Origin of the sequence: Streptomyces sp. NBC_01485, from assembly GCF_036227125.1 — a bacterium.
Lineage (GTDB): Bacteria > Actinomycetota > Actinomycetes > Streptomycetales > Streptomycetaceae > Streptomyces.
Map to the genome: position 1 here is coordinate 4,279,963 of NZ_CP109435.1, position 57,671 is coordinate 4,337,633.

General features: G+C 70.7%; 27 protein-coding genes, 1 tRNA gene and 3 pseudogenes (2 of these 31 only partly in view). 18 read left to right on the forward strand and 13 right to left on the reverse strand.

The features are described from left to right. The 3 genes from OG352_RS19545 to OG352_RS19555 all read left to right on the forward strand — a co-directional run. Nucleotides 1-1,964, forward strand: the 3' portion of a protein-coding gene (locus tag OG352_RS19545) for an ATP-binding protein (protein WP_329218539.1). The gene continues 370 nt to the left of window position 1, outside the view; the window shows 1,964 of its 2,334 coding nt (coding positions 371-2,334); the start codon falls outside the window, past its left edge; it ends in the stop codon at nucleotides 1,962-1,964. A gap of 151 nt (nucleotides 1,965-2,115) precedes the next feature. Further along, entirely contained in the window at nucleotides 2,116-2,364 is a 249-nt protein-coding gene (locus OG352_RS19550) for an MbtH family protein (protein ID WP_329218541.1), read from the forward strand. Between the two features lie 79 nt (nucleotides 2,365-2,443). Then, complete coding sequence (locus OG352_RS19555; protein WP_329223891.1) at nucleotides 2,444-2,911, forward strand: flavin reductase family protein; 468 nt, start codon at nucleotides 2,444-2,446, stop codon at nucleotides 2,909-2,911. Between the two features lie 52 nt (nucleotides 2,912-2,963). On the opposite strand, the gene OG352_RS19560 is transcribed toward OG352_RS19555, so the two are convergent. From OG352_RS19560 to OG352_RS19575, 4 genes are read right to left on the reverse strand one after another with little or no spacing between them, the layout of a single operon-like run. Beyond that, nucleotides 2,964-4,334 (reverse strand): aminotransferase-like domain-containing protein, encoded by a 1,371-nt coding sequence (locus OG352_RS19560; protein WP_329218542.1) that lies wholly within the window; start codon nucleotides 4,332-4,334, stop codon nucleotides 2,964-2,966. A 51-nt stretch (nucleotides 4,335-4,385) separates the two neighbouring features. Continuing rightward, the gene (locus tag OG352_RS19565) at nucleotides 4,386-11,897 is read right to left on the reverse strand and encodes a non-ribosomal peptide synthetase (protein WP_329218544.1); all 7,512 of its coding nucleotides are present in this window, start codon (nucleotides 11,895-11,897) and stop codon (nucleotides 4,386-4,388) included. After that, nucleotides 11,894-19,762 (reverse strand): non-ribosomal peptide synthetase, encoded by a 7,869-nt coding sequence (locus tag OG352_RS19570; protein ID WP_329218546.1) that lies wholly within the window; start codon nucleotides 19,760-19,762, stop codon nucleotides 11,894-11,896. Before OG352_RS19570 ends, OG352_RS19565 begins: the two co-directional genes overlap by 4 nt. Then, the gene (locus OG352_RS19575) at nucleotides 19,759-34,230 is read right to left on the reverse strand and encodes a non-ribosomal peptide synthetase (protein WP_329218547.1); all 14,472 of its coding nucleotides are present in this window, start codon (nucleotides 34,228-34,230) and stop codon (nucleotides 19,759-19,761) included. Before OG352_RS19575 ends, OG352_RS19570 begins: the two co-directional genes overlap by 4 nt. 311 nt (nucleotides 34,231-34,541) lie before the next feature. Here OG352_RS19575 and OG352_RS19580 point away from each other — a divergent pair, with 311 nt between their 5' ends. The 3 genes from OG352_RS19580 to OG352_RS19590 are packed head-to-tail and all read left to right on the forward strand — an operon-like array spanning nucleotide 34,542 to nucleotide 36,573. Further along, the gene (locus OG352_RS19580) at nucleotides 34,542-34,703 is read left to right on the forward strand and encodes a hypothetical protein (RefSeq protein WP_329218548.1); all 162 of its coding nucleotides are present in this window, start codon (nucleotides 34,542-34,544) and stop codon (nucleotides 34,701-34,703) included. A 5-nt stretch (nucleotides 34,704-34,708) separates the two neighbouring features. Continuing rightward, entirely contained in the window at nucleotides 34,709-35,761 is a 1,053-nt protein-coding gene (locus OG352_RS19585; RefSeq protein WP_329218549.1) for an LLM class flavin-dependent oxidoreductase, read from the forward strand. Continuing rightward, nucleotides 35,761-36,573 (forward strand): thioesterase II family protein, encoded by an 813-nt coding sequence (locus tag OG352_RS19590; RefSeq protein WP_329218550.1) that lies wholly within the window; start codon nucleotides 35,761-35,763, stop codon nucleotides 36,571-36,573. The genes OG352_RS19585 and OG352_RS19590 overlap by 1 nt, the downstream gene beginning before the upstream one ends. Nucleotides 36,574-36,656: 83 nt before the next feature. Here the strand turns inward: OG352_RS19590 and OG352_RS19595 are convergent, their stop codons facing one another. From OG352_RS19595 to OG352_RS19620, 6 genes are all read right to left on the reverse strand, one after another. Further along, nucleotides 36,657-37,991: a dihydrolipoamide acetyltransferase family protein gene (locus tag OG352_RS19595; protein ID WP_329218552.1), complete on the reverse strand. Its 1,335-nt coding sequence runs from the start codon at nucleotides 37,989-37,991 to the stop codon at nucleotides 36,657-36,659. Beyond that, entirely contained in the window at nucleotides 37,988-39,055 is a 1,068-nt protein-coding gene (locus OG352_RS19600; RefSeq protein ID WP_329218554.1) for an alpha-ketoacid dehydrogenase subunit beta, read from the reverse strand. The genes OG352_RS19595 and OG352_RS19600 overlap by 4 nt, the downstream gene beginning before the upstream one ends. Continuing rightward, a complete protein-coding gene (pdhA, locus tag OG352_RS19605) occupies nucleotides 39,052-40,161 on the reverse strand; it encodes a pyruvate dehydrogenase (acetyl-transferring) E1 component subunit alpha (RefSeq protein WP_329218556.1) in 1,110 nt (369 codons plus the stop codon). The genes OG352_RS19600 and pdhA overlap by 4 nt, the downstream gene beginning before the upstream one ends. Nucleotides 40,162-40,163: 2 nt before the next feature. Beyond that, on the reverse strand, nucleotides 40,164-41,504 hold the full coding sequence (gene dpgC, locus OG352_RS19610) for a (3,5-dihydroxyphenyl)acetyl-CoA 1,2-dioxygenase DpgC (protein WP_329218557.1): 1,341 nt from the start codon (nucleotides 41,502-41,504) through the stop codon (nucleotides 40,164-40,166). Nucleotides 41,505-41,846: 342 nt separating this feature from the next. Continuing rightward, nucleotides 41,847-41,921: transfer RNA gene (locus OG352_RS19615), tRNA-Thr, on the reverse strand. Nucleotides 41,922-42,325: 404 nt separating this feature from the next. Beyond that, nucleotides 42,326-43,201 (reverse strand): RNA polymerase sigma factor, encoded by an 876-nt coding sequence (locus OG352_RS19620; RefSeq protein WP_329218559.1) that lies wholly within the window; start codon nucleotides 43,199-43,201, stop codon nucleotides 42,326-42,328. Between the two features lie 417 nt (nucleotides 43,202-43,618). Between OG352_RS19620 and OG352_RS19625 the strand changes: the two genes are divergently transcribed. The 3 genes from OG352_RS19625 to OG352_RS19635 all read left to right on the forward strand — a co-directional run bounded on the left by OG352_RS19625 (nucleotide 43,619) and on the right by OG352_RS19635 (nucleotide 47,319). Continuing rightward, on the forward strand, nucleotides 43,619-44,377 hold the full coding sequence (locus OG352_RS19625) for a GNAT family N-acetyltransferase (protein ID WP_329218560.1): 759 nt from the start codon (nucleotides 43,619-43,621) through the stop codon (nucleotides 44,375-44,377). 480 nt (nucleotides 44,378-44,857) lie between these two features. After that, nucleotides 44,858-46,471 (forward strand): GMC family oxidoreductase, encoded by a 1,614-nt coding sequence (locus tag OG352_RS19630; RefSeq protein WP_329218561.1) that lies wholly within the window; start codon nucleotides 44,858-44,860, stop codon nucleotides 46,469-46,471. Between the two features lie 392 nt (nucleotides 46,472-46,863). Beyond that, nucleotides 46,864-47,319 carry a cupin domain-containing protein gene (locus OG352_RS19635; RefSeq protein ID WP_329218562.1) on the forward strand — a complete coding sequence of 152 codons (456 nt, stop codon included), beginning with the start codon at nucleotides 46,864-46,866 and terminating at the stop codon, nucleotides 47,317-47,319. A gap of 173 nt (nucleotides 47,320-47,492) precedes the next feature. On the opposite strand, the pseudogene OG352_RS19640 reads toward OG352_RS19635, so the two are convergent. Next, nucleotides 47,493-48,153, reverse strand: a pseudogene (locus tag OG352_RS19640) (ISAzo13 family transposase); the annotation flags it as partial. A gap of 430 nt (nucleotides 48,154-48,583) precedes the next feature. Between OG352_RS19640 and OG352_RS19645 the strand changes: the two are divergent. From OG352_RS19645 to OG352_RS19680, 9 genes and pseudogenes are all read left to right on the forward strand, one after another. Further along, nucleotides 48,584-49,012 (forward strand): annotated as a pseudogene (locus OG352_RS19645) (helix-turn-helix transcriptional regulator); the annotation flags it as partial. A gap of 115 nt (nucleotides 49,013-49,127) precedes the next feature. After that, nucleotides 49,128-49,364, forward strand: a complete 237-nt coding sequence (locus OG352_RS19650) for a hypothetical protein (protein WP_329224191.1) — start codon at nucleotides 49,128-49,130, stop codon at nucleotides 49,362-49,364. A gap of 86 nt (nucleotides 49,365-49,450) precedes the next feature. Beyond that, the gene (locus OG352_RS19655; protein WP_329218564.1) at nucleotides 49,451-50,347 is read left to right on the forward strand and encodes an alpha/beta fold hydrolase; all 897 of its coding nucleotides are present in this window, start codon (nucleotides 49,451-49,453) and stop codon (nucleotides 50,345-50,347) included. 600 nt (nucleotides 50,348-50,947) lie between these two features. Further along, entirely contained in the window at nucleotides 50,948-51,211 is a 264-nt protein-coding gene (locus tag OG352_RS19660) for a hypothetical protein (protein WP_329218565.1), read from the forward strand. 55 nt (nucleotides 51,212-51,266) lie between these two features. Further along, on the forward strand, nucleotides 51,267-51,563 hold the full coding sequence (locus OG352_RS39995) for an enoyl-CoA hydratase-related protein (protein ID WP_443072303.1): 297 nt from the start codon (nucleotides 51,267-51,269) through the stop codon (nucleotides 51,561-51,563). Nucleotides 51,564-51,702: 139 nt separating this feature from the next. Then, a pseudogene (locus OG352_RS19665) lies at nucleotides 51,703-51,897 on the forward strand (zinc ribbon domain-containing protein); the annotation flags it as partial. Nucleotides 51,898-52,209: 312 nt separating this feature from the next. Beyond that, on the forward strand, nucleotides 52,210-53,295 hold the full coding sequence (locus OG352_RS19670) for an ABC transporter ATP-binding protein (RefSeq protein WP_329218567.1): 1,086 nt from the start codon (nucleotides 52,210-52,212) through the stop codon (nucleotides 53,293-53,295). A gap of 226 nt (nucleotides 53,296-53,521) precedes the next feature. Beyond that, nucleotides 53,522-54,001 carry a hypothetical protein gene (locus tag OG352_RS19675; protein ID WP_329218568.1) on the forward strand — a complete coding sequence of 160 codons (480 nt, stop codon included), beginning with the start codon at nucleotides 53,522-53,524 and terminating at the stop codon, nucleotides 53,999-54,001. A gap of 108 nt (nucleotides 54,002-54,109) precedes the next feature. Continuing rightward, complete coding sequence (locus OG352_RS19680; RefSeq protein ID WP_329218570.1) at nucleotides 54,110-54,841, forward strand: nucleotidyltransferase family protein; 732 nt, start codon at nucleotides 54,110-54,112, stop codon at nucleotides 54,839-54,841. A gap of 166 nt (nucleotides 54,842-55,007) precedes the next feature. Here OG352_RS19680 and OG352_RS19685 read toward each other — a convergent pair whose 3' ends face one another. Together OG352_RS19685 and rlmB are read right to left on the reverse strand one after the other, a co-directional pair. Continuing rightward, a complete protein-coding gene (locus OG352_RS19685; protein WP_329218571.1) occupies nucleotides 55,008-56,738 on the reverse strand; it encodes a DoxX family membrane protein in 1,731 nt (576 codons plus the stop codon). A gap of 161 nt (nucleotides 56,739-56,899) precedes the next feature. Beyond that, nucleotides 56,900-57,671: the 3' portion of a 23S rRNA (guanosine(2251)-2'-O)-methyltransferase RlmB gene (gene rlmB / locus OG352_RS19690; RefSeq protein ID WP_329218572.1), read on the reverse strand. The gene runs 170 nt beyond the window's last position; 772 of the gene's 942 nt are visible here — the last part of the coding sequence; its start codon lies off the right edge, out of view; it ends in the stop codon at nucleotides 56,900-56,902.

Genomic DNA, 57,671 nt, shown 5'->3' on the forward strand with positions numbered 1-57,671 from the left:
TCGACGACTGCGGTCTGGTCCTCGGCGAGCTGCTGTCCCGGCAGCCGGGGCTGCGGGTGCTGGCCACCAGCCGGGAGCCGCTGCGGCTGCCGGGCGAGACGGTCTACCCGGTCGGCGGTCTCGGGCTGCCCGATCCGGACGCCGACGGGTCGTTCACCGACTCGCTGCGCTCGGACGCGGTACGCCTGTTCGTCGACCGGGCGCGTGCCGTCGCACCGGAGTTCCAGCTCACCGAGGACAACGCGGCGCGCATCGGCACGATCTGCGCGAGGCTCGACGGGCTGCCGCTGGCCCTGGAGCTCGCGGCCCGGCTGGTGCGGGCGCTGCCGCTGGCCGAGATACACGACCGGCTGGACGACCGGCTGTCCCTGCTGACCAACGGCTGGCGCACCGCCGACCCGCGGCACCAGAGCCTGCGGGCGGCCCTCGAATGGGGCTACGAACTGCTCACGCCCGTGGAGCAGTCGCTGTTCCGGGCGTTGTCGGTGCTGCCGGGCGGGTTCGGGCCGGATGCCGCCGCGGCCGTCGCCGCGGACGACGGCGTCCCCACGGTGACCGCGCTGGAGCTGCTGGCCGGTCTCGCGGCCAAGTCGCTGATCACGCCGTGTCATGACCGGGCGGGGTCCACCCGGTTCCGGATGCTGGAGTCCGTCCAGTGTTACGGCCACGAGCGGCTGCTCGCCGAGGGCGAGGCGACCCGGACGTACGGCCGGCTGGTCGGCTGGCTGACCGGGCTGGCCGGTCCGGTCCAGGAGACGGCGCTCGCGCCGGTGGACACCGTGCGGCGGCTGGCGCGCGAACGCGACAACCTCACGCACGCGCTGGAGTGGCTCAGCGAGGGCGACGACGAGCGTCAGCTCCTGCTCGCCGGGGCGCTGGCCGTGGTCGGCATCCACCGGGGGACGTCGGCGGACACCCTCGTGCTGCTGTCCGGCGCGCTGGAGCGCACCGACCCGCGGTCGGGCCATCGCGGCATCGCCCTCGGCGCGGCCGCCCTGCTCGCCGGCTGGCGCGGGGACCCCGGGGAAGCCGTGCACATGGCGCGGCAGGGCGTGGCACTCGCCCGCGAGGCCCGCCAAGTCCACCTGCTCGGGCGGGCGTTGCTGATCCTGAGCATCGTCAAGGAACTGCACGGCGACGAGAGCGCCGTCGAGGATCTGCGGGAGTGCCTGGAGCTCAGCCGGGGGCTGGACGACGGGCTCATGACCGCGTTCTGCCTGAACCTCCTCGCCCGGCAACTGCTGGGCCGGGGCGACCTGGACCAGGCGGCGGGACTGGTCGGCCAGGCCCTCCCCGTGCTGATGGCGGAGGGAACTCCCGCTCTGCGGCGGATGGTTCTGCACACCTCCGGGATGCTCGCCCTGGCGCGGGGCGACCTCCCGACGGCGGAGGCGCGGTTCGCCGAGTGCCTGGACAACACCTGTCACCCCGACGGCGCCGCCTGCTCGCTCGAAGGCCTGGCCGTCGCCTCGGTGCGGGCCGGGAAGTTCGAGCGGGGGCTGCGGCTGTTCGCGGCGGCCGGGACGGTCGGCGAGTCCGAACCGTTCGTGATGACCCTGCTGTGGCGGCGCAGCGCCGAGGCGGCCCGGGCGGCGGCGCTGGACGCGCTGCCGAGGGCCAAGGCGGACGCGGCCATCGAGTCCGGCCGCGAGATGGAACCCCGGCGGGCCGTGGAGTACGCGCTGCGGATCCGGCGGGAACCGGCCGCCGCCCCGGGCGGTGGCGGCGACCCGCTGAGCAGACGGGAGTGGGATGTGATCGACCTGGTGGCGAAGGGCCTGACCAACCGGCAGATCGCCGCGCGGCTGTATCTGTCGGTGCGCACCGTGGAGACCCACATCCGCAACATCCGCACCACGCTGGGCCTGCGGTCCCGCGCCCATGTCGCCGCGTGGGCGGCCCGGCGGGACCGTGCGGTGATCACCTCGGACCGGCCGGCCGGGCGCCGCGCGGTCATGGCCTGACGAACGGCGTGGTCTGACGAACGGCATGGCCCGGACGTAACGGTGGTCAATACCGATGCCTCCAGGCGTTGCCGGGCGGAGAGTTGGGCCGCATGGACGTGGCCCGTATGGACGTGGCCCGTAACGCCCACCGGAAGAGAAAGAGACTTCAGTGAGCAATCCCTTCGAAGACGAGAGCGCGCAGTACCAGGTGCTCGTGAACGATGAAGGCCAGCACTCCCTGTGGCCGGTCTTCGCCGACGTGCCCGCGGGGTGGACCTCGGTCTTCGGGCCGGACGACCGCCCGAACTGTCTGTCCTACGTCGAGGACAACTGGACGGACATGCGTCCCGCCAGCCTGGTCGCCGCCATGACGTCCGACGGCGGCACCGACGCCGTCGCCGTCGACGTCGCGGAGTAGTCCTCTCCGGGCCTGCCCCAACGCATTCGGACGCATTCGGACGCATTTCGGAGAACGTGGCTTGAACTTCAGGGAAGTGATGTCCCGCTTCGCCACCGGCGTGACGGTGATCACCGTGGGCACGGAGCAGTTGCACGCCATGACGGCGAACGCCTTCACCTCGGTGTCGCTCGCACCGCCCTCGGTGCTGTGCAGTGTGGGGCACGGTGCGGTGATGCACCGGGCGCTCACCTCCGCCGGCCGGTTCGCCGTCAACATCCTCGGCGCCGGTCAGGAGGGCCTCGCCCGGCACTTCGCCGACAAGGGCCGGCCGCTGGGCGCCGCGCAGTTCGACGGCGTGGAGTGGCGGCCCGGCGAGCGCACCGGGGCACCGCTGCTGGCCGGGTCGCTGGCCTGGGTGGAGTGCGAACTCACCGCCGCGCACTCCTTCGGCGACCACACGATCTTCATCGGTACGGTGCTGGACGCCGCCCACGCGGACGGCGTACACCGCGACGGCGGCCGGGGCCTGCTGTTCGTCAACGGCCAGTTCGGACACACCGGTTGAGCCGTACGAGCCGTACGAGCCGTACGAGCCGGTGCCCCGGGGGGCCGGCCCGCTACGCGGGAAGCCCCACCGGTCGGGCCAGGTTCAGTTCGGACAGGCGTCGCGTCAGCAGGTCCGCCAGTCGGTCCAGGCCGGTTTCGATCTCCTCCGGCGTCAACAGGCTGCAGGAGAGGCGGAGTTGGTTCTCGCCGCCGCCCGCGCCGTCGTAGAAGTGCCGCATCGGCGTCCACAGCACGCCGTGCTCGCGGGCGGAGCGTTCGAGCAGCGCCTCGTCGGCGGGGAAGGGCAGCGTGAGGACGACGAAGAACCCGCCGGTCGGGGTGTTCCAGTGGATCCGCCGCACGTCGCTGTCCTGGGAGCTGTCCTGGGAGCCGTCCTGGGCGAAGCGGGACCGTAGCCCGTTCAGGACCAGGTCCAGGTTGCGCCGGTAGACGCCGATCGCGCCCGCGTTCGCCCGGACCAGGCTGTAGTCGTGCTCCAGGAGCTGGCCGGCCACCACGGCCTGGGCGAGCGGTGACGTGTTCACCGTCACCATGCTCTTGATCTTCGCCAGTTCGTCGGCGAGGTACCCGGCCGCCCCGCCGCCCGCCGCCCCGCCGCCCGAGGTCACCCGCTGGTCGGCGACCATGAACCCGACCCGGGCGCCGGGGAGGGTCGTCTTGGCGAACGAGCCCAGGTAGAGCACGCGTTGGGTACGGTCCAGGGCCTTCAGCGTCGGCAGGCGCTCCCCGTGGCCGGTCCCGGTGAACAGGCCGTACGGGTTGTCCTCGATGAGCAGGATGTCCTCGTCCTCGGCCACCTCGATCAGGCGCCGGCGGGTGGCGAGGTCGAGGGAGATGCCGGTGGGGTTGGAGAAGTCCGGCACCACGTAGAGGCAGCGGGGGCGCAGACCGCGTGCCCGTGCCTCGCGCAGCCGGGCCCGCAGATCGTCGAAGTCGACCCCGAGGTCGCCGGACGCCACCCGCAGAACGGGCATCCCGACCAGCTTGGCCGCGCCGCTGAAGCCCATGTACGTGGGCGAGACGGCCAGCGCCACGTCCCGTTCGTCGCGGCACAGCACGCGCAGCGCCAGATACATGGCCTCCTGCGCCCCGACCGTGATCACGATCGACTCGGGGTCCGCGTCGATGTCCTCGTCCACCGCCAGATGACGGGCGACCAGCTCGTGGATGACCCCCTTGGTCCGCCCGTACTGGAACAGCGTCCGCATGACGTCGTGGTCGCTGAGGCCCGGCTGCGAGGAGAGGAACTCCTGGTAGCGGTGCAGGTGGCGGGTGAGGTCGCGGACGTCGAAGAAGTCCTCGGTGGGGCGTCCGGCGGCGAAGGACACCGCGTCCGGGTGGCGGCCCGCGACCTCGTTGAGGAAGGTCATCGATTCGAGGAGCGGGTCGCCCAGGGCGGCGTTCAGGTCCGAGAGTTCCATGCCGCCCACTCTCCGGCCGGGGGCGGCCGGAGGCATCGGCGATGACCACCGTTACGCCGTCGGCAACCCCCCGCCCTCGACGCCACCGACGCCCGTACCGCCCATGACGGCGGCCAGTACGGCGCCCACCTGGCCGAGCGGCTCCGGGGCGCACATGGCGTCGTGGGTGGAGTCCACGCGGTGCGCCTGGATACGGCCGGTCACGTGGGGCTCCCAGTCCTCCGCGAGCGGTGCGTCGGCGGTGCGGCCCTCGACCGCCGTGAAGTGCAGGACGTCACCCCGGAACCGGCCGGGCGTGTGCCGGTGGAACATCCGCTGGTTGCTGCGGTAGGTGCGCAGGAACGCCTCCAGATGCTCCTCCTCCAGCGCCCACGGGGTGCTCTTGCGGACCAGGGCGAGCGTCTCCGGGACGGTGAGCGGGGTGGTGCCGCCGGTGCCGTCCTGGCGGTCGGCTCCGAGGAACTCGACGAGGAGTTCCAGGAGGGAGTGGTCGTCGAACTCCGCCGGCTGCTCGGCGGACGGTGTGCGCGGGGGCATCGGGTAGGCGTCCATCAGCGCGAGGACGGCCACCTCCTCGCCGTCGCGCTGGAGTTGCTCGGCGACGGCGTGCGCGAGCACTCCGCCGAGGGACCAGCCGAGCAGATGGTACGGACCCGTCGGCTGGACGCCCTTGATCAGTTCGGCGTAGGTCCCGGCGAGGTCCGCCACGGTGCCGTCGGCCGCGTCGGGACGGGTGAGACCCGGCGCCTGGAGCCCGTACACCGGCTGCTCCGGGTCCAGGTGCCGCAGCAGTCCCGCGTAGGGCCAGCTCAGACCGCCCGCCGGATGCACACAGAAGAGTGCGGGACGACGGCCGCCGGTGCGCAGCGGCAGCAGAGGCTCGAACGGGTCCGCGCCGATGCCTCCGCCGATGCCTCCGCCGATGACCCCGTCGGCGTCCCCGTCGAGCGAGCGGGCCAGGCCCGCCGCGGTCGGGGTGCGGAACACGTCCGCGATCGACAGCCTCGTACCGAAGGCGCTGTGGATGGCGCTGAGCAGCTTCATGGCGAGCAGCGAGTGGCCGCCGAGGTCGAAGAAGCTGTCGTCGACGCCGACCCGTTCGACCCCGAGCAGGTCGGCGATCAGCTCGCACAGCGTCGCCTCGCCCGGGGTGCGCGGCCCGCGGCCCCCTTGCGTCGCCGCGTACTCGGGCGCGGGCAGGGCGGCGCGGTCGAGCTTGCCGTTCGCGGTCAGCGGGAGCGTGTCGACGGTGACGAACGCCGAGGGCACCATGTAGGCGGGCAGCACGGCGGAGAGCTCCACGGCAGGATCGGCCGCGTCCAACTCCCCTTCCGCGTCAAGCCTGTTCGCGTCCGGTACGAGGTAGGCGACGAGGCGTTGGTCGCCGGGGCGGTCCTCGCGGACGACGACCACGGCGCGGCCGATGCCTGGGAGGCGGGTGAGGGCGGTCTCGATCTCGCCGGGTTCGATGCGGTGGCCGCGCAGCTTGATCTGGTCGTCCGTCCGTCCCAGGTAGACGAGTTCGCCGTCGGCACGCCGGCGGGCCAGGTCGCCGGTGCGGTACATCCGCGTGCCGGGAGCGCCGTACGGATCGGCGACGAACCGTTCGGCGGACAGGCCGGGCCGGTTCAGATAGCCCCGCGCCAGACCCGCGCCCGCGATGTACAGCTCACCGGGCACGCCGGGTGCCACCGGCCGCAGCCACTCGTCCAGGACGTAGAGCGCGCTGTTCGCGAACGGCCGCCCGATCGGTACCGGCCCGGCGGGTGTCGGATCGCCGGGACGGAGCCGGAACTCCGCGCAGGCGACCGTCGCCTCCGTCGGTCCGTACTCGTTGACCACCACCGTGTCCGGGTGCAGCCGCCGCCACGCGTCCAGCGCCGCACCCGGCAACTGCTCGCCGCCCAGGACCAGTTGGCCGGTGGGAGACGCGGTGCCCGGCGGCAGCGCGACCAGCAGCGGCAGATGGCTGGGGGTGGCTTTCAGGAAGGTCGGCGGCGGGGTGTCCGCCCACTGCTCCGCCCGCTGCTCCTCCAGGTGCTCCTCCAGGGCGGACAGGTGGACGCGTCCGCCCGCCGCGAGCGTGCCCAGCAGGCCGGTCACGGTCAGGTCGAAGGTGACCGGGGAGTGCAGCACCGTACTACCGGTCAGCGCGGGATAGGCAGACGCGCACCAGGCCAGATAACCGGCCACCGCCCCGCGCTCGACGACCACGCCCTTGGGCCGTCCCGTGGAGCCGGACGTGTAGATGACGTAGGCGGGATGACCGGGCAGGTCGGGGCCGGTCCGGTCGTGGTCCGTGAGGTCCAGCGGGCTGAGTGCCCGGAGCGCCGCCGAGGTCTCCGCGCCGCCCGGGATGAGCACCGGGAGGCCGGCCGGCCAGGGGACGGCCGCCTCCTGGGTGGTGATCACGGCCGCCGGTGCGCAGTCCGCGAGTTGGTAGGCGATCCGCTCGGCCGGGTGGTCGAGGTCGAGCGGCAGGTAGGCACCGCCCGTCTTGAGCACCGCCAGCAGCGCCACCACCAGTTCCGGTGAACGCGGCAGGGCCACCGCCACGATCGTCTCCGGACCGACGCCCCGCGCGACCAGCAGCCGTGCCAACTGGTTGGAACGGGCGTGGAGTTGGGCGTAGGTCAGTTCGGTACGGGTCAGTTCGGTACGGGTCAGTTCGGTACGGGTCAGTTCGGTACGGGTCAGTTCGGTGCGGGTCGGTTCGGCGTAGATGGGTTCGGCGTAGATGGGTTCGGTGTCGGCGTGGACCAGGGCGGTGGCGTCCGGGGTGCGGGCGGCCTGGGCCTCGAACAGTTCCGGCAGCGATGCCTCGGGCAGTGCGCGGACCGGCCCGTGGGACCAGGCCGTGAGCTGCTTCAGCTCGCCGGCGGCGAGGACGGCGGCCTGGCCGATGGGCCGGTCGGGGTGACCGGTCAGCGCGGTCAGTACGCGAAGGAAACGGTCGGCGAGGCCCTGGACGGTGGCCGGGTCGAAGAGTTCGGTCGCGTACTGGACGGTCCCGTGGATGCCGTCGGGATCACCGTCGGCGGTGCGCCGTTCGGCGAGGTTGAACCACAGGTCGAACTTGACGGTGCCGGATCCGCCGGGCTGCGGTGCGGTGCTCAGACCCGGCAGGTCGAGACGGGCCGCCTCGCCCGCGTTCTCGACGGCCAGCATCGTCTGGAAGAGGGGATGCCGGGCGAGGGAACGCTGCGGGTTCAGCACCTCCACCAGCCGCTCGAACGGCACGTCCTGGTGGGCGTAGGCGGCCAGGTCGGTGTCGCGGACCCGGTTCAGGAGTTCGCGGAAGGTCGGATCACCTGACGTGTCGGTGCGCAGCACCAGCGTGTTGACGAAGAACCCGACCAGGTCGTCCAGTGCCTCGTCGGTACGGCCCGCGATCGGCGTCCCGAGCGGGATGTCGGTGCCTGCGCCGAGCCGGGTCAGCAGCGTGGCCAGCGCGGCCTGCGCCACCATGAAGACGGTCGCCCCGTTCTCGCGGGCGAGGCGGGCCATCGCGGCGTGCACCTCACCGCCGATCGCCAGGTCGACGGCAGCGCCCTCGTTGGTGGCGACTGCCGGGCGGGGGCGGTCCGTTGGCAGTCGCAGTTCCTCCGGAAGGCCGGCCAGCGACTCACGCCAGTAGCCGACCTGGCGGGACAGCACGCTGTCCTCGTCGTCCTCGGAACCCAGCAACTCCCGCTGCCACAACGTGTAGTCCACGTACTGCACCGGCAACTCCCCCCAGCCGGGCGGCCCTCCGGCCAGCCGTGCCGCGTACGCCTCCGACAGGTCGCGGGCCAGCGGCAGCATCGACCAGCCGTCGCCGGCTATGTGGTGGACGAGGAGAAGGAGCGCGTACGTGTCCGGGCCCAGGACGAACAGGGTGGCGCGCAGGGGCAGTTCCGTCGCGAGGTCGAAACCGATGGACGAGGCGGCCGTGATCTCCTGCTCCAGTCGCTCTTCCGTGGTGTCGACGACCGACAGCGGCGGTACGACGGCGGCGGAGGCGGTGAGGTCGGCGGGGTCGACGAGTTGGTACGGGCGGCCGTCCTGTTCGGGGAAGCGGGTGCGCAGGCTCTCGTGCCGCTGCACCACGTCCCGCAGCGCGGCGGCCATGGCGTCCCGGTCCAGGTCGCCGGTGAGGCGTACCGCCAGCGGCATGTTGTACGCGACCCGGCCGGCCTCGAACTGGTTGAGGAACCACAGGCGTTGCTGGGCGAAGGAGAGCGGGATCAGCTCCGGTCGCGGCATCGGACGCAGCCCGGCGCGGGCGTCGGACGTCGTCCCCGCGAGGTGCTTGGACAGGGCGGCGACCGTCGGGGCCTCGAACACCGCCTGCAAGGGCAGTTCGATCTCCAGCTCGGCCCGGATCCGGCTCACCAGGCGAGTCGCCGTCAGCGAGTGTCCGCCCAGGTCGAAGAAGCTGTCGTCGATGCCGACCCGCTCCACTCCCAGCACGTCGGCGAACAGGCGGCACAGCGCCTCTTCCTGCTCGGTGCGCGGGCCCCGGCCGCCGGCCGCCGCCTCGTACGCGGGGACCGGCAGCGCGGCCCGGTCGAGTTTGCCGTTGGGCATGAGCGGCAGGGCGTCGAGCGGCACGATGGCGGTGGGGACCAGGTGTGCGGGCAGCACGGCGGAGAGCGCGTCGCGCAGCGCGCCGGGGTCCGGGCGGGAATCCGCGCGGGGGGCGTCGTCGGCCGGTACGCCGTCGGCACCTACGACGTAGGCCACGAGGCGCTGGTCGCCGGGGACGTCCTCGCGCATGACGACCGTGGACTGCGTGATGCCCGGGAGGCTGAGCAGCGCGGTCTCGATCTCGCCGGGTTCGATGCGCATGCCGCGGATCTTGATCTGGTGGTCGGTGCGGCCGAGGTACTCGAGCTGCCCGTCCGCCCGCCAGCGGGCCAGGTCGCCGGTGCGGTACATCCGCGCGCCGGGAGCGCCGTACGGGTTGGCGACGAACCGTTCGGCGGTCAGCACCTGGCGGTTGAGGTAGCCGCGGGCCAGGCCCTCGCCCGCGATGTACAGCTCGCCGGTGACGCCCGGGGCCACGGGCTGGAGGCCGCGGTCGAGGACGTGGCACTGCGAGGCGTGCGTCGGGTGCCCGATCGGCGGCGGGGCCGGGTGGGGTGCGAGCGGCGTGGTGAAGCTGACGCACACGGTGGACTCGCTGGGACCGTACGCGTTGACCATGCGCCGACCGGAGGCCCAGCGGGTGATCAGCTCGGGCGGGCAGGGTTCGCCGCCGACGCCGAGGACGAGCTGCGGCGGCAGGGCGTCCGGGGGCAGCAGGGCGAGCACCGAGGGGATGAGGAGGACGTGGGTCGCCGTACCGCTCCTGAGGAGGCGGGCGAGTTCGGGGCCGGGGACGAGCTGCTCGGCCGGTGCCAGGACGAGGGTCGCTCCGTTGAGGAGCGCCATGCACTCCTCCAGGAACGTGGAGTCGAAACTCGGCGACGCGAACTGCAGGACGCGGCTGTCCGGGGTGATGGCGAAGCGCTCTTTGAGGGTCTGCGCGAACGGGGCCACGCCTCGGTGGGTGCTGACGATGCCCTTGGGGCGGCCGGTGGACCCCGAGGTGTAGATGACGTAGGCCGGGTGGTCGGGGCCGAACGGGTGACCGCGGTCGGCGTCGGTGAGGTCGCGGTCGTCCTGGGCGTCCCAGGCGCGGACGGTGTCTGTGCTGTCCAGCGCCAGGACGGGGACGCCGGTGTCCGGCAGACCGGCGGCGTCGTGCGTCGTGGTGACGGTCAGCACCGGGCCGGTGTCGGCCAGCATGTACTGGATCCGGTCGGCGGGATACCGCAGGTCGATGGGGAGGTAGGCGGCCCCGGCCTTGAGGACGGCGAGGCGGGCCGCGATCAGGTCCGGCGAGCGGGGCAGCGCGACCGCGACATACCGGCCCGGTCCGACGCCCCGCTCCACGAGCAGCCGGGCGAGCCGGTTCGCGCGGGCGTTGAGATCGCCGTAGGACACCGTCACGGCTTGGACCGTCGTGCCCTGAACCGTCGTGCCCTGAACCTTCGTGTCCCGGACCGTCGTGTCCTGGTACGACAGTGCTGTGGCGTGCGGGGTACGGGCGGCCCGGGCCTCGAACAGCTCCGGGAACGTCGCGCCGGACACGTCGCTCGCGGGGCCGTTGGACCACGCGGCCAGGCGCTCGCGTTCGGCGGCCGTGAGGAGGCCGAGGCGGCCCACGCGCAGGCCGGGGTCGTCCACGACGGCCGTCAGCACCGTGGTGAACCGGTCGGCCAGTTCCCGGACTTGGGCGTGGTCGTGGACGTCGGCCTGGTAGTCCAGCCGCAGTCTCAGTCCGCGACCGGGCATCACCAGCAGGCTCAGCGGGTAGTGGGTGACGCTGCGGGTCTCCGCCGAGGTGATGCGGAGCTGCTGCGCCGCTCCGGCAGCCGACGAGGGCCCTGAGCCGCCTGCCTCCAGGCCGGAGGCCGCCGACATGTCGAGGGGGTAGTTCTCGAAGGCGACGACGGTGTCGAAGAGCTGCCCGCCGCCCGCCAGGTTCTGGATCTCCGCCAGTCCGAGGTGCTGGTGGGCGAGCAGTCGGGCCTGCTGCCGCTGGACGCGGGTCAGCGTCTCGCCCAGCGTCTCGGCGGGGTCGAGGGCGACCCGCACGGGCACCGTGTTGATGAACAGCCCGACCATCGACTCGATGCCGGGGATCTCCGCCGGCCGCCCGGCGACCATCGCGCCGAACACCACGTCGTCCTGGCCGGTCAGCCGGCTCAGCAGCACGGCCCACGCCAACTGCACCACGGTGTTCGTGGTCACCCCGTGACCACGGGCCGCGGCCGACAGCCGCCCGGTGAACTCCTCGGGCAGCTCCACGACCAGGTGTCCGGTCCGGTCCGGCGCGGCCCGGCCGGGCTCGGCCCCGCTGAGCCGGGTCGGCTGGCCGAGACCGGCCAGCGCCTCCCGCCAGGCCGCCTCCGCGACCGTACGGTCCTGGCCCGCCACCCACGCCAGGTAGTCGCGGTACGGGGTCACCGGCGGCAGACCGGTCTCCGCGCCGCCCTGCGCGTACAGCGCGAACAACTCCCGCAGGAGGATGGGCAGGGACCAGCCGTCCAGCAGTACGTGGTGACTGGTGAGCACCAGTCGGTGGCGTCCCTCGCCCAGGCGGATGAGCGTGAACCGCAGCAGCGGCGGATCGTCCAGCTCGAACCGCCGGACCTTGTCCTGCTCCAGCCACGCGGCAAGCGCGGCCTCTTGCTCAGACGCGCCCTGCCCCGACGCCTCCTGCCCAGGCACGTCCTGCCCCGACGCGTCCAGCCCGGTCAGGTCGACGTCCTCCCACGGCACGTCCACCTCACGGGGGATGACCTGCACGGTCCGGGAGCGCGCCGACACGAACCCGGCACGCAGGTTGGCGTGCCGGCGCAGCAGCGCGTGCACCGACGCCTTCAGCACCCCCGGGTGGAGCGGCCCCTCCACCCCCAGGCAGAGCTGGGTGACGTACACGTCCGGGGCCTGCTCGTCGTACAGCGCGTGAAACAGCAGCCCTTCCTGCAAGGGTGCCAGAGGCAGAATGTCCTCCAAGTCCCGCTGAGTCACTTCCGCTTCCTCCATGTCAGTTCGAGGTCGTCGATGTCGGACTGCGACAGGCTCAGCAGCGACAGGTCCGACGGGGTACGTCCGCCGCTGTCCGGCAGCGCGGCGTGCCGCGCCAGCGCGTCCAGCGCGTCGGTGTAGCCGTCGGCGAGTTCGCGCACGGCCGCTTCGGACAGCACTCCCCCCGCCCAGGACCAGGACACGTGCAGTTCCGGCCCGCGAGGGGTGTCCATGGTCACCGCGTCGACGGTGAGCACGTGGGTGAGGGGCATGCCGGGATCGGAGCCGGAACCCGCCGTCGAGCCCTCGCCGGCGGGCGACCAGTCCTCGGCCGGCTGCACCGGAACCCGCCCCAGGTAGTTGAACGCGATCTGCGGTACGGGCGCGGCGCTCAACTCCGCGGCGGTGTCCGGGTTGAGGTGGCGCAGCAGCCCGTATCCGATGCCGTGGTCCGGGACGGCCCGCAACTGCTCCTTGATCCGCTTGAGCACGGTGCCGGCGTCCTGCCCGCCGTCCCACACGGCGGCCTCGTCGAACGGCCCCGGGTCCAGCCGCACCGGGTACACCGAGGTGAACCAGCCGACCGTACGGGACAGTTCGAGGCTGTCGGAGATCCCGGCGAGCCCTTCGCGGCCGTGACTCTCCAGGTCGACGAGGACGCCGGTGCCGTCGCCGAGGCCGCGATGGCGTCCGACGGCCAGGGTCAGCGCGGTCAGCAGGACGTCGTTGACGCCCGCGTGGAACCGCGCCGGGAGCTGGGTCAGCAGCGGCTCGGTCCGCTCCGGCGGCACGACGACCGTGACGGTACGGGCGGTGCGGGCCACGTCCGTGGCGGGGTCGAGCGGACGGTCCCCGAGCAGCGGGTCGGTGCCGCCGCTTGCGCCCGTACCTTCCAACGCGGCGAGCCACAAGGGGAGTTCGGCCAGCCGGGCCGGGTTCACGGCTTCCGCGGCCAGTTTCCCGGTCCAGGTCCGCAACGAGGTGCCCACCGGTTCCGGTACGGGGGGCCGGCCGTCCGCCGCGGCCTGCCACGCCTGGGCGAGGTCGGGCAGCAGCACGCGCCAGGAGACGCCGTCCACCGCCAGGTGGTGCACGACCAGCGACAGCCGCCCGGAGCGGACGGGCCCGGCGTCGAACCAGACGGCCTGGGCCATCACCCCCTCGCCGGGATCCAGCCGCCCCCGGGCAGCCTCGGCCTCGACGGCGACGATCTCCGCCAGGTCATCGCCGTCCAGCCCGATGACGTCTATTCGGCGTATGAGGTCGGCGGCGCGGACGGCTCCGACGGCGGCGATCTCCAGGGCCCACGCCTCCTCGTCGCCGTCTGCGGGAGTGACCCGCGTCTCCACCCGCATCCGCAGCGCGTCGTGCCGGTCAAGTACCGCTTGCAGAGCCGCCGTCAGGGCGTCGGTGCCCAGTTTCGGCGGGACGCGCAGCAGCATCGCCTGGCTGAAGCGGCCGATCGGCCGGCCGGAGTCCAGCGTCTGGCGCATGACCGGCGTCGGCAGCAGCGCACCGGTTCCGGCGCCCGCCTCCTCCACCGGTGTCTGATCGCTCTCGGTGGCCACCAGGGCGAGGCCCTCGACCGTCTGGCGTTCGAACACATCGCGCGGGGTGATCTTCAGACCCGCCGCGCGCGCCCGGGAGACCAACTGGATCGACACGATGCTGTCGCCGCCCAGGTCGAAGAACCGGTCGTCGATGCCGACCTGTTCGACGCCGAGGAGATCGGCGAACAGCTCGCACAGCACCTTCTCCCGGTCACTGCGCGGCGCGCGCCCGGACGCCGTACCGGCCGCGTCCGGCACGGGCAGCGCCTTGCGGTCGAGTTTGCCGTTGGGCATCAGCGGCAGGGCGTCGAGGACGACGACGGCCGACGGCACCATGTGAGCGGGCAGCACGGAGGCCAGATGGCCCCGCAGCGCCGCCACGTCCACACCCCCGTCCACGCCCCCATCCGTACTGGGTGTCCGGTCCCCCTCCGGTACGACGTACGCGACGAGTCGCTGGTCACCGGGCGTGTCCTCGCGGACGACCAGCACGGCCTGGCCGACGCTGTCGTGGCGGACGACGGCGGCCTCGATCTCGCCGGGCTCGATGCGCATGCCCCGGATCTTGACCTGGTCGTCCTCGCGGCCGAGGTATTCGAGCTCGCCGTCCTGGTTCCAGCGGGCCAGGTCGCCGGTGCGGTACATGCGGGCACCGGGCTGGCCGAACGGGCAGGCAGGGAAGCGGTCCGCGGTGAGGGCGGCACGGTTGAGGTAGCCGCGGGCCAGTCCCTCGCCGGCGATGTACAGCTCACCGGTCACGCCCGCCGGCACCGGCTGAAGCCGGGAGTCCAGCACGTAACACCGGGACCCGTGGGCGGGACGCCCGATGGACGGCGTCCCCCGGCCGGGCAGCATCGGATCGGTGAAGGTGAGACACACGGTCGACTCGCTGGGGCCGTACGCGTTGACCATACGACGGCCCGCCGCCCAGCGGTCCACGAGTTCGGCCGAGCACGCCTCACCGCCGACGCCGAGGACCAGGTCGTCGGGGAGCGAGCCCTCCGGCAGCAGGGCCAGTACGGACGGGATGAGCAGGACGTGGCTGGCCAGCCCGCTGCCGAGGAGTTCCGCGAGCTCGGGTCCCGGACGCAGCCGTTCCGCCGGAGCGCCCACCAGGGTGGCCCCGCTGAGCAGCGACATGCACTCCTCGAGGAACGTCGAGTCGAAACTCGGCGACGCGAACTGGAGGATCCGGCTGTCGGGGGTGACGGCGAACCGTTCCGCGAGAGTCCGGGCGAACGGCGCGGCCCCCCGGTGGGTGGACACGATGCCCTTGGGGCGTCCCGTCGACCCTGAGGTGTAGATGACGTACGCCGGGTGGTCGGCGCGCAGCGGCGCGTGCCGGTCGCGGTCGGTCAGGTCGCCGCCGTCGGCGCGGTCCCGGACGACGGTCACGCGCGGGTCGTCCAGGGCGAGGGTCTCGACACCGGCCGCGGGCAGTTCCTCGGCGTCGGCGACGGTGGTGACGACCAGGACCGGGGCGGCGTCGGCCAGCATGAACCGGATCCGCTCGACCGGGTACTTCAGGTCGATCGGAAGGTAGGCGGCTCCCGCCTTCAGTACGGCGAGCCGGGCCACGATCAGGTCGGCCGACCGAGGCAGGGCCACCGCCACACACCGTTCCGGCCCCACGCCCCGGCCCGCCAGCAGCCGGGCCAGCCGGTTCGCACGGGCGTTGAGCTCGGCGTAGGTGAGTTCGGTGTCGCCGTAGACCAGGGCGGTGGCGTCCGGGGTACGGGCGACCCGGGCCTCGAACAGTTCCGGAACCGTGGCGTCGGGCTGCTCCCAGGCCGGTCCCGCCGACCAGTCGGCCAGCTCGGCGCGCTCGCGGGCGGTGAGGATCTCGGCCTGGCTGATGGTCTGGTCGGGGTCCGCCACCGCCGCGGCCAGCGTCCGCGTGAACCGGTCGGCGATCGCCCGCACCGTGCTCTCGTCGAACAGGTCGGTGGTGTAGTGCAGGATGCAGTGCACTCCGTCGGGACTGCCGTCGCCGGTGTGCCGCTCCGTCATGCTGACGGACAGATCGAACTTGGCCGCGCCGACGCCCGCCATACGGGAGTTGGTGCTCAGCCCCGGCAGATCGAGCCGCGCCTCGCCCGCGTTCTCGACGGCGAGCATGGTCTGGAAGAGGGGGTGCCGGGCGAGGGAGCGCTGCGGGTTGAGGAGTTCCACCAGCCGCTCGAACGGCACGTCTTGATGGGCGTAGGCGGCCAGGTCGGTTTCGCGGACCCGGCCGAGGAGTTCGCGGAAGGTGGGGTCGCCGGAGGTGTCGGTGCGCAGCACCAGCGTGTTGACGAAGAACCCGACGAGGTCGTCGAGGGCTTCGTCGGTACGGCCCGCGATCGGCGTCCCGAGCGGGATGTCGGTGCCTGCGCCGAGCCGGGTCAGCAGCGTGGCCAGCGCGGTCTGGGCGACCATGAAGACGGTCGCCCCGTTGTCGCGGGCGAGGCGGGTGATGGCGGCGTGCAGCGCGCCGTCGATCTCCAGGTCCACGGCAGCGCCGTTGTTGGTGGCGGTGGCCGGGCGGGGCCGGTCGGTGGGCAGTTGGAGTTCCTCGGGCAGACCGGCCAACGACTCGCGCCAGAACCCGACTTGGCGCGCCAGCAGGCTCTCCTCGTTCTCCTCCGAGCCGAGCAGCTCGCGCTGCCAGAGGGTGTAGTCCGCGTACTGCACGGGCAGCGGCTGCCAGCCGGGCGTACGGCCACTTCGCCGCGCCGCGTACGCGGTGGAGAGGTCGCGGGCCAGCGGTGCCATGGAGGTGCCGTCACCCGCGATGTGGTGGACCACGAGCAGCAGCACATGGTCGGTGGGCGACAGCGCGAACAGCGTTGCCCGCAGCGGGAGATCCACCGCCAGGTCGAACCCGGTGCCCGTCACGGCGGCGACAGCCCGGTCCAACTCCGCCTCGACCGTGTCGACGACAGCCAGTTCCGGCCCGACGGCCCCGGCAGACCCAGCGGACCCGGCGGACCCGATCGTGACGACGGCCTGGTAGGGCTCGCCCTCGTGATCGGGGAAGCGGGTGCGCAGGCTCTCGTGCCGCTCCACCACGTCCCGCAGCGCGGCGGCCATGGCATCCCGGTCCAGCTCACCCGTCAGCCGGACGGAGAAGGACATGTTGTAGCCCGACCCCGCCGCCTCCAACTGGTTGAGGAACCACAACCGACGCTGCGCGAACGACAACGGCACCCGCACCGGCCGGGGCATGGGCTGCAACCCACTGCGCGCACCGGCCGTCCCCGCCAGGCGGCCCGACAGCGTTGCGATCGTCGGTGCCTCGAAGACTGCCTGTAGGGGCAGTTCGATGCCCAGCGCGGCCCGGATACGGCTGACCAGCCGTATCGCGAGAAGGGAGTGACCACCGAGCTCGAAGAGGTTGTCGTCGATGCCGACCTGGTCCACGCCGAGGACGTTGGCGTACAGCTCGCAGAGGATCTCCTCCTGCGCGTTACGGGGGCCACGCCCCTTGGCGGCGGCCGTGTCGTACTCCGGCACCGGCAGAGCGGCACGGTCCAGCTTGCCGTTCGGGGTCAGCGGCAGCGCATCCAGGACGACGAACGCCGACGGCACCATGTACGCGGGGAGGGTCGCGGCCAGTGCGTCACGCAGGGCGGCCGTGTCCGGGGTGCCGGAAGCCGAGGCCGGTACGAGGTAGGCGACGAGGCGCTGATCGCCGGGGGTGTCCTCACGGGCCACCACCACGGCCTGACCAACAGCCCCGTGCCGGATGAGCGCGGCCTCGATCTCACCGGGCTCGATCCGATGCCCACGCAGCTTCACCTGATGATCGGCACGACTCAGATACTCAAGCTGACCGTCGGCACGCCAGCGCACCACATCCCCGGTGCGATACATCCGCTCTCCGGGCGCACCGTACGGATCGGCAGTGAAGCGTTCCGCCGTCAGTCCCGGACGCCGGTGATATCCGTACGCCAGCCCCTCACCGGCGATATACAACTCGCCCGCCACACCCGGCGGAACGAGACGGAGACGGTCGTCGAGGACATGGACCCGGGTGTTGGCGATCGGCGACCCGATCGACACCTCACCCCCGGCACCCACCTTCGCCGCCGTGGACCAGATGGTGGTCTCCGTCGGCCCGTAGAGATTGGTGACGTCGGCCGCCAACTCCCCCAGCTGCAACGCGAGATCCTTAGGCAGCGCCTCACCACCCACAAGCACCCGCAACCCCCGCACCGCCTCCGGCGCCTGGTCCACGACCGCCCGCCACAGACTCGGCGTCCCCTGCACCACCGACGCCTTGTGCTCCGCCACCAGCCCAGCCAGAGCGTGCGGATCACGAACCTCGTCCCGACCCGCGATCACCACCGCAGCCCCCTGCACCAACGGCAGGAACAACTCAAGGCCCGCGATATCGAAAGCCACCGTCGTCACCGCAACAAGCCGCTCCCCCACCCCCATCGGGAACCGCTCAACCATCGACGACAGGAAATTCACCAACGCCGACTGACCGACCACCACACCCTTCGGCCGACCCGTCGAACCGGACGTATAGATCACATACGCCGCAGACCCCAGCACCGAAGACAGGCCGCCTTCGAAGCCCTCCACTCCACCACCGAGCGCAGGCAGCACATCCGGCGTCAGCACCAGCACCGCGCCCGCATCCTCACGGATATGCGCGATCCGCTCCGCCGGATACTCCGGATCCACCGGCACATACGCAGCCCCGACGCGCTGTACCGCGAGCAACGCCACCACCAACTCCACCGACCGAGGCAACGCCACCACCACACGCCCACCCGGCCCAACACCCCGCTCGACCAGCCACCGCGCCAAGCCATCCACCCGCGCAGCCAGCTCCGCGTAGGACAACTCGACGTCCCCGGCAACCACAGCCACCGCACCCGGAGAACTCACCACCCGCGCCGCGAACAACTCCGGCAACGACCCACCCGGCAACCCCCGAACCGGACCAGCCGACCAGACACCCAACCGCTCCAACTCACCGGAAGTGAGAATCTCGGCCTGGCCGACGCGCTGGTCCGGGTTCTTCACCGCTGCTGTCAGCACGCGGACGAACCGGTCCGCCAGTACCCGCACCGTGCGCTCGTCGAACAGGTCGGTGGCGTACTGGACGGCACCGCCGATGCCGTCCGGGGCTCCGTCGGCGGTGTGCCGTTCGGCGAGGTCGAACCACAGGTCCAGCTTGACGGCATGGGTTCCGACAGTCTCCAACTCACCGTTCAGACCGGCCAGTTCGAGACGCGGCTCGGCGTTGTTCTGCACCGCCAGCATGACCTGGAAGAGCGGATGCCGGGCCAACGACCGCTCCGGGTTCAGCACCTCCACCAGCCGCTCGAACGGCACGTCCTGATGCGCGTACGCGGTGAGGCTCGTCTCGCGGACCCGGCCGAGCAGCTCACGGAAGGTGGGATCGCCGGACGTGTCGGTGCGCAGCACGAGGTTGTTGACGAAGAACCCGATCAGGTCGTCCAACGCCTCGTCGGTGCGGCCCGCGATCGGCGTGCCCAACGGAACGTCCGTACCGGCCCCGAGCCGGGTCAGCAGCGTCGCCAGCGCCGCCTGCGCGACCATGAAGACCGTGGCACCGTTCTCACGGGCTAGGCGGGCCATCCCGGCGTGGACGTCACCCGCGATCTCCAGCTCGACGGCGGCGCCCACGTTGCTGGCAACTGCCGCACGTGGCCGGTCTGTTGGGAGCTGGAGTTCCTCCGGCAGGCCGGCCAGCGTCTCACGCCAGTACCCGACCTGCCGGTTCAGCAGGCTGTCCTCGTCGTCCTCCGAGCCGAGCAACTCCCGCTGCCACAACGTGTAATCCACGTACTGGACCGGCAACTCGCCCCAGCCGGGCGCGCCGCCTCCCGCCAACCGCGCCGCGTACGCCTCCGACAGGTCGCGGGCCAGCGGCACCATCGACCAGCCGTCGGCCGCGATGTGGTGCACGACCAGAAGCAGGGCGTGCTCGTCGGGGCCGAGCACGAACAGGCGGGCGCGCAGCGGGAGTTCGTCGGCCAGGGCGAAGCCCTCGTCGGCGGCCTCGCCTACACGGGCGTCGAGATCGGTCGCGGTCACTTCCTCGACAGTGAGCGCCGGATAGGCGGCCCGGTCGGACACGATGCGCTGGTACGGCTGACCGTCGCGGTCGGGGAAGCGGGTGCGCAGGCTCTCGTGCCGCTCCACCACGTCCCGCAGCGCCTCGGCGAGAGCGTCGCGGTCCAGTCGCCCGCTGAGCCGGACGAACAGCGGCATGTTGTAGGAGGCCCCGCCGGCCCCGCCGCCCTCGAACTGGTTGAGGAACCACAGCCGTTGCTGGGCGAACGACAGAGGTATCACGACAACTCCTTAGGGCGGTTCATCCGCCGTAGTACCGGGCGGGCCGGCGCGGTGTCCTTGAGGCGCTCGGCCAGTCCCGCGACGGTCGGGGTCTCGAAGACGGCCAGCAGCGGAAGTTCGACCTTCAGGGCCGTCCGCAGGCGGCTGACCAGCCGGGTGGCCAGCAGCGAGTGTCCGCCCAGGTCGAAGAAGCTGTCGTCGATGCCGACCCGCTCGACGCCGAGGAGATCGGCGAACAGTTCGCACAGGACCTTCTCGCGCTCCGTGCGCGGGCCCCGTCCGCCGCCCGCCGCCGCGTCGTGCTCGGGCGCGGGCAGGGCGGCGCGGTCCAGCTTGCCGTTCACGGTCAGCGGGAGACCGTCGAGCACGACGAAGGCAGAGGGGACCATGTACTCCGGGAGCACGCGTGCCACGTGGTCGCGCAGCGCCGCCGGTTCCGGCTTCCGGCCGGGGTCGGCGGGCACGACGTAACCGACGAGACGCTTACCGCCCAGACTCCTACCGCCGGGACTCGCACCGCCGATACTCGCACCGCCGAGGCTGTCCTGACGGACTGTCACGACGGCCTGGGTGACGTCCTCGTGGCGGGCCAGAACCGCTTCGATCTCGCCCGGCTCGACCCGGAATCCACGGATCTTGACCTGGTCGTCGGCGCGTCCGAGGAACTCCAGGTACCCGGCGCGGTTCCAGCGGGCCAGGTCCCCGGTGCGGTACATCCGCGCCCCCGGGCCGCCCAGCGGGTTCGCCACGAACCGCTCGGCGGTCAGCGCGGGACGGTTCACATACCCGCGCGCCAGTCCCGCGCCCGCGATGTACAACTCGCCCGCCACCCCGGCCGGCACCGGCCGCAGCGACGAGTCCAGTACGTACAGCCGGGCGTTGTCGAGCGGAACGCCCAGAGGAACCACGTCCGGGACCCGGCCCAGGTCGGGCATCGCGTGCGCGGTCACGTACAGGGTGGTCTCGGTCGGGCCGTAGCTGCTCACGACGGTGACGCCGGGGCAGGCGCGGAGCACCGGACGTACCGCCGTGGCGGGCACCACGTCACCGCCCGTCCACACCTCGCGCAGCCCCCGGAAGCACTCGGGCGCCTCCTCCGCCAGCACGGTGAACAGCCCGGCGACGGCCAGCATCGCCGTCACGCCGTGGTCCTCGATCAGGCGGGCGACGGCGGCCCCGTCGAGGGGGACGTTCGGGGCGAGCACCATGGTGCCGCCGGCCAGCAACGGCACCCAGATCTCGTACGTCGACGCGTCGAACGAGTGCGGCGCGTGCATCAGCACCCGCTCGTGGGCCGTGCCGGCGAAACGGCCGTCGCGCGCCAGCGCGACCACGTCCCGCTGGCGGACCGCGACGCCCTTGGGCGTACCGGTCGAACCGGACGTGAACATCACGTAGGCGAGCTGATCCGGCCGGACCCGCACACCCGGGTTCCGGTCGTCGTCGCCTTCGCCATCGCCGTCCGTAGGCCAGTCCGTAGGCCAGCCCGTCTTAGCCCCGGCGACGAGCAGCGTGCCGTCATGGACCGCTTCCGCAGCCTCCCGGAACGCCGCGTCGGTGAGCAGCAGACCGGCTCCGACGTCGGCCAGCACCTGCCGCAACCGCGAGACCGGAGCCCGGCCGTCCAGCGGAACGTAGACCCCGCCCGCCTTGACGACGGCCAGGATCGCCACCAGCAGATCGACAGACCGCTCCATCAGGATCCCGACCGGCGTCTCAGGCCCCGTGCCCTGGCCGGCCAGGTGCCGGGCCAGCCGGTTGGCGCGGGCGTTGAGCTCGGCGTAGGTCAGTTCGGCGTCGCCGTGGACCAGGGCGGTGACGTCCGGAGTACGGGCGGCCTGGGCCTCGAACAGCTCCGCGAGCGACGTCTCGGGCAGCGCGCGCACCGGCCCGTGGGACCAGGCCGACACCTCGTCCCGCTCGGCGGCGGTGAGCACCTCGATACGGCTGAGCCGCTGCTCCGGGTCCAGGACGGCCACCGCCAGCGTCCGCGTGAACCGGTCGGCGAGCGCCCGCACCGTGCGCTCGTCGAACAAGTCGGTCGCGTACTGGATGACGCAGTGGATCCCGTCGGGATCCCCGTCGGCGGCCCGCCGTTCGGTGAGGCTGACGGACAGGTCGAACTTCGCGACGGGCGTGCCGGGCGTCGTCGATTCGGTGACGACACCCGGGAGTACGAGGTCGGCCTCGCCCGCGTTCTCGACGGCGAGCATGGTCTGGAAGAGGGGGTGCCGGGCGAGGGAGCGCTGCGGGTTGAGGAGTTCCACCAGCCGCTCGAACGGCACGTCCTGATGCGCGTACGCCGAGAGGTTCGTCTCGCGGACCCGGTCCAGGAGTTCACGGAAGGTGGGATCACCTGACGTGTCGGTGCGCAGTACCAGCGTGTTGACGAAGAACCCGACCAGGTCGTCCAGGGCTTCGTCGGTACGGCCCGCGATCGGCGTCCCGAGCGGGATGTCGGTGCCTGCGCCGAGCCGGGTCAGCAGCGTGGCCAGCGCGGTCTGGGCGACCATGAAGACGGTCGCCCCGTTGTCGCGGGCGAGACGGGTGATGGCGGCGTGCAGTACGCCGTCGATCTCCAGGTCCACGGCAGCGCCCTCGTTGGCCGCAACTGCCGGGCGGGGTCGGTCTGTTGGCAGCTGGAGTTCCTCCGGAAGCCCGGCCAGCGTCTGACGCCAGTACCCGACCTGCCGGCTCAGCAGGCTCTCCTCGTTCCCCTCGTTCCCCTCGTTCCCCTCCGAGCCGAGCAGCTCGCGCTGCCAGAGGGTGTAGTCCGCGTACTGCACGGGCAGCGGCTGCCAGCCGGGCGTACGGCCACTTCGCCGCGCCGCGTACGCCTCCGACAGGTCACGGGCCAGCGGTGCCATGGAGGTGCCGTCACCCGCGATGTGGTGCACGACGAGCAGCAGGACGTGGTCGGTGGGCGACAGCGCGAACAGCGTTGCCCGCAGCGGGAGTTCGTCCGCCAGCACGAAGCCCTTGGCTGCGGTCGCGCCGAGGCGGGCGTCGAGGTCGACCGAGGTGGTCTCCACGACGGTGAGCGCCGGGTAGTCGACCGGGTCGCCGACGACGGCCTGGTAGGGCTCGCCCTCGTGATCGGGGAAGCGGGTGCGCAGGCTCTCGTGCCGCTCCACCACATCCCGCAGCGCGGCGGCCATGGCATCCCGGTCCAGCTCACCCGTCAGCCGGACGGAGAAGGACATGTTGTAGCCCGACCCCGCCGCCTCCAACTGGTTGAGGAACCAGAGCCGACGCTGCGCGAACGACAACGGCACCCGCACCGGCCGGGGCATGGGCTGCAACCCACTGCGCGCATCGGCCGTCCCCGCCAGGCGGCCCGACAGCGTTGCGATCGTCGGTGCCTCGAAGACTGCCTGTAGGGGCAGTTCGATGCCCAGCGCGGCCCGGATACGGCTGACCAGCCGGATCGCGAGAAGGGAGTGACCACCGAGCTCGAAGAGGTTGTCGTCGATGCCGACCTGGTCCACGCCGAGGACGTTGGCGTACAGCTCGCAGAGGATCTCCTCCTGCGCGTTACGGGGACCCCGACCCTTGGCGGCGGCCGTGTCGTACTCCGGCACCGGCAGAGCGGCACGGTCCAGCTTGCCGTTCGGGGTCAGCGGCAGCGCATCCAGGACGACGAACGCCGACGGCACCATGTACGCGGGCAGCAGCCCGGCCAGCGCATCACGCAAGGCATCCGGATCGAGCGCCTCAGCCCCCGGGACGACATAGGCGACCAGACGCTGATCACCAGAAACGTCCTCCCGCATGACCACTACGGCCTGCCCAGCGCCCCCATGGCGGATGAGTGCGGCCTCGATCTCACCGGGCTCGATCCGATGCCCACGCAGCTTCACCTGATGATCGGCACGACTCAGATACTCAAGCTGACCGTCGGCACGCCAGCGCACCACATCCCCGGTGCGATACATCCGCTCTCCGGGCGCACCGTACGGATCGGCAGTGAAGCGTTCCGCCGTCAGTCCCGGACGCCGGTGATATCCGTACGCCAGCCCCTCACCGGCGATATACAACTCGCCCGCCACACCCGGCGGAACGAGACGGAGACGGTCGTCGAGGACATGGACCCGGGTGTTGGCGATCGGCGACCCGATCGACACCTCACCCCCGGCACCCACCTTCGCCGCCGTGGACCAGATGGTGGTCTCCGTCGGCCCGTAGAGATTGGTGACGTCGGCCGCCAACTCCCCCAGCTGCAAAGCGAGATCAGCCGGAAGAGCTTCACCGCCGACCAGCACCCGCAGACCGCGTACCGCCTCCGGTGCCTGATCCACCACCGCCCGCCACAGACTCGGCGTCCCCTGCACCACCGACGCCTTGTGCTCCGCCACAAGCCCAGCCAGAGCGTGCGGATCACGCACACTCTCCCGACCCGCGATCACCACCGCAGCCCCCTGCACCAACGGCAGGAACAACTCAAGGCCCGCGATATCGAAAGCCACCGTCGTCACCGCAACAAGCCGCTCCCCCACCCCCATCGGGAACCGCTCAACCATCGACGACAGGAAATTCACCAACGCCGACTGACCGACCACCACACCCTTCGGCCGACCCGTCGAACCAGACGTATAGATCACATACGCCGCAGACCCCAGCACCGAAGACAGGCCGCCTTCGAAGCCCTCCACTCCACCACCGAACGCAGGCAGCACATCCGGCGTCAGCACCAGCACCGCACCCGCATCCTCACGGATATGCGCGATCCGCTCCGCCGGATACTCCGGATCCACCGGCACATACGCAGCCCCGACGCGCTGCACCGCGAGCAACGCCACCACCAACTCCACCGACCGAGGCAACGCCACCACCACACGCCCACCCGGCCCAACACCCCGCTCGACCAGCCACCGCGCCAAGCCATCCACCCGCGCAGCCAGCTCCGCGTAGGACAACTCGACGTCCCCGGCAACCACAGCCACCGCACCCGGAGAACTCACCACCCGCGCCGCGAACAACTCCGGCAACGACCCACCCGGCAACCCCCGAACCGGACCAGCCGACCAGACACCCAACCGCTCCAACTCACCGGAAGTGAGAATCTCGGCCTGGCCGACGCGCTGGTCGGGGTCAGCGGTCAGCGCGGCCAGCGTCTGTACGAACCGGTCGGCGAGGGCCTGCACCGTACCCTCGTCGTACAGGTCGGTCGCGTACTGGACCTCGCCGACGATGCCGTCGCGCTCCTCGACGAGGTTGAACCACAGGTCCAGCTTGACGGCCTGGATTCCGGCGGACTGCAACTCGCTGTCCAGACCGGCCAGTTCAAGGCGCGGCTCGGCGTTGTTCTGCACCGCCAGCATGACCTGGAAGAGCGGATGCCGGGCCAACGACCGCTCCGGGTTCAGCACCTCCACCAGCCGCTCGAACGGCACGTCCTGATGCGCGTACGCCGAGAGGTTCGTCTCGCGGACGCGCTCCAGAAGCTGGCGGAAGGTGGGATCGCCCGAGGTGTCGGTACGCAGCACGAGATTGTTGACGAAGAACCCGATCAGATCGTCGAGGGCCTCGTCGGTACGCCCCGCGATCGGCGTGCCCAGCGGGACGTCCGTACCCGCACCGAGCCGGGTCAGCAGCGTCGCCAGCGCCGCCTGCGCCACCATGAACACCGTCGCGCCGTTCTCGCGAGCGAACCGCGTGATGCCGGCGTGCAGTTCCTCGCTGACGGTGAAGCCGACGGCGGCACCCTTGTTGGTCGCAACGGCGGGGCGTGGACGGTCCGTTGGGAGCTGGAGTTCCTCAGGCAGCCCGGCCAACGACTCACGCCAGTACCCGACCTGCCGGCTCAGCAGGCTCCCCTCGTCGTCGTCCTCCGAACCCAGCAACTCCCGCTGCCACAACGTGTAATCCACGTACTGGACCGGCAACTCGACCCAGCCCGGCGCGCCGCCTCCCGCCAACCGCGCCGCGTACGCCTCCGACAGATCACGGGCCAACGGTGCCATCGACCAGCCGTCCGCGACGATGTGATGCACCACCAACAGCAGCGCGTAGCTTTCCTCCCCGAGCACGAACAACGTGGAGCGCAGCGGGAGTTCGACCGCCAGATCGAAGCCCGTGGCTGAGGTCGCCGTGGCCTCCCGCAGCAGTTCCTGTTCCGTGGTGTGGACGACGGCGAGTCGCGGCTCGGCCGGTACGACCTCTTGACGGGGTTCGCCTTCGTGGTCGGGGAAGCGGGTGCGCAGGCTCTCGTGCCGCTCCACCACATCCCGCAGCGCCTCGGCGAGGGCGTCGCGGTCGAGCGGGCCGGTCAGGCGAGTGAGCAGAGGCAGGTTGTAGGACGCCCGGTTGCCCTCGAACTGGTTGAGGAACCACAGCCGTTGCTGGGCGAAGGAGAGAGGGACCAGCTCCGGACGCGGCATCGGCCGCAGCCGGACACGGTCCCGGCCCGGCTCCGTTCCCGTACCGTCCAGCAGCCCGGCCAGCCCCGCCACCGTGGGGGCGTCGAACACCGCCCGGACGGATAGCTCGGCCCCGGTGACGGTCCGAATACGGCTGACCAGCCGGGTGGCCAGCAGAGAGTGCCCGCCCAGCTCGAAGAAGCTGTCGTCGATGCCGACCTGGTCGACTCCGAGGACGTCGGCATACAGCTCGCACAGGATCGTCTCCTGCGCGGTACGCGGCCCTCGCCCGCCGGCCACCGCCTGGTACTCCGGTGCGGGCAGCGCGGCCCGGTCGAGCTTGCCGTTCGGGGTCAGCGGAAGAGAGCCCAGCACCACGAACGCCGACGGCACCATGTACGCGGGCAGGGTCGCGGCCAGCGCATCCCGCAGAGCGGCCGTGTCCGGGGTCCCGGAAACCGAAGCCGGTACGAGATAGGCGACCAGGCGCTGATCACCGGAGGTGTCCTCACGGGCCACCACCACGGCCTGCCCGACACCCTCCTGACCAGCAAGAACAGCCTCGATCTCACCGGGCTCGATCCGATGCCCACGCACCTTCACCTGGTGATCGGCACGCCCCAGATACTCAAGCTGCCCATCGGCACGCCAACGCACCACATCCCCGGTGCGATACATCCGCTCTCCGGGCGCACCGTACGGATCGACGACGAACCGCTCCGCCGTCAGCCCCGGACGCCGGTGATACCCGTACGCCAACCCCGCCCCGGCGATATACAACTCACCCGCCACACCAGGCACCACCGGCCGCAGCCACCCGTCCAGCACATGCGCCCGGGTGTTCCCGATCGGCGACCCGATCGACACCTCACCCCCGGCACCCACCGTCGCCGCCGTGGACCAGATGGTGGTCTCCGTCGGCCCGTAGAGATTGGTGACGTCGGCCGCCAACTCCCCCAGCTGCAAAGCGAGATCAGCCGGAAGAGCTTCACCGCCGACCAACACCCGCAGACCGCGTACCGCCTCCGGTGCCTGATCCACCACCGCCCGCCACAGACTCGGCGTCCCCTGCACCACCGACGCCTTGTGCTCCGCCACAAGCCCAGCCAGAGCGTGCGGATCACGAACCTCGTCCCGACCCGCGATCACCACCGCAGCCCCCTGCACCAACGGCAGGAACAACTCCAACCCCGCGATATCGAAAGCCACCGTCGTCACCGCAACAAGCCGCTCCCCCACCCCCATCGGGAACCGCTCAACCATCGACGACAAGAAATTCACCAACGCCGACTGACCGACCACCACACCCTTCGGCCGACCCGTCGAACCGGACGTATAGATCACATACGCCACTCCACCCGCCACCGGAGACGGAAGAGAACCAGACCACGCACCCCCCGCATCCACCGCCTCCCGCAACACCTCAGGCGTCAGCACCAGCACCGCGCCCGCATCCTCACGGATATGCGCGATCCGCTCCGCCGGATACTCCGGATCCACCGGCACATACGCAGCACCCACCCACTGCACCGCCAACAACGCCACCACCAACTCCACCGACCGAGGCAACGCCACCACCACACGCCCACCCGGCCCAACACCACACTCGACCAGGCGCCCAGCCAAACCCCCCACCCGCGCAGCCAGCTCCGCATACGACAACTCAACATCCCCGGCAACCACAGCCACCGCACCCGGAGAACTCACCACCCGCGCCGCGAACAACTCCGGCAACGACCCACCCGGCAACCCCCGAACCGGACCAGCCGACCAGACACCCAACCGCTCCAACTCACCGGAGAGCAGCGACTCCACCTGCCCCACCCCCCGCTGCGGCAGCTCTGCCAGAGCCTGGAGCAGGCCGGTCAGGCGGGCGGAGACGGTCTCGGCGTCCGCCGGGGTGAACAGGTCCTGCCGGTAGCGCAGCCGCAGTTCGATGTGGTCTGCGGGGATCACGGTCAGGCTCATGGCGTAGTGGTCGGCGTCACGGGCCTGGGCGTCGGTGACGCGTACCCCGTCCACCAGTCCGTCGAGCTGGGCACGGTCGAGGGGGTAGTTCTCGAAGATCATCGCTGTGTCGAACAACTCGCCCCCGCCCGCGAGCCGTTGGATGTCCGCCAGCCCCAGATGGTGGTGCCCGAGCAGCGCGGACTGCTCCTCCTGCAACCGGCCGAACAGCTCCGCCACGGACTCGCCGGGGTGCAGCCGGACACGCACCGGCACGGTGTTGATGAACAGGCCGACCATGGACTCGGCACCCGGAAGCTCCTCGGGGCGGCCGTTGACGGTGGTACCGAAGACCACGTCCCCGTTCCCGGTCAGCGCCGACAGCAGCAGACCCCAGGCACCCCGGAAGACCGTGTTGAGGGTCAGTCCGTGGGCGCGGGCCATGGACCGCAGGGCGACGGTCAGTTCCGGAGACAGCTCGGTGGTGAACTCCTCCGGCATGCCCAACTGCCCCGACGCACCAACCGAGTTCAGCGGGGTCATCGGGGTCATCGGAGTCATCGGAGTCACCAGCGTCGGCCCGCCCGTCCCGGCCAGCGCTCGGCTCCACGCGTCCCGGGCCGACTCCTGGTCCTGCCGTGCCACCCACCGCAGGTAGTCCCGGTACGGAGTCGGCACCGGCAGCTCACCCGCGCCGACACCGACACCGCCGACACCACCGCCAGCACCACCGCCCCCGCCGTACAGCGTGAACAGTTCGTTCACCAGCAGTGGCATGGACCAGCCGTCCCACAGCAGGTGGTGGTTGGTCAGGACGAGCCGGTAGCGGCGGTCGTCCAGTCGCAGCAGGGTCATCCGCAGCAGCGGCCCGGCGGCCGGGTCGAACCTGCGAACGCGATCGCCGGCCAGGAACCGGACCAGCTCCGCGCTACGGTCTTCCTCTCCGAACGAGCGCAAGTCCCGTTCCTGCCAAGGCAGTTCAGCATGCCGGGCGATCACCTGTACGGCCTCGCCCGTGCGGCTGTGGTGGAAGGACGCCCGGAGGTTGGGGTGGCGGTCCAGCAGGGCCTGCCCCGCTTCCCGCAGGGCCTTGGGGTTCACCTCGCCGTCCAGGTCGAGGGTCAGTTGGACGACGTACACATCGGGTGTGCCGGGGTCGCCGGCGTCGAGCTGGGCGTGGAAGAACAGGCCCTCCTGCAACGGCGACAGCGGCCAGACGTCGTCCATGCCACCCGGGGCGGCCTCGAACGCGTCGATCTCGTCCTGGGTGAGCGTCACCAGGGTGAGATCCGACGGAGTGCGGCCCGCGTCCCCGCCGGTGAGCCCAGCCGTCGCACCGCCGCGCGTCGCACCGCCGCGCGTCGCGTCCCCGGCCGTCGTGAACCCCGCGCCGTACTCCGCGAGCAGCCGCAGCGCCCGTACCCACCGGTCGGCCAGCTCACGCACCTCGGACTCGGGCAGCAGGTCGCCGGGCCAGCCGAGGGTCGCGGTCAGGCGCGGGGTACCGTCCTCGGCCTCCGCCGTCCAGGCGTCGATCGCCAGCGCGTGGGCGACGGGGGCCCGGTCGTCAGGGCCGCCAGCGGGCATGCCGTCGCCGGCCAGGGTCCAGCCCTGCCTGCCGGTGACGTTGCCGTCGAACCGGCCCAGGTAGTTGAAGGCGAGCTGCGGCTTCGGCAGCGCCGCCAGCGGGGCCGCCGTCCCGGGAGCCAGGTAGCGCAGCAGGCCGTAACCGACACCCCCGTCCGGGATCGCCCGCACCTGCTCCTTGACCCGCTTCAGCGCCCGACCCAGCACCGAACCCGAACCTGCGGCGGCCTGCGACTCCTGCCCCAGCCCCAGCCCCTGCCCCAGACCCTCCCAGTCGACCGCCCCCGGGTCGATCCGGACCGGGAACACGCTGGTGAACCATCCGACCGTGCCCGACACATCCATCGTGGGGTCGACGTCGACCCGGCCGTGGCCCTCGACGTCGAGCAGCAGCGAGGTGTCCGCACCGGCCGGACGCCCGGCGGCGACCGCCAGGGCGAGGGCGGTCAGCAGCACCTCGTCGACGCCCGCGTGGAACGCCGCCGGGAGCGCGGACAACAGCGGGACGGTGTCCTCGGCGTCCAGGGTCACGGTCATCCGCCGGACGGTGGTGCCGACGTCCCGCGCCGGGTCCAGCGGCCGACCCGCGAGCGGTACGTCACCGCCGCCCAAGATGCCTGTCCACAACGGGAGTTCGGCTTCCCGCGCACGAGCGAGGGCGGGCAGTCGCGAGGCCCACTCCCGGAAGGACGTAGTACCCGCCGACACGGCAGGTACCGACACAGCAGGTACCAACGCACGAGGTACCGACACACGAGGTGCGGGAGCCGCTGACGACCCGCGCCAGGCCTCCTCCAGCTCGGGCAGCAGAATGCGCCACGACACCCCGTCGACGACCAGGTGGTGCAGGCACAGCAGCAGCTTTCCGGCGCGGTCCGGACCGGCGTCCAGCCAGACCACCCGCACCGTCGCCCCCGCGCGGGGGTCGAGTTCGGCCCGCGCCGCCTCCCGCTGCTCCTCCAGCAGACGTCGCAGCCCCGCCTCGTCGAGACCGTCGGCGTCGACCCGGCGTACGCAGCCCTCGGCCGCGACCGCTCCTGGCACCAGGATCTCCAGGCCCCAGCCGGGCTCGCCGTCCGCCGCCACGACCCGCGACCGCAGGACGGCGTGCCGGTCGAGCACCGCCCGCACCGCGCCGGTGAGCGGCTCCAGGCCGAGCCCGGCGGGCACGGTCAGCGCCACCGACTGGTACGCGCGGTCGATCGGACCGCCCGTGTCGGCCAGCCACCGCATCACCGGGGTGAGCGGCACCGGCCCCGCCTCGTCGGACACCTCGGGTCCCGACAACGCGACCTCGACGGCCCCCGCCTTCAGCGCCGCCTCCGCGAGCCCCGCCGGTGTGGGCCGCTGGAAAACGTCCCGGGCGGTGAGCGGGAGACCGGCCGCGCGGGCCCGGTTGACGAGCTGGATCGCCAGGATGCTGTCACCGCCGAGGGCGAAGAACCCGTCGTCGGCCCCGACCGCCTCGGGCAGCCGCAGCACCTGCGCGAACAACTCGCTCAGCGCACGCTCCTGCGGGCTGTCGGGAGCCCGTCCGCTCACCGCCGCCCGGTACTCGGGGGCCGGCAGCGCCCTGCGGTCGAGCTTGCCGTTGGGCGTGAGCGGCAGGGCGCCCAGCACCACGACCGCCGACGGCACCATGTAGTCGGGCAGAGTGGCCGCCGCGTGGTCGCGCACGTCCTGGGGGGCCGGTTCCCGGCCGGGCCCGGCGGGCACGACGTAGCCGACGAGCCGCTTGTCGCCGGGGACGTCCTCGCGTACGACGACGGCGGCGTGCGTGACGTCCGGGTGCCCGGCGAGCGCGGCCTCGACCTCGCCCGGCTCGATGCGGAAACCGCGGATCTTGACCTGGTCGTCGGCCCGGCCCAGGTATTCGAGGGTGCCGTCCGGCCCGCGCCGGGCGAGGTCGCCGGTCCGGTACATCCGCGCGCCGGCGTCGCCGAACCCGGCGGCGTACGGGTCGGCGGGGAAACGTTCCGCGGTCAGACCGGGACGGTTCAGATAGCCGCGGGCCAGGCCCGGCCCGGCGACGTACATCTCGCCCGGCGTTCCGGGCGGCGGGGGCCGCAGTCGGCCGTCCAGGACGTAGACCCGCAGGTCGGGGATGCCGGTGCCGATCACGCTGCCGCCGGCCGTCGCGGCCAGCTCCCGGTCCAGGGCGACCCGGGTGACGTGCACCGTCGTCTCGGTGATGCCGTACATGTTGACGAGCACCGGCGCGGTGTCCGCATGCCGCCGGTACCAGTCGGCCAGCAGCGCCGGTTCCAGCGCCTCGCCCCCGAACACCACGAAACGCAACGCCAGTTGGCCGCCCGGCCGGTCCCGGTCGGCGGCGGCGAGCTGGTGGAACGCGGACGGCGTCTGGTTCAGCACGGTGACGCGCTCGCGCTCCAGCAGACCCAGGAAGGCCGCCGGATCACGGCTGGTGAGACGGTCCACGACCACCAGCCGGCCACCGTGCAGCAGCGCGCCCCACAACTCCCACACGGAGAAGTCGAAGGCCGGGGAGTGGAACAGCGTCCAGACGTCCCCGGGCCCGAAGCCGAACCAGGCGTCGGTCGCGGAGAACAGCCGCACCACGTTGCGATGCGGCACGGCCACCCCCTTCGGCCGCCCCGTGGACCCGGACGTGTAGATCACATAGGCGGTGTTGTCCGGACTCGACGGCCGGGTCCGCTCGTCCTGACGAAGGTCGCCCGCGTCTTCCAGGTCTACGTCGACGTCTGCGTCGTCCAGGAACAGGTACGGAACCCCGTCCCGGTGGTCCGGCAGGCGTGCGGCCGTGTCCCGGTCGGTGAGGACGGCGACCGGGGCGGCGTCGGTGAGCATCCAGGACAGCCGGTCGGCGGGCGCGTCGGGGTCGAGCGGGAGGTAGGCGGCACCGGTCTTGAGCACCGCCAGCAGGGCGACGACGAGGTCCGTGCCCCGGGGCAACGCGAGCGCGGCGATCGTCTCGGGCCCGATCCCGTGCGCTACGAGCCGCCGCGCGAGCCGGTTCGCCCGGGCGTTCAGCCCGCCGTACGACAGACCGGTGCCCTGGAACGTCACGGCCACCGCGTCCGGAGTCGCCGCCGCCCGCCGCTCGAAGAGTTCCGGCAACGTGACCCGCGCGGCCGGGGCCGAAACCGTGACCGTCCGATGGGCGGACTCCAGCCCCGCCCCTTCCTGCCGCCCCGCCCGCTCCATCCGCCCCGCCGCCGCACCCAGCGCCCGAGCGCGCTCCTCGCCGTCGGTCACCTCCACCCGCGCCACCGGATCCCCGGCCGTCAGCCCCGCCAGGGAGTCCAGCAGCAGCAGATACCGGCGGAGCAGTTCCGCGGTGCGTTCGGCGTCGTAGAGCGCCGGGTTGGTGGCGAGGACGACCCGCAGGGCACCGTCGCCGCCCTGGTCGTGGACCGTGATCGACAGGTCGTCCACCTGGCCGGTGGCCAGGTAGTGCGGCGTCACCCGGCAGGGCCCGAACGGCATGTCGTAGACGAACGGCAGGATGTTGAGCACCGGGCCGAACAGCCGCTGCCCGCCACCGGCGAGACCCAGATCGCGGTGCAGGTCGCCGTACCGGTACCGCTGGTGCCGCAGCAGTCCACGCGCCTGGCCCGAGGCCAGTTTCGCCGCCTCGCGGACGCTCGTCCCGGGCCCCGTCCGCACCCGCAGCGGCAGTTCGTTGGACATCATCCCCTGCACGTCCCGCACCCGGGACCCCCGGCGGGCGGGGACCGACAGGCCGAGGACCGCCTCGTCGGCACCGGTCATCCGCTGGACGTACACCGCCGTCGCGGCGATCAGCAGCGCGTTCAGCCCCACCCCCGAGGCGCGCGCGAGTTCCCGCAGCCGGACCGCGGCGGCGGCCGGCACCCACTCGCTCTCCGTGCGGAAGTCATGGGAGGGCGGTGCCGAGTTCCCGGCCGGGGTGACCGCCTCGGGACGGTCGGCGAGTTGCCCCGCCCAGTACGCCCGGTCGCGCGTGAACTCGTCGCCGGCGCGGTAGTCCGCCTCGTCGGCCAGCATCTCGCCGAGCACGGTGAGCCGTCCGTCCGGCACGGGCCGGCCGTCCGCCAGCGCCGAATAGACCTCCGCGATCCGCTCCACCATCAGCGCGCAGCCCGCGCCGTCCATCGCGATGTGATGCGCGCGCAGGTACAGCAGGGCGCGGTCGGGGCCGGTGAGGAAGAGCCGCCACGTGTAGACCGGGCCGCGCCGCAGGTCGACGGGGCGGGCCAGGTCGGCGCGCATCCACGCCTCGGCCGCGGCGCGCGGATCGGGTTCGGCGCTGACGTCGGACACCAGCAGCGGCACGTCGTCCTGCGGGCCGACCACCTGCCAGACGCTCGCCTCGTCGCTGTCGTAGCGGCTGCGCAGGGACTCGTTCTCGTCCGCCATGCGGTTGAGCGCGGCGTCCAGCAGGTGCGGATCCAGCGGGCCTCGGATGTCCAGATACTGCGAGACGACGAAGGTCGGGTTGGCCGGATCCAGTTGCTGGGCGTGCCACACGCCCCTCTGGGCCGACGTCAGCGGGAGGCGCCCCTTGCTCGCACTGCCCCTGCCATCCGTCCCGGCCGTCAGACGGTCAGCCACCACCGACACCCCTTTTGATCCTCTTGACACCTCGGAAGACTCCGCTTCCGACCATCCGGCCGTCACCCCGCCTCCCGCATCAGCGATCACCACCGTTACGGCGCGGCACGGGTTTGACGGGACGGAAAGGCAGCCCCGGCCAGCCGCACGGGGGTCGGACACCGGCCGTAACGGGGTCCACCGGACCCGGCGTAACGGTGGTGAACGCCGATGCCGGACACCCGGCCCGGTACGGATCCTTGGGGGCGCGCGGAACGAACCCGCGCCACTGACGGACCAACGGACCAACGGACGAAGGGCGGAACCCCGGAATGACCCCTCGCATCACTCGCGTTCCCGGCACCGAGGAGAACCGGGCCGGTGTACGCCCCGGGACCCCGCTCACCGCGACGCTCGCCACGACGCCCGCCTCGGGACTCACCGCGACGCCCACCGTGACACTCGGCACGACGCCCACCGCGAACGGGGGCTGACCGGGATGGAGTTCAGCCTCTTCTACTTCGCCGACGACTGCAGCGCGGACGGCAACCGGTACCAACTCCTGCTCGACGGTGCCCGGTTCGCCGACACCCACGGCTTCAGCGCGGTCTGGACGCCCGAGCGGCACTTCCACACCTTCGGCGGCCTGTACCCCAACCCGGCGCTGACCGGCGCGGCGTTGGCCACCGTCACCGAGCGCGTCGCGATCCGCGCCGGCAGCGTCGTGGCACCGCTGCACCACCCCGTCCGCATCGCCGAGGACTGGTCGGTCGTGGACAACCTGTCCAACGGCCGCGCGGGCGTGGCCTTCGCGTCCGGCTGGCACGCCAACGACTTCGTCCTCAACCCGGACGGCTACGCGACGCGCCGCGAGTCGCTGGCCGACACCGTCGACCAGGTCCGCCGGCTGTGGCAGGGCGAGAGCGTCCCCTACCCCAACGGCGCGGGCGAAGAGGTCGAGGTACGGATCTTCCCCGCGCCCGTCCAGCCGCAGTTGCCGATGTGGATCACCAGCGGCGGCAGCCCGGAGACGTTCCGCACCGCCGGCCGGCTCGGCGCCGGAGTGCTCACCCACCTCCTCGGGCAGGGCATCGACGTACTCGCCGAACGGATCGCCGCCTACCGCGCCGAGCTGGCCGAACACCACGGCGACGACAACCGGGGCCAGGTGACGCTGATGCTGCACACCTTCCTCGGCGAGGACCGCGACACGGTCAAGGAGATCGTCCGCGGCCCTTTCACCGAGTACCTCCGCAGTTCGGCCGACCTGTTCTCGGCCATCCGCGGCGGCGGCGCGGCGGGCCTGTCGCCGGACGAGATGCCCACCGAGGAAGAGATCCAGTGGCTGCTGAACCACGCGTTCGAGCGCTACTTCACCGAGGGCAGCCTGCTCGGCACCGTCCCGGACAACCTGCGCATGCTGGAACGCCTCGACGCGATCGGCGTCGATGAAGTCGCCTGCCTGATCGACTTCGGGGTGGACGCCAAACTCGTCATGGACAGCCTCGTCCACCTCGACGAGCTGCGCGGCCGCTGGACGGAGCGACCCTGATGCGGGCGGCGGGCACCACGCCCGCCACCTGGGTCCGGCCCCTGACGAGAACACCGACGAAGCCGATGATGACGCCGACGCAGCCTACGCAGCCGACGAACAGGCCTCGGCTGCGCCTGTTCTGCTTCCCGTACGCAGGCGGCGGCACCTGGGCCTACCGGGGCTGGGCGGACCACCTCCCCGACGGGGTCGAGCTCCACGCGATCGCCCTCCCCGGCCGGGAGGCCCGGATGGCCGAGCGGCCCGTCGCCGACCTGCCGACGCTGCTGGCGGAGCTGGTCCCGGCGCTACGGCCCCGACTCGACGTCCCCTTCGCCTTCTTCGGCCACAGCATGGGTGCCGTCCTCGCCTGGGAGACCGCCCGCGCCGTACAGGCGGACTGCGGCCGGTCACCGGAACACGTCTTCGTCTCCGGCTCACCGCCACCGTCACTGGTGAGCACCGGCGTCCAGGACCTGCCCACCCTGCCGGACGACGAACTGGTCAGGCGCATCGCCCAGTTGAACGGCTCACCGGGCGAAGTCCTGGCGAACGCCGAACTGATGGAGCTGCTACTGCCCACCTTCAGAGCCGACTTCACCCTCCTGGCGAACTACGTCCCCGGAGCCGTGGACCCGCCGCCCGCCTGCCCGGTGACGGTCTTCGGCGGCGACCACGACCCCCGCGCCGAGCCGAACTCCCTGGGTGGCTGGGCCGAGTTCACCAGGGACACACCCGAGGTGTGCGTCCTGCCCGGCGACCACTTCTTCCTCCACTCGGCACGCGACCAGCTACTGGCCCGGGTGTCCGCGCACCTCTCCGCACGACTGTGACCCCCAGGACCGACTGAAGACCGGGCCGACCGTCACCCGACGGCCGGCCCGGTCTTTTCTCTACTCTCGACTCTCTACTGTGCTCACAACAGCCGGAGCAGCCCGAGCGGTTCCTCCATCAGGTCGGCGACCTTACGCAGGAACCCGGCCGCCGACCCGCCGTCACAGACCCGGTGATCGAAGGTCAGTGACAACTGACACACCTGACGCACCTCCAGCCGCCCGTCGACCACCCACCCCCGGGGCAGGATCCGCCCCACGCCGAGCATCGCGGCCTCGGGATGGTTGAGGATCGGCGTCGAGCCGTCCACCCCGAACACCCCGTAGTTGTTGAGGGTGAAGGTGCCCCCGGACAACTCGGCCGGCCGCACCGTGCCGTCACGGGCCACACCCGTCAACCGCGTGATCTCCGCCGAGAGTTCGGGCAGGGTCATGGACTGCGCGTCCTTGACGACGGGAACCATCAGCCCCCGTTCGGTCTGCGCGGCCAGCCCGAGATGGACAGCCGGGAACCGGACGATCTCCTGCCGTTCCGTGTCCACCGTGGAGTTGAGCTCCGGGAACTCCCGCAACGCCGCGACACAGATCCGCGCCAGCAGAGCGGACAGCACGACACGCGGACCACCCGACGCGGCCAGCCGCTCCCTGACCTCCAGCAACCGGGTCGCGTCCACGTCCACCCACACGGTGGCGGCCGGAATCTCCCGGTGACTACGGGACAGCTTCTCCGCGACGGCCTTACGAACACCACGCAACGGCACCCGCACGACCTCGGGCGCGTCGACCGGAGCCACCGGAACCGGCAGCACCGCTTCCGGGACCGTTTCCGGCACCGCCTCCGGGACACGTTCCAGGCCGATGCCGACACCGGCACCCACACCGCCGACGCCGACGCCGACGACGTCAGCACGCAGAATCAGACCCTCCGGCCCACTCCCCCGCACCGCCCTCAGATCGACCCCGCTCTCCCGGGCAAGCCGCCGAACCAACGGCGAAAGCACCCGCACCGGCCCACCGCGCCCCCCGACCGACGGCTCCGGCAGCAGACGCCGCCGCCGACCGGCAACGGCATACGTGCCATAGCCGACGAGTACATTTCCCGACGCGACGGAGTCAGCGTCGGAGCCGAAGTCGGAGTCAGAGTCGGCACCCCCACCCCCACCCTCCGCGACGGACACCAACGGCGAGCCGACGTCCAGACTCTCGCCCGGCCCGCCCCACAACCGCGTGACGACCCCGCCGTACGGACAGGGCACCTCGACGACCGCCTTGGCCGTCTCCACCTCCACCACCGCCTGATCCACCGCCACCAGGTCGCCGACCTCGACGAGCCACCGCACGATCTCCGCCTCGGCGAGACCCTCCCCCAGATCGGGAAGGGTGAACTCGCGTACGGAACCGGAACCGGAACCAGTCATCGCGAGCCCTCCGACTGCCACGTGGACTCCCACTGAAGCCGGGCCACCGCGTCGAGAATGCGGTCGACACCGGGAAGATGGTGCCGCTCCAGCGCCGGCGGCGGATACGGGATGTCGAACCCGGTGACCCGCAGCACCGGAGCCTCCAGATAGTGGAAGCAGCGTTCCGTCACCCGGGCGGCGATCTCCGCGCCGAACCCGGCGAACCCGCTCGCCTCATGGACGACGACCGCCCGCCCCGTACGCCGCACCGACGCGCAGACCGTCTCGTCGTCGAAGGGCACGAGGCTGCGCAGATCCACGACCTCCAACTGCCACCCCTCGGCCCGAGCCGCCTCCGCCGCCTCCAGGCACACCGGCAGGGACGACCCGTAGGTGATGAGCGTCGCGGACGACCCCGTACGGCGTACGGCGGCCGTGCCCGGCTCGGGCAGACACGCCGTGCGGTCGAGTTCGCCCTTGGACCAGTAGAGCCGCTTCGGCTCGAGGAAGACCACGGGGTCGTCGGAGGCGATCGCGGCCCGCAGCAGCCCGTAGGCGTCGCCGACCGTCCCCGGCGCGACGACATGCAGGCCGGGCGTGTGCACGTAGTACGCCTCGGAGGCGTCGCTGTGATGCTCGACGCCGCCGATGCCACCCCCGTAGGGGATCCGGATCGTCAGCGGCATCGGCAACGCGCCGCGCGTGCGGTTGCGCATCTTGGCGACATGGCTGACGAGTTGCTCGAAGGCGGGATAGGCGAAGGCGTCGAACTGCATCTCCACGACGGGCCGCAGCCCGTACATCGCCATGCCCACGGCCGTCCCGAGGATGCCGGACTCGGCGATCGGAGTGTCCGCGACCCGCTCGTCGCCGAACCGGGCGGCGAGACCGTCGGTGACCCGGAACACACCGCCCAGCGCGCCGATGTCCTCCCCCATCAGATGCACCCGGTCGTCCTCGGCCAAAGCATCGTGCAGAGCCTGGTTGAGAGCCCGCGCCATGGTGACGGTCTCGGTGCGCGCAACGGCCGACGCCGGCCGATAGTCGGCGGCAGCGGTAGCAGCAGTGGTGGTTGTGCTCATGCGATGGCCTCCCTTGCCGCGCGCTTCTCCGCGGCGAGTTCCCGCTCCAACAGGGCGCGCTGCTCCAGCAGTTGGGACGTAGGCCGCGCGTACACATCGTCGAAAAGGCTCAGCGGATCCGGATTGGGCCGCGGATCCGTGGACAGCCGGGCACGCAGCTCACCGGCCGCCCGCTCCGCCCCGGCCCGGAACTCCTCCGCCGTCGCCTCGTCCAGCAGGCCACGCGCCCGCAGATGCTTCTCCATACGGACGACGGGATCCCGGCGCAGCCACGCCTCGACCTCCTCGGCATCCCGGTAACGGGTCGCGTCGTCGGCGTTCGTGTGGGCGTCGACGCGGTACGTGAGCGCCTCCACGAGGGTCGGCCCACCGCCCGCACGAGCCCGGTCCGCCGCCGCCCCCACCGCCTGGTACACGGCGGCCACGTCGTTGCCGTCGACCCGTACCCCCGGCATGCCGTAGCCGATCGCCTTGTGGGCGAGGGTCGGCGCCGCAGTCTGCTTGCCGATCGGCACCGAGATCGCGTAGCCGTTGTTCTGCACGAAGAACACCACCGGCGACCGCCCGACGGCGGCGAAGTTCAACGCCTCGTGGAAGTCACCCTCGCTGGTCGCGCCGTCCCCGATCATCGCGAGCACGGCGAGGGAGTCCCCCCGCAGTTGCGCGGCCCGGGCCAGACCGGCCGCGTGCACGGTCTGGGTCGCCAGCGGCGTGGCCAGCGGCGCGACACGATGGGCGTGCGGATCCCAGCCGTGATGCCAGTCACCGCGCAGCAGGGTGAGCACCTCGGCCGGATCGACACCCCGCATCACCACGGCGAGCGTGTCCCGGTACGTGGGAAACAGCCAGTCCTCGTCCTCCAACGCCATCACCGCACCGACCTCACAGGCCTCCTGCCCGGTGGTGGACGGATACACGGCGAGCCGCCCCTGCTTGGTCAGAGCCGTCGCCTGCTGATTGAACCGCCGCCCCAGCACCAGCCGGCGATACAGATCGAGCAGAACACCGGCGTCGATCGACTCGGTACCCGCCGGATCGTCGATAAGAGTCAACGGATCCACAGCGGGCAAGGTGAGCGCACGGTCATGCAACACATGCTGATTCATGGTCACCGGTTCCTCGAGATCCATGTGCGCTCCAGGTTCGCCACGAGATCACTGCTGTAGAGCCGCCGCGACTGCTCCAGCGAGTACGCCGCCATGTACTGACGGAACACGTCCTCCGGCTCCTCGTGCTGGTTCAGCATCCGGCGGTTGGCGATCACGGCCGGATTGGCCAGCTCCTCCGCCACCGCGCTCACCGCACCCTCCACCCGGTCCTGCGCGACGACCTCGTCGACCAGCAGCGCCCCTTCGACGGACGCCGCGTCGATCCGACGGTTGTGCAGAATCGACTGCCGCGACAGCCGCGTACCGGCCTGCCGCGGCAACCGCAGGTTGGCGGCGCCCGGGATGATGCCCTCCTTCAGGGCGGGCAGCGTGAAGTACGCCTCGTCCGTGGCGACGACATGGTCGAAGCAGAGCAGGATCTGCGCGCCCCCACCGATCGCGAACGTGTCCACGACACCGATCCACGGCTTCTCGACCGGCTCGTCCACCCAGTCACCGGCCGCGTCCGCGACCGTGATGCCCCGGAAGATCTTGTTGATGTACCCGAGCTCGCGCCCCAGGAAGAAGTCCAGGAGCGAGATGTCCCCCTGATACAACCGCGTCAGATTGATGCCCGCGCTGAACACCCGCCGCCCCGCGTACCGGGGATGCCGCATCGGAGCCCCCCGCATCACCCCGACCCGCACCGAGTCGTCGAGCAGCACGAGATCGACGGCCACCTCCAGATCGGCGACCAGCAGATCGTCCTCGGCATTGAGGAACTCATGGTTGTCGACGGTGACTTCGGCGACGTCCCCGTCCCGCCGCACCGACACCAGCCCCAGATCGACCCGCCCGTTCTCCCGGAACCCGGGAAGCGCCGCAAGCGCCCGCAGAGTCGGCCTGCGCATGGCATCCATCAAATGCCGCCCCGCAGCCGAAGACCGAAGCAGCCCCCAGAACAAAATCCCCTGATCGATCTCCCGCCCCTCCTTCCCCCGCTGCGGCAGCGCCCGCTCCTCCTCGATCCGCTCCTTCGTCGGCACCAGCCCGGGCAGCAACTCGGACGCCTGATAAGCGAGATCGTCAAGCCGCAGAAACGCCTTCCGGTCATCGGTCAGCTCCCGATACACCTGCTCCGCATGACTCTCGACGAACCGATGCCGCGCCCTACGGGCCGCACGGTGCGCCTCGTCCGCGACCGCGGCCTGCCGCTCGTCGCGCTCCCCCTTGGGCGGTACCGCCCGCAGCTCCTCCTCGGTGCGCGCCAGGAAATCGACGAGGTGACCGCTGTCGTCGGCGTACCGCCCACAGAACCCGGGCGAGGCGGCGGTCGGCCGCTCGTGCTGCTTGTTCCTCATGTGCTCTCCAGCCCTCGCATGTCTCCGGCGCACCGCGATGGTCGTCCGCCCACGCGTGCCGCCGACGACGACCGCCGAACCCCCCGCGGATTCCTCCCGCCCACCCAGGATTCGGCCCCCGACAGCCCCAGCCATCAGCAATGACCACAGTTACGCCGACCACCCCCACACCCCACCGGGGCCCGACGAGCCCCCGGCCACGGCACGGGCGACTCACGCGGGCGTTGCACGGCACGGAGAACGGCTCACCGACCTGCCGTCCGGCCAGGCCGCGAGCGGGCAGCAAACACAGGGGTCCTCTCACTCCTTGAGTGAGAGGACCCCTGATGTGGTGTTTCCCCGGGCCCCCTGTCGGATTCGAACCGACGACCTGCGCATTACAAGTGCGCTGCTCTGGCCGGACTGAGCTAAGGGGGCATCGCGCACCACAACGCCGTACGCGAAGGCGGCTCCACTGTACACAGCCCCCGTTTCCCCAAGCCACGAACTTCTCCACTCCACGCGGCTCGAAAACCGTGCGTAACCATCCGATCACCCGTTTCCGTCCGCCACGTCCTGATCAAGTACCGGGCCTCCCCGGATGACCCGGCGCTGATCAGGTACTGGGACACCCGCCGCCGGAAGAAGGCGACGCCGCCCATGGACAAGGTCAGCCTGTCCCTGGCGTTCCGGCAGAAAGGACGGCAGCCGGACCAGAACACAGAAATCAGCGATGCCCCTGGCCCGAGGCGGTGGAACTCCTCGCCGGTCAGCTCGATCTCGATCATGGATGGGAGTAAGCCGCCCGTCGCGGCGAACCTCAGGCCGGGACAGCGCCCCGGTCAGCCGCGGCGTTGCGGATGAAACAGGCGCATCCGGTGCACCCGTCCACCGCGTGTGTGCTGCATCCAGACGACGCCCGGCGGACAACCTTGCGGGTCACCGACCAGGCTGATCAGATCCGCTTCCCAGATGACCAGGTCGCGGCTCGCCACCACGTTCCTGATCCGCTGGCGGACGCCTCGGGTCAGATCGTCGTTCATCCCCCTGACAAGAAAACCGCGGCCCGTGAAGCACTGCCCATCCGGAATGGTGACCTGCAGTTCCGGGCTCCAGGCCTCACGGACCACGCGCTCGAACTCGCCTTGTTCCGCCGCCGCCAATGTCTCCTCGGCCTCACGGCGGCTCGCCTCAGTGATCGCCGAGGCGTCGTCGTGCGCGAGGTCAGCGGTGGCCTGCAACGCCTCGGCAAGCTTGACACGCCCCTGGTTCAGGCGGCTGCGGACCGTGCCGACGGGAACCCCGCAGATCGCGGCGATCTGGTCGTACGATGACACGTCGCTGAAGTACCGCAACAGCGTGACCAGCCGGACCGACTCGGAAAGCGTGTTCAGCGCGTGCCAGACCCAATCCCGTTGCACGGTGCGCTCCAGTAGTTCCTCGGGCGACGGTTCGCTCGAGCGCAGTCCCAGTCCCTCGAAATTCGCCAGCGATACCGGTGTGTTGGTCCGCAGCCGCATCCGGCAGTTGTTCCGCACGATCGTCCGCAGCCACGCCCCGGCCGCGGACGGATCACGTAGCTCGCCGATCCGGCGCACCGCCGTCAGCATCGCGTCCTGGACTGCGTCCTCAGCCTCCGGGCCGTAGCCGAGCACACCCAACGCGACCGCGAGCATCCCCGCCCGGTGCCGCTCCAACAGCGCGGCCAGACTGGTCATGTCACCGAATTGCGCGGTCCGGGCCAACCCTTGGTCGGTCTGTGAGGACGCAATCACATACAGTTCCTTACCTTGGGGCGAAGGTGTGTGTGCCGGTCGACCAGGCTACCTGCCGCTTTATCAAGGATTCGCATGAAACTTTCGCTGCAGCGCACAACATTTGCGCGGGAGCGAACAGCAAGCGGCGAGCCGCGAGCGCTACAAGAATCGCGCCGGCCTGCCGTCCGGCCTGATCCCGCCGGCCGTGACAAGTCCGCAGACCACGACTTCTTCTCGGCTGACGCACAAACCTTCCGCCGGAGCGTGCGTTGCAGCGCCACGCGGGGTTCGACGGGCTGAGAGTACGTAGCCTCCCGGGCTGAGAGCACGTAACCCCCGGCGTATTGCCGACCACACTCTGATGACGGGACTCCGCACATGATCGACGCTTCCGCCGGACCGGCAGCACGTGCATTCCGCACAGCGATGCAGAGGCTGGCAGCGGTAGTGCCGGGTTCGCTTCACCAGGTTGCGCCGGGGGGAACGCTGCTGGCTTTCACCGGATCGCAGATCCCTCTGCTCAACACGGTCATGAGCGTCAGCTCGCAGCCGGACACCGGCGAGATGGTGGCGCTCGTGGAAAAGGCCGCGCAATTCCCGCGCTCGGTGCCCTGGACCATACGACTGCGCGGCGAGGCCACCGAGGAGCTGGAGCGCATTGCCGGCGACTACGGGTTGAGGGCCCAGCCACAGCCGTTCATGGTGGCGCCCTTGACCGGTGGCCTGCCGGACAGGCCCAACTCGCCGATCGTTCGACGGATCGCCGGAGACGAGTACGAGACCTTCGCCAAGACTTTGGGCGCCGCCTTCGGCGCTCCCCCGTTCATCATTTCCGATCTTTACCGGCCCGCGGTTCTGGACGCACGGGAGATCACGGCCTACCTCGCCGAGGTGGGCGGCATCGCTGTCGCGGCAGGCTTGGGTGTCGTCACCGACGGGCACCTCGGACTGATCAACATCGCGACCCGCCCCGAGTACCGCCGGCTCGGACACGGCCGGGAACTGACCGAGACGATCATGCGCGACGGGCGCGTGGCCGGTGCGCACACCGCCTACCTCCACCCGAGCCTCGAAGCAGAGCGGCTGTTCGAGAGCGCCGGATTCCGTACCGTCGAAGATTGGACGTTGTTCGCCTGAGAGATGAGGACGACGATCTTTCAGGGCACGACATGACTATGGGAACGACATCGGATCGAGCTGCCGCGGTCCGGGACTTCGCCCTCGAGACCTTCGCGGCTGCCGCTCCCGGCGGTTGGAGCAGGCAGACGCTGAAAGCGGCCGGGTCCGTCACTCGAACAACTCGACCACCTGGCACAGCTCCGCATTGTCAGAAAGCCCCGCCTGTCGGCTCAACCGCCACGCAGTCCGGCAGAGCCGGCAGCTGCCTCGACTCAACCGGGCTGGCGGCGCGCCGCCGCACCTGTTCAGGCGCGGGCCGGGAGGTCACAAGACCACCCTGCGGGCATACCGCGTAGCAGCCGCTCAGACGTCCGGACCGCATAGCTCTCGATGAGGGGATGAAGTGGCGCGACGAACCGGTGCGCACGCCGGATCGTCGCTCTCTCGCGGCTCAGCGCACATTTCTTTTCCCCCTACGAAAGCGAGACTTGCAACCCCATGACCATTCACACGGCGGCACGACGCGACGACGAACCCTTCGATTTCATCATCGTCGGCGCCGGAACCTCAGGATGCGCCCTGGCGGGTCGGCTGAGCGAGAACGGACGGCGCCGCGTGCTCCTCCTCGAGGCCGGCGAACGCGACTCGCGCATGGACATCCGCATTCCGGCCGCGTTCGCGAAGCTGTTCCGTTCCTCCGTCGACTGGAACTACGACACGGTGCCGCAGCCCGGTCTCGGCAACCGGACGATCTACTGGCCGAGAGGCAAGGTGCTCGGCGGATCGTCGTCGATCAACGCGATGATGTGGGTCCGCGGATTTGCCGAGGACTTCGACGATTGGGCACGGCACGCCGGTCCGGGCTGGTCGTGGGAGGCGCTGCTCCCCCACCTCCACAAGGTGGAGAGGGTCGAAGGTGCTACGGACGACGCGACGGGCACCGAAGGCGCGATCAGCATCCAGGCCCAGCGCGATCCCCGGTCGCATACCGCGACGTATCTGCGGGCTGCCGCAGAGATCGGAATCGAGACCGTCACACCCAACGGGCCGCGTCACGACGGTGTGAGCCAGGCCATGGTCACCCAACGGAGGGGTGCGCGATTCAGTGCGGTGGACGGCTATCTCAAGGTTGCGCGGAGTCGCAAGAACCTTGTCGTCCGCACGGGCGCGCACACCACTCGGGTCCTTCTCGACGGCAATCGCGCCACCGGCGTCGAGTACAGCTCCAAGGGAAAGCTGTACGTGGCGAAGGCGAACAAAGAGGTGATCCTCAGTGGCGGTGCCGTCAACACCCCCCAGCTGTTGATGCTTTCGGGAATCGGGGAACGCGCCGAACTCGAACGCGCCGGAATCGGCGTGCTGGTCGACTCCCCGGAGGTGGGCAAGAACCTGCGTGATCATCTCGTGGCTGCGATCACCATCGACGTGCGCGAGGACACGCTATTCGCTGCCGAAAGCCCTGCCCAGCTCATCACCTACCTGTTGCGGCGCCGCGGGATGCTCACCTCGAACGTCGCTGAGGCGTACGGTTTCGTCAAGAGCGATCCGGCGCTGGCGCTGCCGGACATCGAGCTGCTCTTCGCGCCCGTCGCCTTCGTCGGTGAGGGACTCGTGCCCATCCCGGAGCACGGTCTCAGTGTCGGCGCCGTTCTGCTGGCACCTGAGAGCCACGGAACCATCACCCTCGCATCGTCGAACCCTTTCGACGCACCGCTCATCGACCCGAGGTACCTCAGCGACCCGGAAGGCAAGGACCGCGCTGCGATGATGGCCGGCCTCAACGTATGCGAGGACATCGTCGCCACCGAGGCGATGGGCAGCGTCAGCCGTCGGCACTTCATCGCACCGGAGAACTCGGACAGCATGACGCGTGAACAGCGCGACACGTTGACGCTGACACGCCTCGCTCACACTCTCTATCACCCGGTCGGCACCGCTCGCATGGGCTTGGACCCCGGATCCGTCGTGGACGAGGCGCTCCGCGTGCGCGGAGTCCAAGGGCTGCGCGTGGCGGACGCGTCCATCATGCCGACGATCATCCACGGCCACACCAACGCACCGGCGTACGTCATCGGCGAGAAGGCCGCCGATCTCATCGCGTCGGAATGGTGAAGCGGGTGTGTCAATTCAACGGCTGATCTTGGTTGTTGAGGTTCAGTTGTCGGCCGGGGTAAGCCGGCCCTCGAAGGCGATCTGGAATGCGTCGGGGATACAACGAAGCGCCTCACGGGGCACTCCGTGCGTAACAGTCTCCCGTTATACGGCTCTTATCGCTCTGGTCATCTGACAGCCGGTTTCACGCGGACTGAGCGGAGTGCGGTGGCGCTGAAGGATTGAGCGCCCATGAAGAAGACGGTGTTTCATCGCCGGTCCACCATGGATCAATATTCCGTCCGTGCCCGCAGACAGATCAGGAAAAGCACATGAGCCTGGTGACCCCCGACGGCCGCCCGATGATGAACGCCTCCCTGTACGTCCCCCCGGATGGCGGAGCTGTCCGCTGGATGTCCGGCGACAGCTACCGGGTGCTGAGCTCGGTCGAGGAGACGAACGGCGCGATCGGTTTCGTCGACGCGACCGTGCCTCCCGGTGGCGGGCCGATCGCCCACACGCACGAGCGTACGGATGAGAGCTTCTTTCTCATCTCCGGCACTGTCGCCTTCCTCGACGAGGAAGAGAACTTCACCGCCGAGGCGGGCTCGTTCATCCATGTCCCTCGCGGCCGGGTGCACCGGTTCATGAACATCGGTGACGAGGACGCCCGCATTGCGCTGATTTTCAACCCGGCTGGCATGGAGCAGTTGTTCCTCTTCGGTGGCGACCTGCCCGCGCCCGGCGGGAAACCCGTGGTGTGGGGGGCGGAGCGCTTCGCGGAGGCGCTGGAGAAGACCGCCGCGCTCGACATCGACGCCGTCATGCGCCCGGACCTGGAAGTGCGCTTCCGGCCCGAGCGCAACTGACCGGGCCGGGCCGGCGCGGGTGGTTACCGTCCGACCTGGGAACCGGCGACGATGCCGGTCGAGGCGAGATGCCGCTTCGGCGGCATCTCGCGGCTACGGCAACGCGATGAACGACCGTGCATTGCGCAGGCCCGACCGGGGTCAGGGCTCGCAGAGCATTGACTCGCGGGCTTGACCTTCAGGCCGGTCTCGACGGCCAGGGCGGCGAGTTCGGCCTCCAGGCGCGGGTGCGGTAGCCGTTGGATCCGCCGGCGTCGGCGGTGATCAGCAGTCGCCGCGCGTGGGGGTGGGAGACCCGGCCGGCTGCCTTCCACCAGCGGCGGATGGACTCGACCGCGAAGGCGGCGGTGTCGTGGTCGGTTCCAACGTTGACCCGGCCGGTGTTGCGGGTGAGGTCGTAGATCCCGTACGGGACGCCTTGCCGAGTTCCTTGTCGGGGAAGCCATGAGTGGAGACCGGGACCGGCTCGCCCTCGGTGTGCCGGTCCCGGCCGCCGTTCTTGTACTCGCCGACCAGTTCCTACTTCTTCGTGTCGACGCTGATCACCGGGTCCCCGGTGTCCTGGTGGCCCTTGGCCTGTTCGTTGATGTAGTGGAACTGCCCGTCGCTGTCGGGGTGTTGCCTGCCCTCGATGGTCTTGGCGTTGCCCTGCAGGCTGAAGCCCTCCTCGCGAAGGAAGTCGCCGACCGTGTCCGCAGAGATCGGGTGGCCCTGGCGGGTCAGCTCGTCTGCGAGGTCGCGTGTCGACTTGGTGGTCCAGCGCAGGGGCGACATGGGGTCGCCGCGCAGGTCGGGCTCGACCAGTGCCGGCAACGCGCTTCGCAGTGCGGGGTCAGTAGTGCTCTGCGAGCCCTGAGCCGATCACGAGCTTCCCAAGCGACGTTGCGGTTGAGTACGAGCGGCGCACGCCTGGCGCGACACCGTTGGGCATGGAGATGCGCGAAGACCCAAAGCCGCACAAATCGGCAGATTTAGGTCCAATCGATGATCGCCAGTCAAGTTGTCCGAGCCAAAGCTCGTAATTCGCTGCGCCGTGACCGAACTTTCCGCCGTCCGCCGCATCTGGACCGTGTCGAGAAGACCCAGTCCCCCAGCACGCAACACCGGCGGAAAGGTAACCATGAGTACCTCCAGCACCATCGCCATCAACCCGCAGACGCGGCAGCGGAACACCGACATTCCGCGTCACCTGAGGTGTACTCACGGTAACGCCCTGGCCGGCCAGGCTGGCTTCAGCGGGTTGGGTCGGGTCATCGAGCTGCTGATGACCACGCTGCACGAGGAACGCGAGCATCTCACCGATGCCACTTTCGATCTGATCTGCGATCACCTGCTCGACCTGAGCTGCCTGACCCTGCGGAATCACAACGCCGCAGCCGACGGACATCGCGGCAAGGTGGAGTCCGATATCCGCAACCACATCCGCCTGCACGCTCACGAGTACGACCTCGACGCCGCCGCCATCGGCCGGGCGTTGGGCTGGTCCACCCGCTATGTTCAGCAGATCCTGCAAGCCGCGAACACCACCGCGCGCACCCTGATTCGGCAGGAGCGACTGCGCCTGGCTCACAGCAGACTGGTCAGCCCGGCCTGGGCCGGATCGACGATCGCCCACATCGGTCAGGCCAGCGGATTCGGCAGCCCTTCGGTATTCACCACCGCATTCCGTCAGGAATACGGAATCACCCCGCGCGAAGCTCGCCAGAATCCCGATAAGACCGTGGCAATAGTGGGTTCAGAGGTGCTGGTACTACGGCCGCAGATCTGCGAGTCCGTGACAGAACGAGGGGGAGGAAGTCAACCGGGGCATGGACTGCGACCTGGAGGCGGGCGTCCGGCAGAAGCTGGTGAGCGCCGTCACCAGCCACGACCTGACCATCTGGGAGGTGGATCTGGTGAACCCGCCGAGCAATCCGCGGCACTACCCGCCGGCTGTCGCCTGGCTGATGACGTTGAAGGACGGCCGCACGCACGAGCTGCGCCTCTTCCACGCGAGCTGGCCGGAGCCGGCCGGGAGCGACGCCGTTCATGAGGCCAAGGCGTGACGCAGGCCACTCGCCTACTTTCGAACTTCTCGCGCTCCGCCGCATCTTGTGGGTGAATCGAACGCCTCCTCGCACGGAGAACTCTCATGCAGAACGAACTGACCGACCACCTCTCCCCCGGCTCCCACGACGTCGTCGTGGACGGACTGAGGCAGCGCTACCACGTGTACGGCTCGGGTCCGGTGTGTGTCGCCTGCCCCGGCGGGCCGGGCGTGATCTGGGAGTCCTTACGCATGCCGGCCGTGGAGGACTTCCTGACCATGGTCTATGTGGAACCACTCGGCACCGGCGACTCGGGCCGCCTCGCCTCCCACCCCCACGGCTACACCCGTGAGCGCTACACCCGTGCCCTGGCCGGGCTTCTCGACCGGATCGGGCTGGACCAGGTGTACCTGCTCGGTCACTCGCACGGCGGCTTCGTCGCGCAGCACTTCGCGCTGAACCACCCCGAACGGCTCAACGGCCTCGTGCTGTACTCGAGCGCTCCGGTGACGGGCCCGGAGCACATGGCGGAGGCGGCTTCCCGGATGGGCGAGTTCGTCCAGCGCAACGAGGGCCAGCCAGATCTGCCCCGGGTCCTCTCCGGTTTCCAGGCCTCCGGCGCGGTCACCGACTGCGCGAGGATCACCGAGGCCCTGCGGGACCTGCTCCCCGCGTTCTTCGCCCGGTACTGGGAGCGCGAGGAGGAGTTCCGGGGCATCCGCGAGTCGATCACCTGCACCTACATCTCCCCTCTGGGCGAGGACCAGCAGCCCGATCTGATCGACGACCGCGCGGCACTGCCCGCCCTGTCCGTTCCCACGCTGGTCCTGGTGGGCCACTACGACGTGACCTGCGGGCCGCGGTGGGCGGGGGAACTGCACGCGCTGATCCCCGAATCGCGGCTGGCCACGCTGAAGGACAGCGGGCACCTCGGCCACATGGAGGAGCCCGAGGAGTTCGCGGGCGCGGTGCATGACTTCGTGCGGTCCGTGGCCTCGTAGTCCCACGACGACGGTGCGCCTGGCCGCGCGGCCACGCCCTCCGACGAGCGACCCGCGACTGCCGTCGGCCTCTGGCCTCCGCAGCCTCACCGGACAAAACCGGACGGGCTCACTTCACCCAGGACCTTCCCCCGAGCGAGACGGGCAATCAGGCGCATCGCACGTGAGGATGCCTGTCCTGATGTGCATTTTGGGAAAACTGCATTCACGCGACCAACGAGGCTGTGGCGGTAGCAGGAAGTTCAATGAATGTGACACCCGTCACTTGCTCAGTGAAAGCGGCGAGATCGGACGAAGGTGGCAGCAGTTACATCGGACGCATCGAGAATTCGCCATACTGCCGATCGACCGGTGTGCGCCCCGGGTTCACAGGTATACACATTCGGAATCCAGCGCTGTATTCTTTTCTAGCACTCGCAAATCCGGATGCTGCGCGAACAAGCGTTCAGACAGCTGGTTGACGCATGTTCGCAGCATTCGTCCGGCTGTCCAGCCGTGTTTTGTTGCACGAGGGACAATTCTGCCGGATCGCCAGCCCAGGAAGCCTGTGGCGGCCGTCCCGTGCTCCATCAAAGAAACCTCAAGTTTGGGAGAGATGCCATGAGGAAGATCTCGCGTATTGCAGTTGCCAGTCTGCTTTCACTGACTGCGGGCGGAGCCATGATGTTGGGCACCGCGTCCAGCGCCTCGGCCGACAGTTCCTACGACTGCTCTAGCGCAGGCCAACAGATGGCAGAGTTGTGGAACCTTGCACAACTGCTTGACGACCAGGGCATGCACGAGGCCGCCGATCTCACCCGGATGAGGGCGGAGAGCGTCAGGTTCGATGCCATCTTCCACGGCTGCCCCGTGAGTGACGGGTGATCTGACGCCTGTTGACCGGCGGGAACGGCGGTAACCGTTCCCGCCGGTCAGGGGAGTGCCCAACCGGGATGGTGATGATTTCCGCGCTGGAGAGGATGCCCCCTTTCCCGTCATCGCCGCAGCGAACGAGCCCTGCCCTACCGCAGGGCTTGAGCTGGCATTTGCATGCGAATTCATTTATGCCGCTGATGACACAATCTTCAGCCAGGTAGAGGCGTTGGCCGGTGCCACGACGCGGTCCTTGGCGGGGTTTATCGTCTTGCCGAGCGGTGCGGGCCTGCAGTTGCGCGCGAAATCGTTTACCCAGCCAGTAACTACAGCGCCGAGCAGTTCGCCCGCTGGAACATCGTGAACAAGGTATTCCCAAAAAGCGACCCGCATTCGAGGGCAACCGCTGGGCAGTCACTGACTCGATGGGTAGTGCATGAACCTCTCTTCGGAACAGGATGCGGAATTACGGACGTTGGCGGCAGACCGGCACGCGACAGCGGTACGGGCGGGAGCTGGTGGTCGTGGACCGTTTCTTCCCGTCGACCCGGCGCTGCTCGACGTGTCACGCCGTAGGGCCGAAGCCGGACGTCTCGGTCCGGCGGTGGACGTGTTCCGGGTGCGGGGCGGTCCATGACCGTGATGTGAATGCGGCCGTGAATCTCCGGGACGAGGGGTTGCGGTTGCCGGCCGCGTAGGAGCGGCGGAACGCGTTACGGACCGACGGGCCGTCGGCCGGAACGCCTGTGGAGCCCACGTAAGACCGAGCAGGCGCAGCTCACAGGGCTGTGCGTGCTCGGCGGCGGGCCGTGAAGGGGGAATCAAGGTCAAAAGGCGGTTGCTCTGGCCGCTCGAAAATTCCCGCGAAGTTCACATGCCTCCAGGTACTGACAGATCCGGCGAACGCGGGGTACCGTCCTGACCCAGTTCGCTCATGTGGACTACACCAACCACCTTCCTACAACGGATCGTCCGGCACGTTCCTGCCGGTAGAAGGGGGCCTCAGAGCCATGGCCACTGTTACGTTCGACAAGGCGACCCGCGTGTACCCGGGTTCGACCAAGCCCGCCGTCGACGCGCTGGAGATCGATATCGCGGACGGCGAGTTCCTCGTCCTGGTCGGTCCGTCCGGCTGCGGTAAGTCCACCTCGCTCCGGATGCTCGCGGGGCTCGAGGACGTCAACGGCGGTGCGATCCGCATCGGCGACCGTGACGTCACGCACCTGCCGCCGAAGGACCGGGACATCGCCATGGTGTTCCAGAACTACGCGCTCTACCCGCACATGTCGGTCGCCGACAACATGGGCTTCGCGCTCAAGATCGCCGGTGTGAACAAGGCGGAGATCCGGCAGAAGGTCGAGGAGGCCGCGAAGATCCTCGACCTCACCGAGTACCTGGACCGCAAGCCGAAGGCCCTCTCGGGCGGTCAGCGTCAGCGTGTCGCGATGGGCCGTGCCATCGTGCGTGAGCCGCAGGTCTTCCTGATGGACGAGCCGTTGTCCAACCTGGACGCCAAGCTCCGCGTCTCGACGCGTACGCAGATCGCGTCGCTGCAGCGCCGTCTCGGCATCACCACCGTCTACGTCACGCACGACCAGGTCGAGGCGCTGACGATGGGCGACCGGGTGGCCGTCCTCAAGGACGGTCTGCTCCAGCAGGTGGACACCCCGCGCAACATGTACGACCGCCCCGCCAACCTGTTCGTGGCCGGCTTCATCGGCTCGCCTGCGATGAACCTCGTCGAGGTGCCGATCACCGACGGCGGTGTGAAGTTCGGCAACGCGGTGGTGCCGGTGCAGCGTGACGCGCTCTCCGCCGCCACCGACAAGACGGTCACCGTCGGCGTCCGCCCCGAGCACTTCGACGTGGCCACCGGCGTCGAGAAGGGCCTCGCGGTCGTCGTGAACGTGGTCGAGGAGCTCGGCTCCGACGCCTTCGTCTACGGCACCGCGCAGGTCGGCGACGAGTCGAAGGACCTCGTGGTCCGTGTCGGCGGCCGTGACGTCCCGGAGAAGGGCAGCACGCTGCACGTCGTCCCGCGCGGGGGCGAGACCCACGTGTTCTCGACGTCGACGGGCGAGCGCCTCTCGGACTGACGCCGGCGACCTACAACGGTTGACTAAACCCGGGTAATTCACCCAGGTTGACGAAAAGGGCCCCGCAGCCTGCTGCGGGGCCCTTTTCCATCCCCGGAAAATCCCCGGCACGGCGGACATTTCGACCGACCCCCGTCAACCCCTTACCCAAAAAGGAGCACAGCTTCATCCCCCGTACGGGTGACTAAATGTCGCCAAATCATTACTCCACGCTACCCTCTCACGCGTGAAGCACTCCGCGAACCACTCCACCACTCAGCGCACGCGCCGCGGCCCGGGCGGCCCGGCCCTCCGGATCGGCCGCTCGCTCGCCCTCGTCCTGCCCGTAGTCATGGTGCTCTCCGGGACCCTCGCGGTCACCCGGGTCAACTGGTCGGGGGACCCCTCGGATTCGGTGCTCACCGCCTCCGACGTCACCACCGCGCACCAGTCCGCACAGCATGCCGCCAACGCCGCCAAGGCCCCGCAGGACGTCCTGCGCGACCAGTTGCTCACCGAGCTCCAGGAGAAGGATCCGGGCGTCGCCCTGACCCACCTCCAGGCCGCGGTGAACGGCAAGCCGTCGCTGGCGAGCCACTGCACGTCCATCGCCCGCGCCCTCGGCCGCGCCGCGGTCCGCATGTACGGGCCCTCCCGCGCCCAGTCGTACGCCCGCCCGGTGTGCGACACGGCCTTCGCCTCGGGCGTCCTGGCGGCACACAGCTGAGGCCCCGGGGCCTTGAGCCCCCGCCCCCGCCTCCCGACCGGACATGCGTGGCTCCCCTCCCACCGGGGGGCCACGCGCCCGAGAACGAGCGGCACGTACAGTGCGGGCATGACCGATCCGCACGCCGTGTCCCACCCCACGCAAGCCGTCATCCTGGCCGGTGGCCAGGGGTCCCGGCTGCGCCCCTACACCGACGACCGGCCCAAGCCGATGGTCGAGATCCCCGGCACGGGGACGCCGATCATCGGCCATCAGCTCGGCTGGCTCGCCGAGGAGGGCGTGACCGACGTCGTCGTCTCCTGCGGCCACCTCGCCGAGGTCCTCGACGACTGGCTGCGGTCGGCCGAGCTGCCCGTGAAGGTCACCACCGTCGTGGAGTCCGAGCCCCTGGGCCGCGGCGGCGGCCTGAAGTACGCGGCCGCCCACCTCCCCCACCCCGACCGGCCCTGGTACGCCACCAACGGCGACATCTGGACCCGTTTCTCGCTGCGCGAGATGGCCGACTTCCACACCGAGCGAGACGCCGTCGCGACGGTCGCGCTGGCGCGCCCGCGCATCCCCTGGGGCGCGGTGCAGACGGACGGCTTCGGCCACATCACCGACTTCATCGAGGCCCCGCCCACGACGTACGAGATCAACGCGGGCGTCTACGTCTTCTCCCCGGCCTTCGCCGACCTGCTCCCCGCCCGCGGCGACCACGAACGAACCACGTTCCCCCACCTCGCCCGCGAACGCCGCCTGGCCGGCTTCCCCATCCCCCAGGGCGCGTACTGGCGAGCCATCGACACGGCGAAGGACCTGACCGAGGCAGCAAAGGAACTGGCAGCGCTAGGCCGCTGACCGTTGGGCAGGGGGGCGTTGCGTCGTCGTCTGCGGGCCGGTTGTGGCTGGTCGCGCCCACGCGGCGAAGCCGCATATTGAACACAGCCCCGTGTCCCTTGACGGCGATGGGGGTGCCGCCCGCTTCTTGAGCGGGCGGCACCCCCATCGCCGTAGAAGCAGGCCCCTACCCGAGCAACCCGCCCACCAGCCCGGGCTGCCCCGAAGACGACGAGCCACCGTCGGACCCACCGGAACTGCTCGCCCCACCAGAGCTGCTCGACCCCCCGGACGAGGGCCCCGAACTGCTACTCGGCGCCTCCTCCACGGGAGTGGCCTGCTCGGGCGGCGCCTGCCCCGCGGTCCCCTGGGTCTGACTGGGCGCCCCGGCACCAGCACCGGCACCGGCCGTCGCGGAGTCCTGAGCCTCGGAGGGCTCACTGTCCGCCCCCGCCGTGGGCGCCGCCGAAGTGGCCCCCTGGGTCGGCGAGGTGGACGCGGACGGCGTCCGGGAGGCCGTGTCGCGCGTGCCGGACTTCTCCGGGAGCGGCATGCCGGGCAGCTCGTTGCGCGGGGGCTCGCCCGGCCCGGGGACGATGACCCGGTCGGAGTCGCGGACCGCGCCGCCGAGCAGCGAGCCGACGAGCAGCGTGAGTCCGACGGCGATGGCGGTGACCAGCGCGCCGCGACGCAGCACGTACCGGCGCAGCTCCCACAGGTCGGAGCGCGGGCCGAGCCGCCGCCAGGCGCCCGCGGCGAGGCGGCCGTCGACCGAGTAGACGGGGGCGCCGGCGATGATCAGCGGCGACCAGGCGGCGAGATAGATGATGTCGGGGGTGTCGTAGACCGGGACGGTCTTCCAGCTGACGGTGACGATGAGCGCGGCGGAGAGTCCGGCGCCGACGACCGCGGCGACCCGCTGCCAGCAGCCCAGGACCGTGAGGACGCCCACGACGACCTGGAGGAAGGCGATGACGAGGCCGGAGCCGACGGGGTGGTGCAGGGCGAACTGGCGCAGTGGCTCGGCGACTTCCCACGGGTGCAGGGTGTTGAGCCACTTCACCATGGAGCCGCGCTTGCCGCCGTCGAAGTAGACGGGGTCGCACAGCTTGCCCATGCCGGCGTAGATGGAGATGAAGCCGAGGAAGACGCGGAGCGGGAGGAGGACCACTCCCAGGTTCATGCGGCGGCCGGGGTAGTAGGCGTGCCGGGCGGGGTCGTCGCCCTGCCGCCGGGTACGCGGACCCCGGTCCCGGTCCCCTTCTTGTTCCCGGTCCCGGTCCCCTTCTTGTTCCCGGTCGCGGCCTTGATGGGGGCCGCCGTCGGCCTCCCCGAAGTCCTCGAACCGGGCGTCGTCGTAGGCGGGTTCGTCGTAGGCGCTGCCGACGGTGCGCATGTTCGGCAGGAGGCGGTGCTCGCCGGCGACGGGGGCGCGCTGGGCGCCGACGACGGGGGTTTCGAGGGTCTGCGCGGCGAGGTCGCCGTCGTAGCCCCTGTCGTCCGCGTCGACGCGGGGGATGACCTGGGTGGCTCCGGCGTCGGCGGCGGGCGGTTCGCCGTGGCCGACGCTGCCTGCCCGCACGGCCTGCAGCAGCCGGTGGGCGCCGGTGTCGTCCGGGGCGGACTTGCCGCTCCAGACGACGGCCCGCCGACGGCCACCGGAAGCGGCGCCCGCTCTGCCCGCCGCCCCGACGACGGGGATGCGCGCGGTGTCATCGATGGCGCTCGCGTGCCGGGCGATCCGCGGGGATTGGTTACGCCGCGCCGACGCGCCCAGCTGCACGCGGAAGCTCACGTGGCTGACGATGATCTGCGCCGGATCGCTCGGCACCTTCACCATGCTCAGCGCGGGAGCGTCGTCGAATCCCGACGAGCGGTCCCCCGTGGGAGTGCGGGGTGTTCTGGTGTCCACACTCATCTAACCGAGTGACGTGTGTTTAGGACACTGCTTTGACCCGCCGGATCTGTCCGGACCCCGTCAAGGTTGCACTACTCGCCGGGATTAAACCGTTCGGGTGAACTTACGGACGCGCGTTCAGCCCCCGTAAGCCCTACCCGGTCGACCCGTCAGGCGCCCTGTCAGGCCCTGCGCCGCGCCGCTTCGTACAGGACGATGCCCGCCGCGACACCGGCGTTGAGCGACTCCGCGCCGCCCGGCATCGGGATCCGCACCCGGTAGTCGCACGTCTCGCCGACCAGGCGCGAGAGGCCCTTGCCCTCGCTGCCGACGACGACGACGAGCGGGCCGCCGAGGGCCGCCAGTTCGCCGACCTCGTGCTCGCCGTCGGCCGCCAGGCCGACCACGACGATGCCGGCCTTCTTGTAGGCCTCCAGGGCGCGGGTCAGGTTGGTGACGCGGGCGACCGGGGTACGGGCGGCCGTGCCGGCGGACGACTTCCAGGCGCCGGCCGTCATACCGGCCGCGCGACGCTCGGGAACGACGACGCCGTGGCCGCCGAAGGCGGAGACGGAACGGACGACGGCGCCCAGGTTGCGCGGGTCGGTCACCCCGTCGAGGGCGACGATCAGCGGGTCCTCGCCGTTGTCGTAGGCGGCCGCGGCCAGGTCCTCGGAGTGCGCGTACTCGTACGGCGGGACCTGGAGGACCAGGCCCTGGTGGTTGAGGCCGTTGGTCATGCGGTCCAGCTCGGGGCGCGGGGCCTCCATGAGGTTGATGCCGCCGCGCTCGGCCGCGAGCTGGAGCGCCTCGCGCACCCGCTCGTCGTTGTCGATGAACTGCTGGACGTAGAGCGTGCTCGCGGGCACGCCGCCGCGCAGTGCCTCGACGACCGGGTTGCGGCCGACGACCATCTCGGACGTGCCCTTGCCGCCCCGGCCGCGCGCCACGGGC

Coding starts and splice junctions, on each gene's coding strand:
- OG352_RS19590 (WP_329218550.1), top strand. CDS start 35,761: ATGCGGGCGGCGGGCACCACGCCCGCCACCTGGGTCCGGCCCCTGACG.
- pdhA (WP_329218556.1), bottom strand. CDS start 40,161: ATGAATCAGCATGTGTTGCATGACCGTGCGCTCACCTTGCCCGCTGTG.
- OG352_RS19685 (WP_329218571.1), bottom strand. CDS start 56,738: ATGAGTGTGGACACCAGAACACCCCGCACTCCCACGGGGGACCGCTCG.
- OG352_RS19635 (WP_329218562.1), top strand. CDS start 46,864: ATGTCCGGCGACAGCTACCGGGTGCTGAGCTCGGTCGAGGAGACGAAC.
- OG352_RS19585 (WP_329218549.1), top strand. CDS start 34,709: ATGGAGTTCAGCCTCTTCTACTTCGCCGACGACTGCAGCGCGGACGGC.
- OG352_RS19595 (WP_329218552.1), bottom strand. CDS start 37,991: ATGACTGGTTCCGGTTCCGGTTCCGTACGCGAGTTCACCCTTCCCGAT.
- OG352_RS19600 (WP_329218554.1), bottom strand. CDS start 39,055: ATGAGCACAACCACCACTGCTGCTACCGCTGCCGCCGACTATCGGCCG.
- OG352_RS19625 (WP_329218560.1), top strand. CDS start 43,619: ATGATCGACGCTTCCGCCGGACCGGCAGCACGTGCATTCCGCACAGCG.
- OG352_RS19630 (WP_329218561.1), top strand. CDS start 44,858: ATGACCATTCACACGGCGGCACGACGCGACGACGAACCCTTCGATTTC.
- dpgC (WP_329218557.1), bottom strand. CDS start 41,504: ATGAGGAACAAGCAGCACGAGCGGCCGACCGCCGCCTCGCCCGGGTTC.
- OG352_RS19670 (WP_329218567.1), top strand. CDS start 52,210: ATGGCCACTGTTACGTTCGACAAGGCGACCCGCGTGTACCCGGGTTCG.
- OG352_RS19620 (WP_329218559.1), bottom strand. CDS start 43,201: ATGACCAGTCTGGCCGCGCTGTTGGAGCGGCACCGGGCGGGGATGCTC.
- OG352_RS19680 (WP_329218570.1), top strand. CDS start 54,110: ATGACCGATCCGCACGCCGTGTCCCACCCCACGCAAGCCGTCATCCTG.
- OG352_RS19655 (WP_329218564.1), top strand. CDS start 49,451: ATGCAGAACGAACTGACCGACCACCTCTCCCCCGGCTCCCACGACGTC.
- OG352_RS19580 (WP_329218548.1), top strand. CDS start 34,542: ATGACCCCTCGCATCACTCGCGTTCCCGGCACCGAGGAGAACCGGGCC.
- OG352_RS19560 (WP_329218542.1), bottom strand. CDS start 4,334: ATGGAACTCTCGGACCTGAACGCCGCCCTGGGCGACCCGCTCCTCGAA.
- OG352_RS19660 (WP_329218565.1), top strand. CDS start 50,948: ATGAGGAAGATCTCGCGTATTGCAGTTGCCAGTCTGCTTTCACTGACT.
- OG352_RS19650 (WP_329224191.1), top strand. CDS start 49,128: ATGGACTGCGACCTGGAGGCGGGCGTCCGGCAGAAGCTGGTGAGCGCC.
- OG352_RS19555 (WP_329223891.1), top strand. CDS start 2,444: ATGTCCCGCTTCGCCACCGGCGTGACGGTGATCACCGTGGGCACGGAG.